Here is a 55,008-nt window from a genome sequence, read left to right on the forward strand (position 1 = left end):
AACCTTTGGCGCCGGAAGATAAAACATCCGCTTATTTCGAGCCGGGAGTCAGTTGCCCGCATTGTCACGACCAACATACGCCGGATCAAATTGCACGGTTCCGTGAGCGGCAAAAGCAAATTGAATTGGCGCGTAAACGTCGCGAACGCCATATTGGGGCGCCCATTGAGGAGCAAAAGGCGGCTAAACAGGCAATGAAAGAGAAGGCGCGACAAGCCGCGTTGGCCCGTCAGGCGCAGGTGGTGACTAAAAAACAGGCCTAATTGTTGTGACTGATTTCTTACCTATTTTGTATTCGTTCCGGCGTTGTCCGTATGCCATGCGGGCACGTTTGGCAGTGGCGGCCAGCGGGTTGTCGTGTCAATTACGCGAAGTGGTGTTACGCAACAAGCCGCAGCCGATGCTTGACGCTTCACCGAAAGGAACGGTACCGGTTCTTGTTTTGCCCGATAACGAAGTTGTTGACGAAAGCCTCGATATTATGTTGTGGGCGTTGCGTCAAAAAGATCCCGGCCAATGGCTTAGGCCTGAACGTGAAGATGTTGAAACAATGATGGCGTTAATTGCATCGTGTGATCAGGTATTCAAGTATCACCTTGATCGCTACAAATATCCTCAGCGTTATGAAGATACCGAGTCTGCGCCGCATGGTCAGGCGGGGGTGGCCTGGCTGGGGCAACTTGAAACCCGTTTGCAGTCGTCGCCTTACTTATTTGGTGAAAGGCCGTGTTTGGCCGATACGGCCATTATGCCGTTTGTGCGTCAGTTCGCGCGTACCGACATGGGCTGGTTCAACGCTCAACCTTTAACACGCGTCAACACCTGGTTGAACGCGTGGCTTGAGTCGCCGTTGTTCATGCAAATTATGCATAAGTACAAGCCGTGGGAGGAAGGGGACCCGCCGGTAGTGTTTCCAGCTCCATCCGAGCCCTCCTAAAGCGAGTTGCTGTTTACTCCATCCCAGGAATGACGGTTGAGAAACCGGCATCAACATGCGTGATTTCGCCGGTAACTCCGGCAGCCAGATCCGACAACAGAAAGGCAGCCACGTTACCGACGTCGTCAATGGTGACGTTGCGACGCAGTGGCGCATGCGCTTCTACAAATTTCAAAATTGAACCAAAGTCTTTAATGCCGCTGGCCGCCAGCGTTTTAATGGGTCCGGCTGAAATGCCGTTGGCGCGAATGCCGTGCGGCCCCAGAGAATTGGCCAGATAGCGCACGCTGGCTTCGAGCGAGGCTTTTGCCAGGCCCATGGTGTTGTAGTTCGGTACTACTTTTTCCGCGCCCAGGTACGTTAGTGTGAGTAAAGACGCGTTGCGGTCTTTCATCATGGGGAAGGCTGCCTTGGCCAGCGCCGGGAAGCTGTAGGCCGAGATGTCGTGGGCGATGCGAAAGCCTTCGCGTGACATGCCTTCGAGGAAGTCGCCGGCAATGGCCTCACGCGGGGCGAACCCAATGGCATGGACCAGGCCGTCAAGGCTGTCCCAGTGCTTTTGCAATTCCGTAATGGCGCCGTCGATTTGGGCGTCTTCGCCGACATCGCAGGGAATAATGATTTTGCTGCCGAAATCGTTGGCAAAGCCGGTGATTCGGTCTTTGAAGCGATCGCCAACATAGGTGAATGCCAGCTCGGCACCTTGTTCGTGGCACGCTTTGGCAATGCCGTAGGCAATTGACCGGTTAGAGAGAACACCGGTAATGAGGATGCGTTTGTTCTTCAAAAAACCCATTTTTTAACCTTGTTTGAGCAGTAAGTTTAGACATTAACCCTGAACATCGGTGCCGGGAACCCGCAGGCGTTGACCGAGCTTAAGGTGAGTGCTTTTTAAATTGTTCAGGCGTCGCAATTCTCCCACCGACGTACTATAGCGTCGGGCCAGATCGTATAGCGTATCGCCTTTTCGAACGACATGGGTGCGTAAATTAGGCCCCCGACGCACGATAATGTCGCGGGTTGTTGCGTTGGTGCGGGAGCGTAGTCGGGTTGGAGCAGCTGCTGTTGCGTTGGTGGAAGTGGTTGCACTGGTTGGGTCCAGCTCCATCGCCACCAGATGCAAACCGGGCTCCCCGCCCGATGCCGGCCTGTTTTGCCCTTTCAGATACGTCTCAAGATTGGCTTTGAAAATATCGACCCTGTTGGCGGGCAGCAGAATTGTGGGCACAATTTCCGGCGTCATGACAGGGTGATTAACCGCAGCATTAAGGGCTTTGAATTCTTCAATCGGTATTTCCGCCAGTTTTGCGGCAACCGCCACTTCCAGTGGGTGCGTTTTACGGATGGCAGTGAAATAAGGTGTATTGCTGACCGGAGGGAGCTTGACGCCATATCGTTTTGGGTCTGCAATAATATTTTTGATGGCCTGCAGTTTTGGCACGTAATTGCGGGTTTCGTCTGGTAGTTTCAACGATAGGTAGTCGGTAGGCATGCCGGCTTCTTCATTGCGTTCCATCGCGCGTTTTACCGATCCTTCTCCCCAGTTATACGAGGCCAAGGCAAGGTACCAATCTCCCTGAAAATCGTACAAATACGACAGGTACTCCACGGCAGCCCTCGTCGATGCAATGGGGTCGCGGCGCTGGTCAAGGGAGGCATCTTGTTTCAGGTTGAAATGGCGCCCGGTACTGGGAATAAACTGCCATAAACCCGAGGCACGCGAACGTGATAATGCTTGTGGGTCATAGGCACTTTCCACGAAGGGCAGCAATGCCAGCTCGGTGGGCAGCTGATTGCGCTCCAGCTCATCGAGCACGAAATAAAGGTATCGCTTGGCTCGCTCGCTCATGCGGTACATCGATTCAGGGTGTGATGCGTAGTATTGGGTCCATTCGTCAACCAAAGGGTCTTGCAGGTTGGGAATGGCGAACCCCCGACGGATGCGGTCCCAGATATCTTGAGCAGGATGAGTCAGGTCGATGGTACGCGACGTATCTACAGCCGCGTAAGGATTGCGACCTGCGTCCTTGTTGGCGTTTTGTGTGGCACATCCGGCAACCAGTGTAACCAGCACAAGCACAAAGAGGCGCAGAAAATTCATGAGTAAAAATTAAAAATTATTTTTCCATTCCCGCAGCGACGCGAAGACGTTAACCGCTGAGCTCAGAGGTTTACCGGCGTAGCGTTGCGCCGAGTCGATAACAGGCTGCTGCAAAGGCCGCAGAAAAGGATTGGTTTCCATTTCGATACCGATAGTGGAAGGCAAGGTTGGCTGGCCTTGTTCGCGTTGCTGCCGACAGGTTTCCCAACGCTTTTGCAGAACCGGATTTCCCGGCTCTACTTCCAGTGCCCATTTCAGGTTCGACAACGTATATTCATGCGCGCAGCAAACCAGCGTGTTCAGGGGGAGCGCCTGAAGTTTGGCTAAAGAATTAACCATTTCCGAGGGCGTGCCTTCGAACAGTCGTCCGCAACCGGCAGCAAAGAGTGTATCACCACAGAAAACCACCGGTTGGTCGTTGTCGAGATAGCCGAAATAAGCAATGTGGCCGGCGGTATGCCCGGGGATGTCAAGGACTGACAAAGTAAGGTTAAGCTTGTCTAACGGTGCTTCGTCGCCTTCTTTCAGGCGGATGTCGCACGCGGGTATTTTTTCACCCAATGGGCCGTAAACTATTGCACCGGTGGTGTCTTTTAGTGCTTGCACACCGCCAACGTGGTCGGGGTGATGATGCGTAACAAGAATGGCGTCGAGCGTGAGCTGGTGTTTGTTTAATTGTTCAAGAATCGGCTTGGCGTCGCCGGGGTCGACCACAACGGCATGGTTTCCTTTTCGCAATAACCAGATATAGTTGTCGGAAAAGGCTGGAACGGGAATGAGCCGCGTTGAACCGGAATCAGCGTGCGTAGTCATAACTTAAGCCACCCATTAAGGAGTTTATGTGCTTGGATCATCTGACCAACCTCTGATTTTCGAACTGGCCGATTGGCTGGAAACGCCGGTTGGCCAGTATGTGCGAAACTGGGAACAGCAAAAAATAAGTGCCATGGTCGCCAATGCGTTCGGCTATCATGCTGTTCAGCTTGGTTTGCCGCAATGGAACTTGCTTGAGGCGAACCGGATACCCCATAAAATTTTTACGCATCAAAGCCTTGACGGCGTATCTTTATCAGGTGGGACCCCTTCACTTTACGCCGAACCAGAATATTTACCGTTCGAAAGTCAGTCGGTTGATCTTTTGATATTACCGCATGTGCTGGAGTGTTCCAACAACCCGCATTTAGTCTTGCGCGAAGCAGAACGGGTGCTGGTTCCTGAAGGGCGGCTTGTGATTTCGGGCTTTAACCCTTGGAGTTTATGGGGTGCGCACGGCAGATTGCCGGCGTTGGATCCTGTAACGCCGGTTCCTGCCCCGTTACAAGTGTCTTTGCCGCGTTTGAAAGACTGGTTCAAGTTACTGGCGCTGGAAATTGATCGTGGCCATTTCGGTTGTTATGCGCCACCTTGTTTTTCTCAGCGCTGGCTCGATCGCTGGTCGTTTATGGAGTCTGCCGGCGATCGTTGGTGGCCGATTTGCGGCGCAGCTTATGTTGTTGCGGCCGTAAAGCGTGTGGCAGCCGTGCGTCTGGTGGGCCCGGCGTGGAAGGAAAAAGACAAAAAGCGGGTGCGGCGGGCGGCAGTGGCTGCAAGTCCGCGCCGATCATCACCTTGGTGAGTTTTGCTTGTGTGGTTTGCGTTGAATAATAATTGGATTTTGATTGAATGGGCCAAAGTGTGACAAAAACGGTGCATATCTGGACGGATGGTGCGTGCAAGGGTAATCCTGGTCGGGGTGGCTGGGGCGCTTTTCTGAAACAGGGCCGGCACGAGAAAAGCATGTGCGGCGGTGAACTTGAAACAACCAACAATCGTATGGAGCTGATGGCCGTTATACAGGCGTTGCAGGCGTTGAAACGCCCCTGCGATGTCGTTATTCACACAGACTCCCAATATGTACAAAAAGGGATGACGGAATGGATGCCGGGCTGGAAACAGCGCGGATGGAGAACGGCCGACCGAAAACCGGTGAAAAATGCCGATTTGTGGCAAACCCTGGATTCTTTAACGCAGGCGCACAATGTGAGTTGGCAATGGGTAAGGGGTCATTCCGGTGACCCGGGAAATGAGCGCGCCGACGCGCTTGCCAATCAGGGTGTGGAAACAGTGGCTTAATCCCCGTGTGGCGACACTTTAGGGTAAATTTGCGGCAATACATTAATAAGGCAACGACGGAAGAGTGATGAAGAATCGTGTGTTATGGCCGCTGGTCCTGATCGTCGGTGTGCTGCTGGGGGTTGTCGCATCGCGCTGGCTGCCTGGCCAGTGGTTTGGTGCGGGCTCTTCGGCACCGTCAGCCCGTGGGGGGGGCGCCTCTGTAACCCCGCCTGCCGTCACGCCTCAGGGGGTCGGCGTTGAGGTTGCCCCGGTGCAATTGGTTGCCATGCCCCGGGTGGTTTCGGCAGTTGGAACGCTGCGTTCCGAAAGTGCTGTGATGTTGCGGCCTGAAATTACCGGCCGTATTGCTGAGATTCGCTTCGAGGAAGGGGGGCGGGTTAAACAAGGCGAATTACTGGTCAGGCTCGACGATAGCGTCACACGTGCTCAATTGCAGCAGGCACAGGCAAATCTGGCGTTGGCGCAAAGCCAGTATCGTCGCTCTGAACAATTGACCAAAGAAGGGTTTATCAGTGGGCAGGCCCGCGACGAAGCGTTTAACCAGTTGAAAGTGCAACAGGCAGCGGTCGCGCTGGCACAGGCCCAATTGGAAAAAACGGCTATTTTGGCGCCTTTCGATGGTTTGATTGGTTTGCGGCAAGTGTCACTGGGCGACTACGTGAGCCCGGGGGCTGATTTGGTGCCGATTGAATCCATCGATCCCTTGCAAGTTGATTTCCGCGTGCCGGAGAGCTTTGTGGGGGCGTTGGAACCGGGCATGCCGATATCGGTGGAGTTTGATGCCATGCCGGGCCAGTCGCGTCAGGGTCAGGTTAAAGCGATTAGCCCTCAGGTTGACGTAGGAGGGCGGTCGGTTTTATTGCGTGCCGATATCCCGAATGCCGATTTGGCCTTGCGTCCCGGCATGTTTGCGCGTGTTCGCCTGCAACTGACGGACGCGCAGGCATTGGTGATACCGGAAACGGCTTTGCAGTCGGCGGGGGCCGAGCGGTATGTTTTTCGCCTTGAAAACGGTGTGGTGAGGCGGGTTGTCGTGGAAATCGGCCAACGTCGTTCCGGCACGGTTGAAGTGGTATCGGGTCTGGCGCAAGGTGATCAGGTGGTGATCGCCGGCTTGCAGAAAATTAGTGATGGTACGCCTGTTCGGGTGTTACCTGCCGCAGGTAATAGTGCTTCTTAACCCCGGGGCGGTGCCATGGTTCTTTCCGAAATCTGCATCAAGCGTCCTGTTTTCGCGACGGTGTTGTCTTTACTTGTAGTGTTGGTCGGCCTTATTTCGTACGACCGTTTAACGGTTCGCGAATATCCCGCTATCGACGAGCCTGTCGTCTCGGTCCTGACGGAATATAAGGGGGCGTCACCCGAGGTCGTTGAGTCACAGGTCACCAAACCTTTGGAAGATCAACTTTCCGGAATCGAGGGCGTCGATGTCATGACGTCGCGCAGCCGCTCGGAGCGCAGCTGGATCAGCATTAAATTCAATATGGATCGCGACCCGGACGCCGCTGCCGCCGAGGTGCGCGATAAGGTCTCGCGTGCGCGTCGTTTCATGCCGGATGAAATTGACGAACCTGTCGTCAGTAAAGTGGAAGCCGACGCAACCCCCATCATGTATATCGCTGTGCAGGCCGGCAGTTTGAACACCATGGAGGCCTCCGACTACATTAATCGCTACGTCAAAACACGTTTGTCGGTGTTGCCCGGGGCGGCCGAAATCCGTATTTTTGGCGAGCGCCAGCCGGCGATGCGGGTATATGTAGATCGCAACAAACTGGCGGCTTATCAGCTTACCGTTCAAGACGTTGAGAACGCATTGCGCCAGCAAAACGTACTGATTCCTGCCGGCCGCATTGAGTCGGCGATGCGCGAATTTTCAGTGGTATCCACAACCGACCTTCAATCGGTTGACCAGTTTCGCGACGTCATTGTGGCCAGCGTGAATGATTACTCGGTGCGTGTAAGTGACGTTGCCCGTGTGGAAGTCGGCCCGGCCAACGAAAGAATTTTGTCGCGCTATAACGGGCAGGACGGCCTGAATATCGGGGTAACCAAGCAGTCTACGGCGAATCCGTTGGATTTATCGAAGGCGGTGCGCGCAGAGGTGGAGCAGATCAACCAAAATCTGCCTGCCGGCATGCGCCTGACGGTTGCTTACGACAGTTCGGTTTTTATTCAAGAGTCGATTAATTCCGTTTACTACACCATTCTGGAAGCCTTGGTTCTGGTGGTGTTGGTGATTTTCTTTTTTCTGCGTAGTGTCAGAGCCAGTTTGATACCGATCGTCACCATCCCGGTTTCGCTCATCGGGGCGTTCGGCATTATGTTTTTGTTCGGTTTTTCCATTAACACTTTGACTTTGCTGGCCATGGTGTTGGCTATTGGCCTGGTGGTTGACGACGCAATCGTGGTGCTGGAAAACATTTACCGGCACATTGAAGAAGGGAAGTCGCGTCTTGAGGCATCGTTTATAGGCATTCGTGAAATCGCTTTTCCGGTTATCGCAATGACGCTTACCCTGGTGGCAGTCTATGCACCGTTGGCGTTTGCAACGGGTCGCACGGGCAGGTTGTTTATTGAGTTCGCACTCACGCTTGCCGGGGCGGTGCTGGTATCCGGTTTTGTGGCCCTAACGCTCACTCCCATGATGTGTTCAACTTTGTTGCGGCATCAGTCATCGCATGGTTGGTTGTATCGCCTTATTGAAAATTTTTTGGTCTGGCTTACCGGTGCCTATCGGCGCAGCCTGGCGATGGCTTTGCGTGCCCGATGGCTGGTGGTGTTGCTGGCTGTAGTGGTCGCCCTAGGCAGTGGCGCGTTGTTCAGCACGATTAAAAGCGAGCTCGCACCAATTGAGGATCGCGGTGTGGTGTTTGGTGTGGTTTCCGCCCCCGATGGGGCAACGCTTGACTACACCCTTGATAGCGTGAAAGAGATAGAAGCCATGTATGCCAATATCTCTGAGGCCAGTGGTAATCAATCGGTCGTCGGCTTTCCTACGGTAACCGATGCTTTTGCCATTTTGCGTTTGAAGCCGTGGGATGAGCGTGATCGGACTCAACAGAGCATTGCCGCGTCGTTGCAGTCTCAATTCCGGGCCTTACCGGGGGTGCGCGCGTTCCCAACGAATCCTCCGTCATTTGGTTTGCGCGCCACTTCTAAGCCGGTGGAGTTTGTCATTATGAGTCAGGCGCCTTATGAAGAGATCGGCAAATTGGTGGATACCTTTGTAGAGCGCTTGTCCGATTATCCCGGTTTGCAGAATATTGAAACGGACTTGCGCTTGAACACCCCCGAGTTAACAGTATCGGTGAACCGCGACAAATTGGCCGATGTCGGTGTGGATGTTGGTACTGTCGGGCGCACACTTGAGTCGATGCTGGGGGGGCGTCAGGTGACGCGATTCCGCGATAGCGGTGAGCAATACGATGTGATCGTACAGGTCGACAAACAAGATCGCGCCGAACCTGCCGACATTTCCAATATCTATATCAGAACGGATCAGGGCGGCATGGTGCAGTTAGCCAACTTCCTCGATGTAACCGAAAGCGTGGCGCCGCAATCATTGAACCATTTCAATCGTTTAAGGGCGGTTGAAGTTGAGGCGTCGGTGGCGCCTGGTTATGCATTGGGTGAGGTTCTTGAGCACATGAGCGCCGTTGCGCTTGAGGTCTTGCCGCCGACGGTGCAAACCGATCTGGACGGACAATCGCGCGAATTCCGTGAATCGTCCAGCAGTATTTATCTGGTTTTCGTGATGGCGCTGGTGTTTATTTATCTCGTCCTGGCGGCGCAGTTTGAAAGTTGGCGCAATCCCTTTGTAATTATGCTGTCGGTTCCGCTGGCTATTACCGGCGCGCTTTTGGCATTATGGTTAAGTGGAGGCACGCTTTCTATTTACAGTCAGATTGGCTTAATTACCTTGGTAGGGCTTATTACCAAGCACGGTATTCTGATTGTTGAGTTTGCCACGCAGCTTCGGCGTCAGGGGCTCAATGTGATGGAAGCCGTCATGGAAGCCAGTGTGTTGCGGTTACGCCCCATTTTAATGACGACGGGTGCCATGGTGCTGGGGGCCGTACCGCTGGCGCTGGCAACCGGTGCCGGGGCTGAGTCGCGTGAACAAATCGGTTGGGTGCTGGTTGGCGGATTAACGTTTGGTACATTACTCACTTTATATGTCGTACCGGTTGCGTATTCTTTAATTGCCAAGCGCGCAGTTGCGGGCAGTTCAGCCGAGCACAGGCAACCAACGCACGAACATGGATAAGCAATGCGTCAAATTATTTTAGATACGGAAACCACGGGCCTGGACCCGGCGCAAGGGCACCGGGTGGTTGAATTGGCCTGCGTCGAAATGGTGAATCGCAGCCTTACCGGACGCCATTTGCATTTATATTTGAATCCGGATCGCGACTCCGACCCTGAGGCGCTGGCAGTTCACGGGCTCACAACCGACTTTTTGTCTTCCCATCCGCGCTTTCATGAGGTGGCGGATCAACTGGTAGAGTACGTGCGCGGTGCCGAGGTCATTATTCACAATGCGGCATTCGATGTGAAGTTTCTGAATGCCGAACTTGAGCGGGCCGGGCTCCCTCGGTTCAATACGCTGTGCGAGAAGATTACCGATTCGTTGCTGTATGCCCGTGAACTGCACCCCGGTAAACGCAACTCGCTGGACGCTTTATGTGAGCGTTATGGCATATCCAACGCGCACCGTACGCTGCATGGGGCCTTGCTCGATTCCGAATTGTTAGCCGAAGTTTGGTTATCGATGACGCGTGGGCAAGACAGCTTGTTAATGGATATCGACGACAAATCGGTTTCGGCTCTCGGCATCGCCGGCGGGGTCTCATTCGACGCCTCTTCGCTGAAAGTATTGCGTGCCGCGCCGGAAGAAACTGAGCGACATCGTGAATATCTCGAGGCCCTTGATAAGACCTCAGGTGGATCTTGTGTCTGGCGTCAGTATGAAACGGCCGGCACATCCGGCAATGAATAGGGGTTCATGTTTTTGGGTGCATTTGCGGTGCACCCAAAATGCATCAATGTGAAGCAATGCGTGGCAGTTTTTTGAACAGGCGACGCAGTGTAAAACGCAAGCCCGATTCCGTTTGCGCCGGTAAATAACAATTCATAAGCGAGGGCAGCACGGGCGCGGCGCTGTGCTGCGTAGCGAACTGCGGCGCGACCTGGTGAGTGTTGATGCGACGATAAGAATAATAAGCGCTTTTCATGACCTTGCTTCCTTTTAGAAAAGAAAATGCATTCGGGCTTCATGCCTTCTCTTCATATGAAGCAAACTTCATGCCAGTTTTGATATCGGGTTTACCCCTATCGATAGCAGGGCTGTGCCAACGTATTTCCCCAGCTTGAGTCACAATGCGGTTTTGCACTTGTTCGTATTGGAAGACACGATGACGCGTATTGTTTTGTTCGAGAATATTCATCCCAGTGCCCTGGAAGTATTCGAGGCTGCAGGTTTAACTGACGTGACAACTTATGCATCGGCGTTGCCCCCCAATCAGTTGCGTGAGGCGCTTGAAGGGGTGGAGTTGCTGGGCATTCGGTCTCGTACGCACCTTGACGAAACGGTGCTTTCCGGTGCGTCGTCTTTGCGTGCGGTAGGGTGTTTTTGTATCGGCACCAATCAGGTCGACCTGGAAACCGCCATGCTCAGGGGCATTCCGGTATTCAATGCCCCGTTTTCCAACACGCGTTCGGTGGCAGAGCTGGTGCTGGGTGAAACCATATTATTGTTGCGTCGCATTCCCGAGAAGAATGATCGCGTGCATCATGGCCACTGGGATAAAACAGCCGAAGGGGCTTATGAGGCGCGTGGCAAAACGCTCGGTATCGTGGGGTATGGCAATATTGGTTCACAAGTGGGAATTTTGGCGGAGGCCGCCGGGATGCGGGTGGTTTTTCACGATCTTGAAGCCAAATTACCCTTGGGTAACGCGCGCCCCTGCACCTCGTTAAAGCAATTGCTCGAGCAATCCGATGTGGTCACACTACATGTGCCGGGTGGCCGTGCCACTGAAAACATCATCAACGCCAAGACACTTTCCTACATGAAAAAAGGGGCGATACTTATTAATGCCTCGCGCGGCACAGTGGTGGATATCGATGCCTTGCACGATGCCCTGCAGATGTCGCATTTGTCGGGTGCCGCGATCGACGTATTCCCAAGCGAGCCTAAAGGTCGGGATGAGCCCTTGCAGAGTCCTTTGATAGGAATGCGAAACGTCATTCTTACGCCGCATATCGGTGGCAGTACCCAAGAATCGCAAGAGAATATTGGGCGTGAAGTCGCCGAGAAACTGGTGCGTTTTGCTTTAAGCGGTACAACCAAAGGCGCGGTGAATTTCCCCGAAGTACCGTATCAAGACGCTGCCGGCGCAACACGTATTTTGCACGTTCATCGCAACGAGCCTGGGGCAATGGGCGCGTTAAGCAGCTTGATGGCGCGACATGGTTTGAATATTGTGCGACAACAATTGCAAACAAAAGGGCCGGTAGGCTACGTTATTTCCGATGTTGAGGGTGAAGTGAACGAGGCGGTAATGCAGGCTTTGCGGCAAGACCCGATTACGATTCGATGCGATCAGATTGCATCAACATGATGACTTTTTCACTGGCCGGCAGAATGTCGGCCAGTGTGTACTGATCGAGGTGCTGAAGAAACTGCTGCAGCGCCCCCTCCATGATTCCTGTCAGGGCGCAATAGCCCCCCAGAGTGCAGGCGCTTTCCGTGCCCAGGCATTCAACCACGTGGAAATCGTTTTCCGTATCGCGCACCACTGCGCCAAGGTTGATTTCAGACGGCGCTTTGGAGAGTTTCATGCCGCCGTTTTTCCCCCGCACCGTAGTGAGCCAACCTTTTACGCTGAGTCGGTGCGTGACCTTCATCAGGTGTGGTTCGGAAATGTTGTAGGCTGACGCGATCTCGGCGATTGTGCAAAGGCGATCGGGGTTCTGGCCTACATACATAAGCAGGCGCATGGCGTAATCGGTTAGGGTGGTTAAGCGCATGACGCAAATAATAACGGTAAAAGGATAAACACGGTTTTACCCTAAAAATTAAGGTATGGCATTAGGGCGGGGGCGAATCAACATGGGAACAAAGCGCCACAAATAGAGCGCAAGGCTCAATACCCAGCAAGCGGCCGCTGCATGCACAAGAAACAGAGCAAGCGGGCTGGGCCATAACGCAGTCATTCGCAAAACAACGGCAAATACCATAAGCCAGTAGCTTGCGATCATGCTGTGATCAAGTTTAAGCGGCCGCCCCAAATGCCCGAGTGCTGTGCGGGTAACCATGCCAATAATCAAGAGGGCAAACCCACCCATGCCGATCACGTGCGCAGGCAACGCGGTGCGCGATAAGACATTGGGTGTCCAGCCGGCCAGCCACAGGCCGGCAACAACCAAACCCAAACCCAGAAATGCATAGCCCAAATAGAGAATCCAAAGGATGGGTTTGCTTAATATTGCACCAGGCTTCCAGCGTATAACCTGATACAGGCTAATGAGCCCTGCGGACGCTAGCAGAAGGGCTGTCAGGCGAGGCAGATTCACCAGCCCCGTGGCAATGGCGAGCAAACCCAGGCCCAATTGAGCTTGCCCCCAGCCGGTTAGCATGGGTAGCGACAAACCCGGTAGGGCGCGCATGGCAAAAAAGGGTATCACCCGGCGTGCAACCAGGAGGGCGATAATGGCCATGCCAATGAGTCCGATAGTGAAATAATGCATTAAGGCGGCGTAGTCGTGGTGCCAGGCTGCGTAAAGATACAACACGTTGGCCATACCCAAGCCCAGGGCCAGCCAGGGTAGCCCATAGTTGCGCCGATTCCGCGTACGGTTAATAACGCGCCAAAGAGCGATAAATGTCGATAAAAAAAACAGGGTTTCAACGGCGCCCGCCAATATGAATAGTATTGGTTCGCTAAAAAGGTAAAGCAATCGGGCCATTGCCCACAGCAGCGCGAGTACTGCCAGTGGGGTGCCCTTCATAGGGTTAAGCCCGGTCCAGGTGGCGCTGGCGGTGAGCAGAAAGCCAACGGCAATGGTGGCAATAAACCCCCAAAGCATTTCATGGGCATGCCAGGCCAATGCACCCATGTGCATATTGAGCCATTGTGGAGCGAAAACCCAGAGCGCTACAGAAATAAGCGCCCAGGCGCATCCTGCGATGTATAAGGGGCGAAAACCCAGCTCCAGAAAAGCGTGCATGCTGGGTTTGGCGGGTTTTTGCTTTTCCGGCTCCTGAATGAACATGACGTTAGCCATGGACAACCTCGGTAAGGGGTTTGTCGGGGTTGTGATGCAATTGATAGCCATACCACAGGCTGCGGGCGATACGCTGAGCAAACATGTCTGCCCGTTGTGCCAATGCCTGGTTTTCCAATGTGCTCATTGTTTCGTTGAAAAGCTTAAGCCAACGCCCGAACAGCTCCCCGCTTAAATTGGGTAAGGCAACGTGTTTGGGCATAGGCGTGCCGTTGTAGGTGCCGGTACCCAGTAGCATCGACGACCAAAATTGCACCATTTTTTCCAAGTGGGTGTCCCAATGTTGGATATGGCCATTGAAAATGGGCCCCAGTTGTTCGTCGTCACGCACGCGATCGTAGAAACGATAAACAAAGTCGCGTATTTCGTCGACGGTTCCCAGGTTTTCTCGTTCCGTCATGACACACCCCTTAAAGATATATATTATTAATATCTTATTAATTGTTCTATAACGTTGTCAATCGGTTTTTAAGTATTCCGATAGCAGGTACACTCCGAACAATTTCCTGCCAATTTTTTGGAGACAAGCGCAGCGTCGGGGTAATTCGGCGCGGTAATGTGTCATGTCATTGCAAATGAAGTCTCGTTTACAGTCAATAAGCTGCGTGGTGCCGTGCCTGAATGAAGAGGCGAATCTGGGGGTGTTGCTGCCAGGTTTGCTGGCTGTGCTCAGGAAACTGGCACCCGCGTGCGAAATCATCGTGGTCGATGATGGTAGTACTGATGGCACTGCCGGCCTGCTGTCGGGTTGGGCAAACGATCACCCTGAAATTGTTTATTTGCAACTATCGCGTAATTTCGGCAAGGAAGCGGCCTTAAGTGCGGGCTTGGCTGCAGCCAAAGGTCAGGTGGTGGTGAGTATGGATGCCGACCTCCAGCACCCCCCCGCCCTAATATCTGAAATGTTGTCGCGTTGGGAGGAAGGGGCCGACATGGTTTATGCCGTCCGGGCCAGTCGCAACGACGAATCCGTTTTCAAGCGATTCGGCAGCAAGCTTTTTTATCAGCTTATGCGCACGTCGGGTGGGGTGCGCGTACCGGAGAACGCGGGCGATTTTCGTTTAATGGATCGTGCGGTGGTCGACGCCCTGATGATGCTTCCTGAGCGAAATCGCTTTATGAAAGGTTTGTTTGCCTGGGTAGGGTTTAAGTCGGAGCCTTTGTATTACAACCCACCCGAACGTTTGCACGGAAGGACTAGCTTCCATCCTTTTAAACTATTTGGTTTTGCCATTGATGGGTTAACTGCCTTTACAACTTGGCCGCTGCGCTTGTTAAGTGTGGTGGGCATTATTATTTCGTTGCTTTCCTTTGCGTATGGCCTTTTCACCGTTATTAAGCATTTGCTGTACGGTGATCCGGTGCAGGGTTTTACCACGCTGGCCACGGTTATTTTGTTTTTTGCCGGGGTGAATTTGATTTCGGTTGGTGTGCTGGGTGAGTACATTGGCCGTATTTTTGGTGAAGTAAAAGGGCGGCCGGTATACATTGTGCGAAAACAAGCGGGCCGTGGGCTTGAGCCCATGGCAGAGTCAAATAAACCTACCCCCGCTGAGTCGACCCGCGAAATGCCCAGAAGCGGCCAAGAATAAATGTCATTGCCGCAATCGCAATTAAGATCGAACCCAATAAAATATCGTAGCGAATTGAAGTGGTTGCCAAAAGCAAGGCATAACTTGCTTCGTTAAGGGCAAAACCCAGGGCCGATACCAGGAAAAACCGTCGTGCCGCCTGCCACATGGGGGCGTGCTGATGGCGAAAAGTGAGTTGAAAGTGGCCTGTAAATGAAACGACGAATGCAACGAGCCAACCTAGGACATTGGCAAACAGTGGGGCGATGTGCAAAGTGGAAACAAGCGCAACGACAACCAGCCAATGCGTGGCGGCGGCACCGCAGCCCACTCCAATAAAACAGGCTAGTTGCTTTAAGGTATTTTTCATCATGCTTCACAATGCGGGTTCAATGGAAAAAAACAAAACCTTGATTCTGTGCGCCGACGACTTTGGTGCAAATCCGGCGGCAAATGCGGCTATTCTAGCGCTCGCGCAATGCGGGCGTCTAAGTGCTGCCAGTTGCCTGGTTGACGGCCCGACCTTTGGCCGCGATGCTTCTTTATTGCACGCAACGCAACTGCAAACAGGCCTGCACCTTAATTTCACCGATGATTTTGGCCAACCCGATTCAGTCATGCCTATTAACCAACTCGTTTTAGCGGCTTATTTACGTCGGCTGAAAGTGTCGGTTGTTCAAACTGCCGTGGCGCGTCAGCTGGACCGTTTTGAAAGCCTGATGGGGCGTGCGCCTGACTACATTGACGGGCACTTGCACGTTCATCAGCTACCCATTATTCGTGATGCTCTGCTGGCAGAGATGACCAAGCGGTATGGGCATATGCCGACACAGCCTTGGCTGCGCAATACCCGGTTCCGGAAGGCGCCGGGGCTTCCCACTGCGTTAGCTTTAAAAGCCAGGACGATTCAAGTGCTGGGTTCGGCAAAGCTGGTTCGTCTTGCTGCCGCAAAGCGCTTTACGACCAATACCGGATTTTTAGGGGTGTATGGGTTTACGGGTGGCGAGTCGGCTTATTCGAAGTATATGCAAGCCTGGTTGGGTGCTGTGCAGGACGGCGATGTGTTGATGTGCCACCCCGAGTGCGGAGATGAGGCCAGGGATGCCCAGCGCTGTGCCGAGTACCATGTGTTAAGTAGCTACAATTTTACGGCGTGGCTAGAGGCAAATTCAATTCACCTCAGGTAGTACAGTAGTACACTGTGGAGATCAAATTAATATGTTGGGCAGCGCCCGGCGCCTTATTGCGGAGACTCAAATGGCGGTTCCTGTTAATCCTTTAACCGACTCTTTTTCTGTTGCCCCTCAGTTGTCTGCCGGTGATATGTCGGCAGTGGCTCAGGCAGGGTATAAAAGCGTGATTATTAACCGGCCCGATTTCGAAGGCGGCCCCGATCAGCCCGCTTCGAGCGACGTGATAACGGCGGCGAAGGCGGTCGGTTTGGAAGTGGTTTATCAGCCTGTTGTTAGCGGTGCCATTACCGCTCAAGACGTCACTCAGTTCGCCGAGTTACTTAAAACTATGCCAAAACCCATTTTGGCTTATTGCCGCAGCGGCGCGCGGTGTACGCAATTATTTCAGGCGGCGAGCATTTCTTGATGTAACGCAAACAAGCGCTGCAAACAGGCTTTATTTTTTTACACGGTATGCGTAGCATTACGTTAACAATAAACCAGAGGCTTAAAAATCATGTTCAAAAAAGTTCTTATTCCTACCGATGGTTCCGTACTGTCCACTCAGTCTGCAAACAAAGGTATTTGTTTTGCCAAAAAGGTCGGTGCTGAAGTGGTGGCCTTGCATGTTACGCAACCCTTTGCAGCAACAGTCGGCTTCGACGGCATGGCTGCGGCTTATGCCATCACCGATGAAGACTACGATAAGACGGCCGCTGAACAAGCCCACAAATATTTAAAATCGGTTACCGATCGCGCTGAAACCGCCGGTGTAAAGGCACAAGCCGTTTCAGCAACCAATTTCAATGTGGCGGATGGCGTTGTCCAGGCTGCCGAAGAGCATGGCTGCGATTTGATTTTTATCGGTAGTCATGGTCGCAGTGGCCTGTCACGGTTGCTGCTGGGTAGTGTCACGGCTAAAGTATTAAGCCTGGCGAAAACGGCGGTATTGGTGTACCGCGTAAAGGAAGAAAAAGACGCTTAAGTTTTGGGCATTAAGCGATCCCGATGTTGATTCAGGGCCTCCAGCGTAATCGGGCTAAGTTCCGATTCGGCCGTACGGCCTTCGGGGTTGCTTACCAGAAACTCAAGTATTTGACGCCGCATACGGGGCTCCCAGAATTTCTCGATATGGTTGGCGACACCTTCAACACCTTCAGCCCGGTCGGGCATGGCGTCGAAAAAGTCTCCGATGCGGTTGGCCAAATGAATGAGTTGATCGATATTCACGACGATATTTCCTTGCTGAGATATTCGGGATGGGCGTAAACGGTGAAAGACTCACCTCGCATGAAGCCCGCTAAAAAAAGATTTAAATTCTGTGCCATACGTGCCGCGTAGGCCGTAGGGGCCGACACGGCGATCAGGGCGTTAATACCGGCTGCCGCCGATTTTTGCACCATTTCAAAACTGGCGCGGCTTGAAATAACGGCAAATCCACATTGCGGATCGAAAGGTTTGCGAATCAGGCTGCCGATGAGTTTGTCCAACGCGTTGTGTCGACCAACGTCTTCTCGTACCGCTTTCAGGGTTCCATCGGCGTCAGCCCAAGCCGCCGCATGAGATGCACCGGTTGTACTGTGCACAGGCTGCGCGTTGCGCAACTGTTGCGCGGCCCGAATAATTGCAAACGTTGCAAGGCGCTCGTGTCGCGCGGCAACGGGTTGAAGCGGGCGAACCACTTCTTCCAGGTTTTCAATGCCGCACAAACCACAACCGGTGCGTCCTGCCATGGCGCGCCGTCTGCGTTTCAGGCTGTCTAAACACGCACTGGCAATGGTCACCGCCACAATAATCCCGTTTTCGGTTTCTTCCAGCTCAATATCATAAACATCGGACGCCGAGCGAATCAGGCCTTCGGTATACGAAAAGCCATAAGCGAAGTCTTCCAGGTCGTTGGGGGTCGCTAGTAATGTGGCATGTGCGATGCCGTTATATTCCAGGGCAATCGGCACTTCGTTGACCAGTTCGTCGGGTTCCGCCAATAGAACATGACTGTCGGGGTGCCGGCGCCAGACAGTCGCGCGAAGGTGTCCGGCTGATAGTTCGGCCGGACACCAGGAAGGGGCAGGTTTCAACGACGCCATAAAGGGCTGATCAGTTTTCTGTTGCGGTGTCCTGAATCCGTTCGTCGAGCAACTTGTGCTGCATGTCGGAAAACGCCGCCCAGTTGGCTTGCCATTCAGAAGGCTGCGTAACGCGTTTCACCTGAACTGCCGTGACCTTGTATTCAGGGCAGTTTGTAGCCCAGTCGGAAGAGTCGGTTGTAACGACGTTTGCACCCGATTCCGGGAAGTGGAACGTGGTGTAGATGACGCCAGGCTGAACACGGTCTGTTACGTCGGCACGTAATACAGTTTCCCCTGCACGGCTTTGAATAGCCACCCAATCGCCCGTATTGACGCCGCGGTCTTCGGCATCCTGCGGGTGAATTTCCAGCACGTCTTCATTGTGCCAAACCACATTCTCGGTGCGACGTGTTTGCGCCCCCACGTTGTACTGCGACAGGATACGACCTGTGGTGAGCAACAGCGGGAACTTGCGCGTGCTGCGCTCGTCGCTGGGAACGTATTTGGTAATCACGAATTTACCCTTACCGCGCACAAATTCATTCACGTGCATGGTTGGGGTGCCCTCGGGGGCTTCATCGTTGCAAGGCCATTGAATACTGCCCAACTCGTCGATTTTCTTGAATGATACGCCTTTGAAGGTGGGTGTCAGGCGGGCGATTTCGTCCATGATCTCGCTGGGGTGTTTGTAGTTCATGGGGTAGCCCAGTGCGTTGGACAACGCGCAAGTGGCTTCCCAGTCGCCCATACCGGCTTTGGGTTCCATGACTTTACGAACACGGGAGATACGACGCTCGGCATTTGTGAACGTACCGTCTTTTTCCAGGAATGAAGAGCCGGGCAGGAACACATGGGCGTACTTGGCGGTTTCGTTCAGGAAGATGTCTTGCACAATGACGCACTCCATGGCGCTCATGGCGGCAATAACATGTTGTGTGTTGGGGTCAGATTGAACAATGTCTTCACCTTGGCAGTACAAGGCTTTGAACGAGCCGTCGAGCGCGGCATCGAACATGTTGGGAATACGCAGACCCGGTTCAGGTTGTAGCGTAACGCCCCAAGCCTGTTCGAACTCATTACGCGTCGTGGTATCGGAAATATGACGATAGCCGGGCAGCTCGTGCGGGAAGGAGCCCATATCGCAGGATCCTTGCACGTTGTTCTGACCCCGTAACGGGTTTACACCGACACCCTCGCGGCCTACGTTGCCTGTGGCCATGGCCAGGTTGGCAATCGCCATGACGGTGGTGGAGCCCTGGCTGTGTTCTGTGACACCTAAACCGTAGTAAATGGCACCATTGCCTTGCGTGGCATACAGGCGTGCGGCGCCGCGCAAGTCGGCAGCGGGTACACCGGTGACTGATTCCATGGCTTCGGGTGAGTTTTCCGGCAAAGAAACAAATTCGCGCCATTCGCGGAATGCTTTTTCTTCGCAGCGCTCGGCAACGAACTGTTCGTCGATCAGGTTCTCTGTGGCAATGACGTGCGCCATCGAGGTCAGTAGGGCGGTGTTGGTTCCGGGGCGCACAGGCAGGTGGTAATCGGCCTTGATATGCGCCGAGCTCACCAGTTCGATTTGGCGCGGGTCAATTACGATAAGCTTGGCACCTTCGCGCAAGCGCTGCTTCATACGTGAGGCAAAAACCGGGTGCGCGGCGCTGGGGTTGGCCCCCATCACGATAATGACGTCGCTGTGCATGACCGAATCGAAGGTTTGTGTCCCGGCCGACTCACCCAGCGTGGTTTTCAGGCCATAGCCGGTGGGAGAGTGGCAAACCCGTGCGCAGGTATCGACATTGTTCGTCCCGAATGCGGCGCGCACCAGCTTTTGAACCAGGTAGGTTTCTTCGTTCGTGCAGCGCGAAGAGGTGATGCCGCCAACCGCATCACGACCGTATTGCCCCTGAATGCGTTTGATTTCACCCGCGGCGTAGTTAATGGCTTCGTCCCAGCTGACTTCTTGCCATGGGTCGGTAATTTTCTTGCGAATCATGGGCTTGAGCACGCGATCTTTGTGCGTGGCGTAACCCCAGGCAAAACGGCCTTTCACGCAAGAATGGCCGCGATTGGCTTTGCCGTCTTTCCAGGGCACCATACGCACGACTTCTTCGCCTTTCATGTCGGCTTTAAAGCCGCAACCCACACCGCAGTAGGCGCAAGTGGTAACAACCGAGTGTTCAGGCTGGCCCATCATGATGACGGTTTTCTCGGTTAGCGTGCTGGTGGGGCAGGCTTGAACACAAGCCCCGCATGAAACGCATTCGCTGCCCAGGAAGTCTTCGTTTTGCCCGGCGGCAATACGCGACTCAAAGCCTTTGCCGTCGATGGTCAGGGCAAACGTACCCTGAATGTCTTCGCATGCGCGCACACAGCGGCTGCATACAATGCATTTCGAGGGATCGTAAGAGAAATAGGGGTTTGACTCGTCGGTGGCATCATTCAGGTGGTTCTGGCCTTCGTAGCCATAGCGTACGTTGCGCAAACCCACCACGCCGGCCATATCCTGCAACTCGCAGTCGCCGTTGGCGGGGCAGGTCAGGCAGTCGAGTGGATGGTCGGAAATGTACAGTTCCATGACATTGCGACGCAGGTCGTGCAACTTCGGGGTTTCGGTACGGATAACCATCCCTTCTTCCACCGGCGTGGTACACGAAGCCGGATAGCCACGGCGGCCTTCAATTTCCACCAGGCACAGGCGACAGGAGCCAAAGGCTTCCAGACTGTCGGTGGCGCATAGCTTGGGAATGTTAATGCCCATTTCGGCGGCTGCCCGCATAACGGAAGTACCGACAGGGACTTGATAGTCATTGCCGTCGATAGTGACATTAACCATTTCGGTGTTGACCCGGGCGGGGGTGCCGAAATCACGTTCTCGTTTGGCGATAGTTTCTAGCATAATGGGCTCCGGAATCAGGCTTGGCTGGCGGCAGGGGCGGCTTCAAGGCCGAAGTCCTGCGGGAAGTGTTCAAGTGCCGACAGCACAGGGTAAGGGGTCATGCCGCCCAGGGCACATAACGACCCGCTTAACATAGTGTCGCATAGGTCGCGCAACAGGTGAACCTGTTGTTCGCGTTGGTGATCCTGACGGATTTTCTGAATGACTTCGGTGCCGCGAACGGCGCCGATACGACAGGGCGTACATTTGCCACAGGATTCGACCGCACAGAACTCCATGGCATACTCGGCCATGTGTGCCATATCGACGGTGTCGTCGAAGGCTACGATGCCGCCGTGGCCCACCATGGCATTCACCTTCATGTACGACTCGTAATCCAGCGGGATGTCCCATTGGGATTCCGGCAGATAGGCACCCAGCGGCCCGCCAACCTGCACGGCACGCAAGGGGCGTCCCGAGGCACTGCCGCCGCCAAAGTCGTACAACAATTCGCGCAAGGTGATGCCGAAGGCCAGCTCGACCAGGCCGCCTTGTTTCAGGTTGCCCGCCAGTTGGAACGGTAGCGTGCCTTTGGAGCGGCCCATGCCGAAATCACGGTAATAGGCGCCGCCTTTGGCCAGAATAATGGGCACTGAAGCCAGTGAAATGACGTTGTTGATGACGGTGGGCTTGCCGAACAAGCCTTTCAGAGCAGGCAGGGGAGGCTTGTAGCGCACCTGGCCCCGCTTGCCTTCCAGGCTGTCAAGCATGGAGGTTTCTTCACCGCAAATATACGCACCGGCGCCAATACGCACTTCCAGGTCGAATGCGTGGCCGCTGCCTTGAATATCGTTGCCCAGCCAACCTGTTTCGCGTGCGATGGCAATGGCCTTGTTCAGGACGTCGGCTGCCTGGGGATACTCCGACCGCAAGTAGATGTAGCCATAGGTTGCGCCTACCGCAACACCGGCGATGGTCATCCCTTCGATTAACGTAAAAGGGTCGCCTTCCATGACCATGCGATCGGAAAACGTGCCGGAATCGCCTTCGTCGGCGTTACAGGCAATGTATTTTTGGTCGGCCTGGGCTTTCAGGACGGTATTCCATTTGATGCCGGTAGGGAAAGCTGCACCGCCCCGGCCACGCAAACCGGATTCGGTGACTTCTTCAACAATTTTTTCCGGTGCCATCGATAGCGCTTTTTTCAGCCCTTCATAGCCTCCGTGCGCCTGGTAGTCTTCCAGGCTTAGCGGGTTAATGATGCCAACGCGCGCGAAGGTTAGGCGCTGCTGCTTTTTCAGGTAAGGAATGTCTTCAGTAAGACCATGATAAAGCGAGTGTTCGGGCTTGCCTTCGTGCCAGCCCGCATCGAACAGACCCGGAACGTCGTCAGCCTCGACCGGACCGTAAGCAACCCGCCCTTCAGGGGTGACAACTTCTACCAGGGTTTCCAGCCACAGCATGCCACGTGAGCCGTTGCGAATAATGTTAACCATTAACTGACGCTTCTTGGCTTCGGCCTGAATGGCGGTCACGACGTCGTTTGCGCCTACAGCCAGGGCGGCTGCATCTTGGGGAACGTAAAAAGTAATGTTGGTCATGATCAGGCCCCCTCACCAAGCAGTTTGTCGAGTTTGGCAGGAGTCACGCGTGCGTGCGGTTGCCCGTTCACCATCACGGCGGGCGATTGCGCACACAGGCCCAGACAGTAAACAGGCTCAAGGGAAACCTGCCCATTTTGGCTGGTTTCGTGAAAATCGCACCCCAGTTTCTGGCGGGCGTGATCAATAAGATTGTTCGCGCCCATGGCCTGACAGGACTCCGCACGGCACATTTCCAGCACGGTAGGTGCCATGGGTTTGGAATGGAAATGCGGGTAAAACGTGATCACCCCGTGAATTTCCGCGCGTGATAGCTGCAGGGCTTCCGACAGCACGGGAACGGCATCGTCGGGGATATAACCCAGCGCGTGCTGGATGTCGTGCAATACGGGAAGCAGGTTGCCTTTTTGGCCGGCGTAGCGGTTGACCGCATTAAGGGCGGCCTGTTTCACAGCGTCTGAAGCGGGTTGTGCCGCAGCAGGGGAAGCTGGGGTGGTCATGGGAAATCCTTGTTAAGCCAGATTCGTGGAGTCTGAAGTACGTCTGAATTGATGACTTATTATGTGTATACGTGCATAATAAAGTCTTGAATAACCATAATCTACTGCGGAAACCACTTGGTTTCAATATGAACTAAATGACATATAAGTTCCAGGCGCGACTACGTTCTGAATGGGTACTGGAAAAGCCGGGCGGCGAGGTGTTCGCGCTGGGCGATATTTTGCGCCTGTTGTCGGCCATTGATACCTTGGGCCACATTGCCGGTGCGTGCCGTGAAAGCGGTTTGTCGTATCGGCATGGATGGGGCTTGTTGCGCCGGGCCGAGAAAGAGTTCGACACCAGTTTACTGGAAACCAGTCGCCGTCAGGGTACCCGTTTAACACCGTTTGCCCAGCATTTGTTATGGGCCAACCGCCGCGTTGATGCGCGTTTGGCGCCTACTTTACAAAGTATGTCGTCGGAATTGCAGGAAGAGCTCGACAGTCTGTATCCGGAAAGCCGGCCTCGCTTGCGTTTGCACGCCAGCCATGGTTTTGCCGTAGAAGGGCTCATTCAGCAGGCGGGGCAGCACGACACGCTGTCTATCGAGTTGCGTTACCGCACGGCTATCGAGGCATTGGCGTCGTTGAATCGTGGTGAATGCGATTTAGCAGGTTTTCAGGTTCCAACAGGTGAGTTTGAACAGCCTATTCTGGAGCACTATAGTCCATGGCTTGATACGGATCGTCATTGTCTGGTGTATCTGGCGCAGCGCGATACCGGTATGTTTGTTCACCCCGATAACCCCAAGGGCATTCATACCATTGCCGATCTGGTTAAGCCCGATGTGCGTTTCGTGAACCGGCAAACCGGATCCAGTACGCGGTTGTTGGTGGGTTTGATGCTGTCCCGGTTAGGTATCGATACGGCGCAAGTGGTGGGTTACGACAGTAGCGAATTCACCCATATGGCGATTGCGGCCCATGTCGCCAGCGGTATGGCCGATGTTGGTATTGGTGTGGAAACGGCGGCCTGGCGTTGTGGGTTGGCGTTTATACCCCTGGCTAAAGAGCGTTATTTCTTCGCAGTGAATCGCGACAGCCTGGAAACACCGCAAATGCAGCAGTTACTGGCCTTGCTGAAGGGCGAGGCATATCGCGATTACGTCGCAGGGCTGGCGGGCTATGAATCGCGTAATATGGGGCAAGTATTGGCACTCGAGGAAGCCTTTCCTTTGGGTGCAACGAAAATGAAGGTGGCGTAGATGCCGCGCAAGTTTGGCAAAAAGCAATGAGCAAAGTTTTTTACATGGCGCCGGAAGGGCGCGCAAGCGATGTGGAGCTGCAAACCGGGCAATGGCAAAAAGGTCAGCCGTTGCAGGATACGCGCAAGCGTCCGCTACGCGATTTACGCATTTCGGTTACCGACCGCTGCAATTTTCGCTGCACGTATTGCATGCCGCGTGAAGTATTCGACGCGAATTATCCGTTCATGCCGCATGCGTCGCTGTTGTCGTTTGAGGAAATTACGCGGCTTGCTTCGGTGGCGGTGAGCCAGGGCGTGCAAAAAATTCGCTTAACCGGCGGCGAACCCCTGTTGCGTAAAGATATTGAAAAACTGGTAGCCATGCTGGCGCAGCTGCGCACGCCGCAGGGTGACCCGGTCGAGCTCACATTAACCACCAATGCCACCTTATTGCGTAAAAAAGCGGCCGCCTTAAAAGAGGCGGGTTTGAATCGGGTGACGGTTAGCCTCGATGCGCTCGATCCGGCATTATTCGAGCAAATGAGCGATAGCCAAGTGGCCGTTGAGACAGTGCTTGACGGCATACAGGCCGCTGCTGAAGTGGGGCTGGCACCGGTTAAGGTCAATATGGTGGTTCGCAAGGGTTTGAACGACAGCCAGATCTTGCCTATGGCGGAATACTTTCGGAATTCCGGCCACGTGCTGCGCTTCATCGAGTATATGGACGTGGGATCCACAAATGGCTGGAACCTGGACGAAGTAGTGACCGGCAAAGAAATTTTGGCCCTTATTGGCGCGCAGTATCCACTTGAGCCGGTAAAGGCGGATTACGTGGGGGAAGTGGCTGAGCGTTGGCGCTATCAAGACGGCAGTGGCGAAATTGGCGTGATCACCAGCGTGTCGCATCCGTTCTGCGGCGATTGCTCGCGCGCTCGCATGTCACCAGAGGGGCGCCTGTATTTATGTTTGTTTGCCGACCAGGGCTACGACTTGCGCGCCGTTTTGCGCGGTGGGGCCTCCAACGAAGAGCTGGCCGCGCACTTGGCCGGAATCTGGCAAGGCCGAACCGACCGCTATTCCGAGCAGCGCGGTAAGGAAACGGTTTCGCGTCGCAAGATTGAAATGAGTTATATCGGCGGATGATTACACGAATAATAAATGATCACGCGGATAATGCATGACTACGCAGCCCATTTCAGCTGATCACGTTACCGGTCTGGTTTTAGCCGGTGGGCAGGGCAGCCGTATGGGGGCGGATAAGGCTGTGTTGGAACTGAGTGGAGAAACACTGGCTGCCCGTGCGCAGCGTTATCTTGCAACGCGTACAGGCCAGGTTTGGTTGAGTGCCAACCAAACACAGCAAGGGCATTTGTTTGCACACGTCTTGGCTGACGACCCGGTATACGGTGGTCATGCTGGGCCTTTGGCAGGTGTGGCCACGGCGCTGGCGGTACTGACAACACCGTGGCTTTTAACATTGCCGGTCGATATTCCCTGGTTGCCAAACGATTTGCACGTTCGCCTTGCCGAGGCAGTGTGGTCAACACCGGCAAAAGTGGCATATGCGCGCACGAAAGATCGAGACCACCCCTTATGCATGTTGGTGCATCAAAGCCTGGCGGCTTCCTTACACCACTATTTGTTGGGTGGCGATCGCAAAGTACTGCTGTGGCTTCATGCGCAACAGGCCGTGCCGGTAACGTTCACCGACGACGAAGCGCTGTTTGCCAATTTGAATACGCCAGAAGATTTGGCCTGGGCGCGATGCCGTCTGGGAGAGTAACTAGAGTAATTACACCAGCCAATCGGTGAATGCGTAGTACCGAACGATATCCTCGTCTTTCACGACGGTATTGGCCGGGATGCGAGCCAGCCCCGAAGCCCATGGCAGCGAGCTGATAATGGCCGAGCCTTGCAACTCGTAGGGAACCAGCGACAACTCTCCGTTGTTATTCGATTTGGTTTGCACACGCAAAAACTCTTCGCGCGTTTCATTGAACTGGCGGTTCGAACGCAAACGACCATACATGATACGCGGACGGGTTTCGGTGCGACCTTGCATGGCGCGGATGAGTGGCGAGACCAGCAAGGCGCAAACCACAAATGCCGATACGGGGTTGCCGGGCAGGCACACAATAGGGGTGCCCTGTGCCTGGGCCAGTGCCACCGGCTTACCGGGTTTCATGGCGACTTTCCACAAATCCAGCTTGCCGCCCAATAATTCAATAGTGGGCTTCACCAAGTCTTTCTCGCCAACCGAAACACCGCCTACGGTCAGGACCAGGTCGCAGTCTTGCAACAGTGTTTTGAATGCCGACTCAATTGATTCATGCGTGTCAGTAGCATGTAACTGGTGTACCACGGCGGCACCCAGCTGTGAAACCAGGGCGGCCAGCATGGCGCCGTTGGAGTTGTAAAGCTGTGCCGGACCAAGTGCTTGACCAGGGCTAACCAGTTCGTCGCCGGTGGTAAGAATGCCCACTTTCAGTCGCGCCCATACTTCAACCTGATTAATGCCCTGGGAGGCCAGTAAACCGATTTGGGCCGGCCCAAGCACTGTGCCGGGTTGCAGTAATTCCTGATCTTTTTCAACATCTTCGCCTTTTTTGCGCACGTGCGCACCGGCAACCGGCGGCGTGTTGATGACGATGGCGTTGTCGGTTTCCGTGGTGTCTTCCTGCATGACAACAGTGTCAGCGCCTTCAGGCATCAAGCTGCCGGTGAACAGACGAATGGTGTGGCCCGGCTTCAATGGTTCGGGCGTTTCACCCGCAAAGCACCGTTGTTGAATGGGCAAGGCGGCGCCCGCTTTATAGTCGACCAGTCGAATGGCGTAACCATCCATGGCACTGTTGTCGGCCGGGGGCAGGTCAACCTGGGCGCTTAAAGCCGTTGCCAGCACGCGACCCTGGGCCTCTTCCAGTGAGCAGGTTTCCTTGCGCGTAGGGGCAGTGGCCGCCTGGGCCAGGTGTTCCTGAGCGGTATCGAAATCAAGCATGGTTAGTCCGTTTTCAGTGTTTTTAAATAATGCGTGGCGAAATTGCACGGGCGATGCGTGCTGTCGAGCTGTTCTTTAATAATGCGCTCCCATGCCGTGCGGCATGCGTTGGTGGAGCCGGGCATGCAGAAAACCAGTGTATTGTTGGCGGCGCCTGCGAAGGCATCCGATTGCAATGTTGAACTACCGATTTCAATAAATGAAAGATGGCGGAATAATTCGCCAAAACCGGCAATGGTCATGTCGAGTAACGGCGTAATGGCAGCGCCGGTGGATTTCTGATGCGAGAAACCTGTGCCGCCGTTGGTCAGGATAATATGGACATCGGGGTCGGCAACCCAGTCGCTGATGACTTTGCGAATGTGATAAACATTGCCGCTGCTGATATCGCGACGCACGCAATGATGGCCCGCTTCGGCAACCGCCTGGGCTAGGTAGTCGCCCGATGTGTCGTTGGCCGCAGTTCGGGTGTCGGAAATAGTGAGTACCGCGCAATTAAGCGCAACCTTTGGCGTGTTGGAAGTGGCTTTCGTCACGTTCTGGGGTCCTTCTTTTTTACGATGCTTGCTTGGTTTCCCATTCCTGGGTTTTCCGGGCGTCAGACTCGCGTTGCTGCACCCAGAATTGCTCGCCGTTTGCCAGTGTTTCACGTTTCCAGAATGGCGCGCGTGTTTTCAGTGCGTCGATAATGAATTCACAGGCGCGAAATGCATCGCCCCGGTGCGCACTGGCCACACCGACAAAAACAATTTGCTCACCGTTATGCATTTCGCCCACGCGATGCACAACAACGGGCTCAGCAGTGTTCCAGCGTGATTGCGCTTGTTGACAAATATCACCGATTTCACGTTCACACATGCCTGGATAATGCTCAAGAAACAGCGTATGTGTTTCTTTTTCGCTGGCGTAGTCACGCACATAACCTGTGAAGGTAACAAGTGCGCCGGCATGTTTGGCTGTGCGCTCGCGCAAACCGGCGGTGAGCTCGGCGCTGTTGAAGTCTTCCGTTTGTACAACAACCATGTCAGCCTCCGGTAACGGGTTCAAATACTGCCACTTCATCACCCGGATTAATAACGGCGCTTGGCTTGACATGAAACTGGTTCACCGCCAGTTTCAGACGGCGCGTGGGCGCCAGTTGCGGGTATTTCTGTTCCAGCGCATTGAGCCACTGTTCGCCGGTAATGGGTTCATTCAGCGGCCAGTTTTCCAGCCGGGTGCCGGTAAGCTCGGCAACCTGGGCGAAGTACAGAACATTAATCACTGTGCCATTCTCCACTTTTACCTCCCGACTTATGTTTCAGCTTGATCTGTTCAATGATAATGCCTTTATCGGCCGCTTTGCACATATCGTAGATGGTGAGTGCGGCGACACTGCAGGCAGTCATGGCTTCCATTTCCACGCCGGTTTTGGCATCGGTGCGACAGGTTGAACGAACAGTAATGCTGTGTTTCTCTTCGTTCAGCTCAAAATCGATCCCGGCAAAGCTCAGCGGCAGGCTATGGCACAGCGGAATTAATTCGGCACATCGTTTGGCGGCCAGAATACCGGCCACGCGCGCGGTGTTCAATACGTCGCCTTTGGCGTTTTCTTTCGCGGTGAGCAAAGCAAAAGCCTGGCTGCTCATGCGCACGATGCCTTGCGCGGTTGCGCTACGCTGGGTGGCTTGTTTGCCGCCGACATCCACCATGCGGATTTGGCCGCTTTCATCCAGGTGGCTTAAGGTAAGACCGGGGTCGTTAGGGGAACTCATAGTCGGAAATATCAACTTAAAAGAACAATGATATACGTAATAAGGCCTTCATTGGGGTTATCCCCAGGGTATAAAATGCGGGTTCATATTTAAACCAGGTGGAGAAACGAAATGGCAATTCAGAAAGGTGATCAGATTCCAGACGGAACGTTAACGGAGTTTGTGGAAGTTGAAACAGAAGGGTGCTCGCTCGGACCTAACGCGTTCAAAGTGGCCGATTTGGCGAAAGGCAAGAAAATAGCGGTGTTTGCGGTGCCGGGCGCCTTTACGCCTACTTGCTCGGCCAAGCACGTCCCCAGCTATCTTGAGCACTACGATGCCTTGAAGGCAGCGGGCATCGACGAAATCTGGTGTGTGGCAGTGAATGATGCATTCGTCATGGGCGCTTGGGGGCGTGACCAGAAAGTGAATGGGCGCATTCGCATGATGGCCGACGGCAGCGGTTTGTGGACCAAGCAATTGGGCTTGGAGCTTGATCTAACCGAGCGCGGCCTGGGTGTGCGTTCGCAGCGTTATTCCATGGTGATTGATAACGGCGTCGTGACGCAGCTGAATCTTGAGCAAGGTGGCGGTTATGAAGTCAGTGATGCCGAAACAATGTTGAAGCAACTCTAACCCGTTAAATTTAAGCGAGATTGAATGCTTAGCGCAGTCGCGTCCTTTTCTTCGTTGTACTTTGCCACGTTGTTGTTGCTCCTGGGAACAGGGCTCATCAATACGTACTTGGGTATTAGTTTAGCGGAGGCTCAGGTTTCGGAAATCTGGGTGGGGACGCTGATTGCGGTGTACTACCTTGGGTTGGTGCTGGGCGCGCGAACAGGCCACCGTTTGATTGCCAGTGTCGGGCATATTCGCGCTTACACGGCCACTGCCGCGGTCGTTACTGTGGCGGTCCTGGTTCAGGCGTTAGTGGATAATTTGTGGGTCTGGACATTTCTGCGTTTTATGGCCGGCCTGGCAATGGTGACGCAGTTCATTTCCATTGAAAGCTGGCTGAACGAACAAACTGACAACACCTCACGTGGGCGTGTTTTGGCCTTCTACATGGTGTTTTCGGGGTTGGGTACGGTTCTGGGGCAGTTGTCTCTAACCCTTTTCCCCGAGCTCGATTTCCGGCCCCTGGTGTTTTCCGGTATTTGCTCTATTTTGTGTTTGATTCCGGTGGCGCTAACGCGCAGGCTGCACCCCACTGTGCCGCAACCCGCGCCCATCATGTTGTTTTACTACTTGAAGCGCGTACCCATGTCGCTCGCTGTTGTGCTGGTTGGGGGCGTGTTAACGGGCTCTTTCTATGGGCTGGGTCCGGTTTTTGCCTACAAACAAAACTTAAGCAGTGATCAGGTCGCTATTTTCGTGGCGGCAGCAGTGGCGGCGGGGTTGGTATCGCAGTGGCCGCTGGGCTGGTTGGCCGACCGTGTCGATCGGGCCGGTCTCATTCGCATCAATGCTTTATTGTTGTTCATTATCACCGTGCCGCTTTGGGGCTGGCTGGATTTGCCTTATTGGGCGTTGTTGGTGCTGTCGTGCGGGCTGGGGGTGTTGCAGTTTACGCTGTATCCCATTGGGGCCGCCTTTGCTAACGATAACGTCGACCCGGAGCGACGAGTTGGCTTAAGTGCAGTGTTGCTTATGGTGTATGGTTTTGGCGCTTGCTTAGGGCCGTTGCTTGTGGGCGTGATTATGCGCGAATTGCAGCCCGGTACGCTGTTTATCTTCGCGGCGGTTTGTGCTGCATTATTGGTGGCTTATGTTCGGCCCGAACGCGTTACCGGCGAAAATCTGAGTCAGGATGCGCCTACCCACTTTGTGCCCATGACCGAAATTCAAACGACCCCAGTGGTGGCGGAAATGGATCCTCGTGTGGATCCGGAAACGGACATATCGTACAACGTTGACCCCATGGAAGAAGAGCAAGACGCGATGGAAGACTCCGACGAAAGTCAGATGTCATCAAGCTTGGGTCAGGAAACAGTGCCAGAGCATGGCTCTGGAACAAAAGTTTAAGCTGGGTTTGAAAAAGCGAGTTTCGTTCAGGTTAATGATCGCGCAGAACGCTTTATATGGCGTTGAACAATAGCAGCATTGCGGCAATGGCCAAAGCGATGCCAATGACGTTCACCTTTCCTAAACGCTCACGGAAAATAACGGCGCCAATAAGCGTGCCGGCGCAAATAACGCCTATATTCATTGAGGCAAACACCAAACTGGGATTTTCCGGAAACAGTTGGTGGGCGCGGATATAAAAATAAATATTGCCGAAGTTAAGCACACCCAACAGCGAACCTGCTATCACATTTTTTGCAGTCCACAGCGTCTTCTTGAACAGTAAGACCACTAGCATGAAGCTGCCGGCCAGAACAAAGGCCCCCAGCAGGCTGGTGGAAAATTGATTGCCGGTGCGCGCAAGTTGCTTAAAAAGAATGTCGATAATGCCATAGCCCAGCCATACACCGACAAGTGCTAGCGGGATCAGAATGGCGCGCGGTTGATTTGGGTTAAGGCTTTTTTTCTTTATCAACAAACAGACCAGGGCAACAAACGCCAGTACCATCCCCAGTAACTTTTGAGTTGTTAAAACTTCCTTGAAAATCAGGAATGCTGCAAGTAGCGGTACCAGCAGGGAAAGGCGTTGAGCGGCATCGCTTAAGACAATCCCCGCATGGCGCACGGCCATCGCCATAACAAGAAAGACAGTTGGTAAAAGCAAACCGAGTGCGCCCAGCAGCCCCCAGGCGTCGGGGTTATTAAGCAAATTCTGCGGCTGCGGTTGCAACAAGCCCAGCGTCAGCATGGTAGCGGCGACATAGTTCACGGCGATAGCTTGACCCAGATCGAATCGCCTGGACCGTGCCAGTTTAAGCAGCACCGAAACGGCTACGCTGCAGCCTATGCTTAGCAAAAGAACGTACATGTGAGGAAAGAGGGCCGCCTGAAAGATCGAGGCGGCCCTTGCTGGTGTTCCTATGGAAGTTCGTTAGTGGCTGCTGTTATGCGCTTGCAGGCCCAGGCGTTCGAACAGTTTTTGGTCTTCAACAAACTGCGGATTGCCGGTAGTCAGCAATTTTTCACCGTAAAAAATGGAGTTGGCGCCCGCCAGGAAACACAGTGTTTGCATGGTGTCGCTCATTTCCTCGCGCCCGGCCGACAAGCGCACGAAAGTACGTGGCATGGTAATGCGGGCAACGGCTATGGTACGAACAAACTCCAACGGGTCAATGTCGTCGGTACCAAATAATGGGGTGCCTTCCACTTTCACCAGGTTATTAATGGGTACTGAGTCGGGATAGGGCGACATATTTGCCAGTTGGGCAATGAGCCCGGCCCGTTCGCGGCGTGATTCGCCCAGGCCGACAATGCCGCCGCAGCATACATTCACACCGGCATTACGAACCCGTTCAAGCGTCTCAAGGCGATCTTGGTAAGTACGTGTGGAAATGATTTCGCCATAGAACTCGGGTGACGTGTCCAGGTTGTGGTTGTAGTAATCGAGACCAGCCTCTTTTAATTGCTCTGCCTGGCCGTCTTTCAGCATGCCCAGTGTGACACAGGTTTCAAGGCCCAGCGCTTTTACTTCGCGAATCATTTGCGCCACGGCTTCAATTTGGTGTGGTTTGGGTGAGCGCCAGGCAGCCCCCATGCAAAAGCGCTGCGCACCGCCTGCTTTCGCCTGTTTCGCCGCCTCGAGCACTTCCTCTATAGGGAGGAGCGCTTCTTTTTCAACACCCGTATCGTAGCGTGCTGACTGTGGACAGTAGGAGCAATCCTCCGGGCAGCCGCCGGTTTTAATTGAGAGCAAACTGGACAGTTGAACGCTGTTGGGGTTGTGGTGTTCCCTGTGCGCTGTTTGTGCCTGAAACATCAGTTCCGGGAATGGAAGTTCATAGAGCGCCAGAATGCGCTTGATAGTCCATTTTTCGGTGTCGTGTTCTGCGTTGTTCTCGACGAGCGTTTCAACAAGGGCGTGCATGGTTGTTCGATACTCTGAAGTGAATAGTAGAAGGCGCCGTGGGCGGCCAGGAAACAAAAGTGTATTTAGAGCGCTATGTTAAGGAGGTGAGGCATTGGCGGCAAGTTAAAAATAGGGTTTCATTGCACTGAAAAGTTTCTATTTAAGCTCAAGTTTGATTATGTGTCGTTTAACTTCGGCTAACGTTCTGAATGAAAGAAGGTTTCTGTGCGCGCCGTCTATTTGTATCAAAAAGTAATTTTAATGGGAAGGTGCAATTGTCGGGAAACCGGTATGATCATACTTTTTACCGATTGGAGCCAATAATAATGACGACGTTTAAACGCGACTTCACAGTTGAGTGGGGCGACTGCGACGATGCCGGCATCGTTTTCTATCCCAACTTTTTCTACTGGTTCGACAGCACTTTTCAAGCAATGGTGCGCAGTGTGGGCCTGAATCAACGTGAAGTGCGGTCGCGCTTTGGTGCTGTCACACCGTTGGTGGATGTCGGTGCGACGTTTAAGTCTCCCGTCACATATGATGATGTCATTACGGTTTATGCGGAAGTGGAAGAGTGGGCGGAACGCCGGTTTCGTATTGCCTATACAGTGAAGTGTGGTGAGCGTCTGGTGGCAACCGGCTTTGAAAAGCGCGCGTGGGCAGTTTACACACCCGAAGGTGGTATTAAGGGCGCTTCCGTGGCCCCTGAATTCAAGGCTTATTTTCAAAAATAAATGCGTTGGCGGCGAAGCGGGGATTTTCCGCCCCGTTTTCACTGTCTTAGCGTGGGGCCAGACGCGTTGCGCCATCCAGACGGATAACCTCACCATTCAGGTATCGGTTGCCAATAATATGCTGAACCAGGTCGGCGAATTCGTCGGGTTGGCCCAGGCGAGGCGGGAACGGAATGGATTTTGCCAATGATTCCTGCACTTCCGGGCTGGCGGTATAGAGCAACGGCGTTAAGAAAATGCCGGGTGCCACAGACATCACCCGCACGCCAAACTGGGCGAACTCTCGTGCCAGTTGAATCGTAAGCGACACCAGGCCGCCTTTTGATGCGGCGTATGCTGCCTGGCCAATTTGCCCTTCATAGGCCGCCACTGAACTGGTAAATAAAATAACACCACGTTCTTCGCCTACGGGGTCAGCTGCGATCATGTCGGCGGCGGCCAGGCGCGTCATGTTGAAGGCACCGAACAGATTCAAATTCACCACTTTGGTGAATTCTTCCAAAGGCATGGGGCCGTTTTTACCGACAACCCGTTTACCTACCCCGCCGCCCGCACAGTTCACCAATACGCGCGCAACACCGTGTGCTTCTTTGGCTTGGGCAATGGCTTGAGCAGCACTTTCTTCCGAGGTGACGTCGCAATGAACGGCGAGACCGTTGATACGTTCGGCAATGGCCTGTGCTTTTTCATCTTGCACGTCTAGAATGGCTACGCGCGCACCCTGGGAGGCGAGCTTGAGCGCGGTCGCTTCCCCCAGGCCGGAGGCGCCGCCGGTAACAAGTACGGGAGTGTCTTGCAGGTTCATAAGGGATGTTCCTTTAGCAACAGCCGTCGAGTGTGGGCGGTTTTAAACGTGCATAACGACCATAAACAGGGTCATCGTTCAGTCGCAGTACACGAACCGCGTTGTCTCGCAAAATAAGGGGCTTGACCTCGTCGCGAATGCCGATTTTTTCGAAATCGGCCAGCCAGCGGTCGGGTGTGAGCACGGGGAAGTCGGAACCAAACAGCATTTTGTCTTTCAGAATGGTGTTGGCGTATTGAATCAGAATGGGTGGAAAGTATTTCGGTGACCACCCCGATAAGTCGATATACACCTGGGGTTTGTGGGTGGCCACTGCCAAAGCGTTTTCCTGCCAGGGGAATGAGGGGTGGGCAATAATAATCGGCATGTCCGGGAAGTCGACTGCAACGTCGTCCAGGAACATGGGGTCGGAATATTTCAGGCGTACACCGCCACCACCACGCATACGTGCGCCCACGCCGGTTTGGCCGCTGTGGAAAATGGCAGGCAAGGCGTGTTCGGCAATCACTTCATACAGGTCGTAAGCTGCGCGGTCGTTGGGATAAAACTCTTGTGACGAGGGGTGGAATTTGAAACCGCGAATACCGTAGTCTTCAATAAGGCGTCGTGCCTCGCGCACGCCCATTTTCCCGCGTAAAGGGTCGATGCTTGCAAATGGAATCAGAACATCACGGTGCTTGGCAACTTCTTCGGCAACCTCTTCGTTGCTGATACGAACCTGACCATTGGCACGTTCGGTATCAACAGTGAAAATGACCGCCATCATGTTGCGTTCGCGGTAATACTGGGCCGTTTCTTCGATGGTGGGCCGTGGCATTTTTTCTTTGAAGTATTCCGCCATGGCCTTGTCGAACGCAATCGCTACTTCATCGGGTGGATTCCGTGTTGAGACGGTGGCGTGTGTGTGGATATCAATGGCAACAAGGGAGTCCTGCTTTTGTTCAGTCATCTAAATCAGTCCTTCGCGTTCAAAAGTAGATAGAGCGTCTCTGTTTAAGATGTTGCCATTCTATCTTGCAAACGCAGTACGGTTGAGCCGGGGTTGTCGGCGTAAAGTTGCTCGACCAGCTCGGCACGGGTACGCAATACTGTGCGTTGATTGATAGAGCCTTTGTCGGTCATCTCGCCCAGCTCCATTACAGGAGGGTCACGCAAAATAATGGCTCGAGTAATACGATTGGAGCTGCCTGTCGCTTTCGCGCCCAACGCATTCAGAAGGTTTTGAGCCCAGCGTTGAACGTCGGGGTTATCGGCAATGTCCTGGGTGCCGGCGTTGTCGTTCAACGCAGGCGAAAGGGCGGTTGCGGCGGGCAGCAGGAACAGCATCATGCCCAGTTCGTCGCGATCGTGGCCTGTAATCACAGCGTCGTGAATGTAGGGGGCGCCGGCCGCAATAATGCTGGAACGCAAAGCGCCCACGTTGACCCATGTGCCGCTTATTAATTTGAAATCTTCGGCGATGCGCCCGTCGAATCGCAAGCCTTCTTCCGGATGCTGGGGGTTAATGAAGGTGGCGGCATCGCCGCTGCAGAAATAGCCTTCTTCATCGAATGCTTCCGCAGTCAGTTCGGGTTGGCGCCAATAACCCGGCGTGATATTCGGGCCTTTATAGCGCACTTCCAGCTTGTCGGCCACGGGCGCGAGTTTAACTTCGCAACCAGGGGCGGGGTTCCCGATCACGCCGGCCTGCCAGTCGGGCAGGTGCGCCGTAATGGCAAAGGGGGCGGTTTCTGTTTGCCCTAGTGCGGTTGTCATGGGAATACGCATGCCTACGGTTTGAATAGCCAATTCATCGATGGTTTGTTTAAGTGGCCCCGGCAACGCGGCACCACAAGGGAAGATAAGCTTCAGGTTCTTGAAGAATTGTTCGCGCAGAGCAGTGTCACGCTTCATGGCGTGTGCCAGCATTTCCAGGCCTTTTGGAACAGTGTAGTGAATGGTGGAAGGGATTTCGCGCAGATTGCGAATGGTTTCCGCCATGCCGTCGGGAGTGGGTTTGCCATCGTCTATATACATGGTGCCGCCGTTGTACAGCACGATGCCAAAGTTATTGTTTCCGGCCGCTGTGTGGTGCCAGGGCAGCCAGTCGACCAACACCGGTGGGTCATCTTTGGCAAACAAATAGCATTGGATGAACATTTGCTGATTGCTGGTAAGCATGCCATGTGTATTCACAACGGCTTTGGGCAGTTTTGTAGAGCCCGATGTAAACAGGAACTTGGCAATTGTTTCGTGGTCGACGGCTTGATGGGCGCTTTCAACCTGTTCGGTCACGGGCGTTTGCTCCAGGGTATTGAAAGCAGTGCAGTGGCGACCTTCGAGGTGGCCCTCAACAAAAATGAGTTCCAGATCTTTCGGTACCGCCATTTCTATTGCATGCGCATAGCGGTCGGCGTGCTGCGCAAACACCACGCCGGGTGTAAGAAGTTTTACGGCATGCTGAACGCGATCGGCGCTGCGCGACAGTAGCGAATAGGCTGGTGAAATGGGCGCGAACGGAATGCCTACATGTTGTGCTGCCAACATCATCAGTGCGCTTTCAATGCTGTTTTCCGACAAAATCATTAAAGGTCGGTCGGAACTCAGCTTACGGTCGAGCAGGGCTTGTGCGATATGCAGAACGCGCTCCAAAGCACTTGCATAGCTTAGATGCACCCATTCACCCTGTGCGTTACGGCGAGCAAGAAACGTGCGATTGGGCGCCGCGTTTGCCCAGTAAACCAGTGCTTCCGTATAGCAGCGCAGATAAGGCAGCAGCGGCTCGGGGGAGCGCAGCACATAACCGCCGTCGGCGCGTTTTTCAACATGGCTGGTATAGGGGCCAAACGCCACGGGGCGAAATTTCGCATTGGCAAGACTATTCATTCGTGTCTCCGGTGTTGCTATTTCGGGGCTATTATTAAGGGTAGTTTCTTATTGTTCCCGAAAAATAGATTCTGTACATTGTTAATCAGGTTAACAATATGCGAAATGTTATATTTTTGAAAATCCATATTCTATAAGTGCAAACCCTTGGTTAATTCATTTTCCCCCTCTACCGACGCCCTTGAAATGGCCGATACGCCATTGACCTATATTGATTTGCAATGCGATTCGTTAGGTTATGCAATTAAGCGCGCGCAGGTGCGCTCTTACGACGTGTTGTTTTCTGTGATGGGGCCCGAAAGCCTTACCCCGGGTCGAATGACCGCTTTAAGTATCGTCGCAACCCAGCCGGGAATCAACCAAACCGTATTAGCCGATATGCTCGGTATTACGCGGGCCGGGGCAGTGAAGGTGATTGATTCGCTCGAGGCATTGGGCTATGTGGAACGCAACACCATGCCGGATGACCGCCGCAGTTATGCGTTGGGTGTTACGCAAAAAGGGCTCGATGAATTGAAGCGTTTGAATGTATTGAACCGGGAATTTGAGAAGCGCATCGCGCAACGTTTAAGCTCGGAGGAGCGACGTTTGTTAATGGATTTGTTAGAGCGTGTGGCGGTTGATTGAAGTAAAAATCTCACCCAGCCGGATCATGACTTAATCCGGCTGGATGTATCGGCAAGGGGTGTAAGGCTTAGAAAACCCTGTTAAGAGACAAGCTGGCCGACTGCACTGTCGCCGTCCCGGTGCTGCTGCCGATTAAAGAGCCGCTGTACGTATTGGGTGAGCCGGGGTTGTTATAGGTGGAGTAATAGTTCGCTGTTTTGTCTTGCGTCACACTGTACGTATAGCTGAAGTCCAGGAACCACGACTTATCAAGGTAATACGTGCCACCCAAGTAGTTGTATGAAAACTTGAGGCCCCACAGGTAATTGGTGCCTTGCAGTTTCTCAAAGTAGCCGGCTTGCAAGGCGGGTGAAATGGAATTTACCGTGTCCATGCCGATACCCACGGGCGGGCCTCCCGCGGTGCCTTTGGAAACGAGCGCACCCGTTGCCGTGTTGGTGACTGTTGAAGTCCCTGTGGCTTCCAGTTTCTGGTTTTTAAATTGAGTTGAGTTGGCGCCGAATCCTAAGCCGAAATAAATGCCGGAGTCTGGCACCAATGATGTCGAGTTGGTTTGTGCAGTTGCCAGTGCTGAATAGCCGGAAAAAAAGGGATTATTACCCCCAAAAGAACTGCTTTTTTCATTATCAGAAGCCTATAAAGGTACTGTGATTAACTCGTTAGAGGGGTGGTGAGTGTAATGTGGAGTACCCTGAGGGGCAAGATAAGGACGAAAAAAAAGCACTTACATGGTGTAAGTGCCTTTTTACTGAATTCTTTGGCGGAGCGGACGGGACTCGAACCCGCGACCCCCGGCGTGACAGGCCGGTATTCTAACCAACTGAACTACCGCTCCGCAGCGGTAACGGTGCCTAACCAATGCCAAAATTTTTGGCGTCCCCTAGGGGATTCGAACCCCTGTACCCACCGTGAAAGGGTGGTGTCCTAGGCCTCTAGACGAAGGGGACAGGACAAATTGAGTTGCGCAGTATAACACGTTTTTACTGCACTTTTCCTTGCTAGCAGTTTTTGGTGGAGGTAAGCGGGATCGAACCGCTGACCTCTTGCATGCCATGCAAGCGCTCTCCCAGCTGAGCTATACCCCCGTGGCAAATACTGCTGTATCGCAAAGAAGCGAAATTATGCACTATTTTTTTTGTCTGTGCAAGTTGGTGCCATTTCATGTTGGGGGAACTTTTTCGTATCGGTTTTGATTTGGCGCAACATATGGCGAGCTGATCCGGAATGAGGCGAACCGCTTTGGGGAATAATGATCGGTTAAATTTCATATAGCCTCAGCCAATTGCAGACGGCCCGTTTTCACTTTCATCTTTTTTGATTATGCCCACTTTGCTGGAAACCGCCATTGCCTTACAAGGCACGGAAACACTCGATGGCACGGAAGCCTTGTTCCGAGGCCTGGCTGAAAACGCGGTTATTGGTGTTTACATTGTGCGAGAAGGACGCTTTGTTTATGTGAACTCAAAACTGCTGGAAATGCTGGGTTATGAGCGCAACGAGATGCTGCATGACATGACCATTTTGGATATTGTTGCGCACGATGAGCGGCATCTGGTTGAGTCGAATATAAAACGGGCGTTAACCGGCGACGTGCGGGAAATTCATTACGAACGTAAAGCCCGTTGCAAAGATGGCAACTACATTGACGTCGAAGTATTCGGGTCGCGCATGATGATGGCGGGCGAGGCGGTCATGGTGGGCCTGATGCTTGATATCACGCAACGTAAAGCCGATGCGGAGTCGGCTTATTTGGCGTCGCTGGTGTACCAGCATAGCAGTGAAGCCATGGTCATTACCGATGCAAATGGCGTGATTATTACGGTTAACCCGGCATTTACCGACATTACCGGTTATGCGCTGGACGAAGTGATTGGTCATCGGCTGAGTATTCTCAGTTCTGGGCGCCACGATGAAAATTTCTACAAGGCGATGTGGGGAGCCCTGCTTAAAACCGGCCATTGGCGCGGCGAAATCTGGAATCGACGCAAGAGCGGTGATGAGTATGTTGAAAGCTTAAGTATCAACACCTCGTATAACGAGGATGGGTCGGTACGCTGCAGAATTGGTGTCTTTTCCGATATTACCCAAAAGAAGCGAACTGAAGAGGTTGTATGGCGTCAGGCGAATTACGACCATTTAACCGGTTTGCCGAATCGCAAGCTGTTGGAAGACCGCTTAACGATTGAGAAGTCACGCGCTGTGCGCACCGGCGCCCGGTTGGCTTTGATATTTCTTGACCTTGATTTGTTCAAAGAGGTAAATGACAGTTTGGGTCACGACTTGGGCGACGAGGTATTGCGCCAGGTCGCACATCGTCTGGTGCGCTCGGTACGTGAGTCCGATACCGTGGCGCGCCTGGGCGGTGACGAGTTCGTTATTGTGGTGGGCGGTGTTGTCGGTGACGAGGTGGTTGAGCGTATTTGTGAAGAGGTTTTGCATAATCTAGCCAAACCTTATCGGCTTAAGGACACCGTTGCCTACCTTTCAGCCAGTGTGGGTGTGGCGGTTTATCCAGATCACGCCAGTGAAACTCACGCACTGATGCGCTATGCCGATCTGGCCATGTATGCGGCGAAAGAAGCGGGCCGCAGTCAGTTTCGTTTTTATGACCCTAACATGCAATATGCAGCACGAGAGCGTCGCCGCTTGTCGAAAGATTTGTTGGGCGCATTGGATAACAATGAGCTTTTGCTGCATTACCAGCCTGTTGTGGATTTGGACTCTCACCAAGTGGTGAAGGCAGAGGCCCTTATCCGTTGGAAGCATCCAGAGAAGGGGTTTGTCAGCCCCGCCTACTTTATTCCGTTCGCCGAAGACAGCGGCATGATTATTTCGATTGGAGAGTGGGTGTTTCGTACTGCTGCCGATCAATTGGCCAAGTGGTATCGAAGCGGGTTCACGCAGTTCCAGGTCGGCTTGAATGTTTCGCCGGTTCAGTTCCGTGGCGAAGGGTTGAATGAAACGGAATGGATCGCCTATTTGGCGCAACTGGGTTTGCCGGGCAGCGCTATTGTAGTGGAGCTGACCGAACGCATGCTGATTGATGCATCCAATGTCACCAGCGATAAACTGTTGGCGTTTCGAGATGCCGGAATTCAGGTGGCGTTGGACGATTTTGGAACGGGTTATTCTTCACTCGCGTACTTGCGCAAAATGGATATCGATTTTTTGAAAATCGATCAATCTTTTGTGCGGAATTTGTCGACCCATTCGGAAGACCTTGTGTTATGCGAAGCCATCGTGGTCATGGCGCACAAGCTGGGCTTGAAAGTGATTGCCGAAGGCGTCGAAACGGTTGAGCAACGCGATTTACTTGCCGGTATCGGTTGCGATTACGGTCAGGGCTATTTGTTTTCCAGGCCTATTTCCGCCGACGACTTTACGACCTTACTTCGTTCCGGTCTGTCGGCCTGCGAACACACCAACGGCAAATAACAACAAGCTCAGGACCAGTACAGGGATATTACCCCACCGTGCATAGGGTGTTAAACCTTGCATCCCTTGTACTTCAACGTCGAGGACGCCGGGTTGCTCAGGTAATAAAGCTGCGCGCACCGCGCCGTTGGGGTCAATGGCGGCGGTCATGCCGGTGTTGGTTGCCCGTAACATCGGGCGGCCCGTTTCCAGTGCCCGCATTCGGGCTATTTCAAGATGTTGCCGCAAAGCCCATGTATTGCCGAACCACGCCAGGTTGCTAACGTTTACCAATAGTGTCGCGCCCGGGCCGTATTGTTCGCTGTCGTGAAGCGCGGGAATAATTTCTTCACCGAAGACGTCTTCATAGCAAATATTGGGCGCGATGATTTGGCCCTTCAATGCAAACAGGCTCTGGCGCGTACTGCCGCGATTAAAGTCGCCCAGGGGAATATTGAGGGCATCTACAAACCATCTAAAGCCTGGAGGAATGAACTCGCCGAAGGGAACCAAGTGGTGCTTGTCGTAACGATGCGGGGTTGTGCCGGTAATAAGGTCTTGCACAGGCGTTTCAGCGGTGAGGGCGATCACGCTATTGGTATAGCGTGTACCATTTTCAGTGTCACTCATGATCGGAATGCCCATGACTAAGGTCGCATTGCGTTCATGGGCGATGTTCTTCCATTTTTGCCAAACTTGCGGTGGGTAACGGTGTTGAAATTGCGGCATCACCGTTTCGGGCAGAATAATGATGTCCGGGTCCGCGCCGGCCTGTTTCGGCGGCAGGGCGGCGAGCTTCATATAGGTTTCGATGCCTTGCTGCATGCGTTGGGGATCAAACTTCATCGATTGCGGGACTCCGCCTTGAACAAGGCGAACCAAAATTGGGTTGCCGGTTGGTGCAGACCAATTAAGTTGCGACAAGCCAAAACCCGCCAGGCTAAGTACGATGGCCAGCGCCACAGCGGCGGCGGCTCGGCTGTCCTCCGTTGTTTTATGTGCTTGAATCAGTAAAGCGATGGCGGCGGCACAAAATGCGGCCAGCCAGGCGACACCGTAAACACCCAAAATGGGTGCCCAGCCTGCCAGGAAGCCACTGGCATGGGCATAACCAATATTCAGCCACGGGAAGCCTGTGAACAGGGTGCCTCGCAGCCATTCCGTTAAAGCCCAGCACGATGCCCAAATCGCGGCGCTTAAGGCCAGCCCGAAAAAGTGGCCGTCCGGCTGCCTCAGCCCGCGAGTAAGAAAATAGGCCAGGCCGGTAGCTAAAGCTGGGTATAACGCCATCGCGCCGGCCAATACCAATACGGCGGCAACCGAAAGGGCAGGTGCAAGCCCGCCGAAATGATGCAGGCTGATATAAAGCCAATAGAACCCGAGTGCGAAATGGCCGAATCCAAATAGAAAACCGGCCTGGGCGGCCCGGGCTGTATGCCGGCATTGCCATATATGGCGCGCCAGGAACACCAGTATCAGAATTTGTGCATACGGTAACAGCCACCCCGGTAGTGGGCCGTTAGAGAACGTGAACGCATGAGCGGCGCCCAGCAACAAAGGCTGAACCGCTTCGCGAATGCGATGAAGCCGGCTCTCAGTTGTCGTCATTGGGGCCGGCAAGTGTTGAGTGCTCGTCGTGTTGAATATTCAGCCACAAAACGCGTTTGGCGTCGGCGCCCACGACCGTGATGATAAGCCCCTCGCGGTGTACGGTGTCGCCACGCCGGGGGATACGCCCGAGTTCGGCGGTTACCCAGCCCCCAAGCGTGTCGTATTCATCGGTTGGCATAGTCGTGTTGAATGAGCGATTGAAAACGTTGATTTCCGTCATGCCCATGGCCCGCCAGTTGTTGCTACCGGTTTGGAAAATGGTTTTTTCCGCGTCTTCATCGAACTCATCTTCGATATCGCCGACAATTTGCTCGAGTACGTCTTCCATGGTGACCAGGCCGGCCGTGCCGCCGTGTTCGTTAATGACGATGGCCAGATGGTTGCGGTTGTTGCGAAACTCATGCAGCAATATGTTCAGCCGTTTCGATTCTGGAATAAATACCGCCGGACGGATAAGTGGGCGCAGATCGATGGCGGGGTTTGTGATGGTTAACAACAAATCTTTGGCCAGCAAAATGCCCACAATGTTGTCGCGATCGTCTTCGAAAATAGGAAAACGTGAGTGACCGGTTTCAATAATTTCAGGTAGCAGTTCAGGCAAGGGCTTGCCGATATCGAGCATGTCGATTTTGGAGCGCGGCACCATGATGTCGCCTGCTGTGAGATTAACGACCTCAAGAGCGCCTGAAATCATGGCGTAAGAGTCTTCGTCGATGATGCGGCGCTCGTGGGCCGCTTCGAGCAACGCCTTGATGTCTTCGCGGTCTTCTGGTTCAGGGCGAATGCGAGACAGGATTCGCGCCAGGAATGATTTGGTGGCCGGCTTGGCCGAATGAGGTTCCGGGTCGGGGGGTGTGGATTCTGACATTGTCCGCAGGACGAGTTACTGGAGTATCTAGCATAACCGAAAAAACGGGTTGGTTTCAGCGGGACTCGGGCAAAACCTGATAGGGATCGGTGAAGCCGAGTTGGGCCAGAATCAGGGCTTCGACGGTTTCCATTTCGTGCGCTTCCCGTTCGTCTTGATGGTCGTAACCCAAGGCGTGAAGAACACCATGGATGGTTAAATGAGCGGCATGGGCATGAATGGTTTTGTGCTGTGCCTGAGCTTCCTGGTAAAGGACGGGGAGGCACAACACAATATCAGCCATTAAACCGGCGTTGGGTTGAATGCCGTATTCAAATGTTAAGACGTTTGTGGCGTAATTGCGGTCACGAAATTGTTGATTAAGTGCACGTCCCTCATCGGCGTCAACCAGTCGCAGGGTCAGGCTAACCTGCTCAATTTCTGTGTTCCCAGCCGCGGCAGCGAGGGCGGCTTGCGCCCAGCGCCGCAAACGCCAACGCGGTAATGCGTCGTCCGCGATGGCATATTGAACTGACAAACTGAGTTTAGGGCCGGGTTTCGAGGCTGGCTTTTTCATAAGCGTCGACAATACGTGCAACCAGCGGGTGGCGGACGACGTCACCACTGGTGAAACGGGTGCTGGCAATTCCTTGAACGGTTTCCAGAACATCAAGTGCATGCGTTAAACCGCTGGGTTGGCCTTTGGGCAAGTCGATTTGTGAGGGGTCACCGTTAATAACGGCTTTGCTGCCGAAGCCGATTCGGGTGAGGAACATTTTCATTTGTTCCGGCGTGGTGTTTTGTGCTTCGTCGAGGATGACGAAAGAGTGATTCAACGTACGACCGCGCATGTAGGCCAGCGGCGCAATTTCGATGGTTTGTTTTTCGAACAGGCGTTGAACTTTCTCGAAACCCATTAGGTCGTAAAGGGCATCATAAAGCGGGCGCAAATAAGGGTCGACTTTTTGGGCCAAATCGCCTGGCAGAAAACCCAGACGCTCGCCGGCCTCAACGGCAGGGCGGGTAAGAATGAGCCGCTGCACCGATTCGCGTTCCAACGCATCGATTGCACATGCCACAGCCAGCCAGGTTTTTCCGGTGCCTGCCGGACCGACACCAAACGTAATGTCGTGCTTCAGAATATTGTTCAGGTAATCCCTTTGCCGTGGCGTGCGTGGTCGCAAATCAGTGCGGCGCGTGCGCAGCACCAGCTCCATGCTTTGATCGTCCACCGGAGGCAACTCGGGAAGTGGTTCGATTTTGCGGGGATCGTCTGCTTCGCTGCGACCGGCGCCCAACTCCACCAGGCCAAGTTGGATATCATCGATGGTTAGCGCCTTGTGAACCGCGCGTTCATGGAACCATTCGACCGCTTGTGCAGCGGCTTTTGCCTGCTCCCCATCGATGGTTACCTGGCTGCCGCGGCGATTCAGTCGGACGTTCCAGCCGTCGGCGATCTGGCGCAGGTTTTCGTCGAGCGGCCCACACAAATTGGCCAAATGCATGTTGTCGCCATCAAGCCGAACGGTAACCGGTTTATTCCGGCGTACGTTTCTGGTCATGGGTGTAGTTCACCGCGCAGCGTATTGGCGCTGGTTTGCGTGATACGCACATTCTGCATTTGGCCGATGAGTTCAGCCGGGGCCGGGAAATTCACGATACGGTTGTTTTCCGTGCGACCCATGAGTTCGTTGGGATCGCGTTTGGACGGGCCTTCGACCAATACCCGCTGCGTCGTATTCAGCATGCCCTGGGCAATAGCGGCCGCCTGTTCGTTTACAAGCGCTTGCAAACGATAAAGGCGCTCCAGTTTCTGTTCTTTTGTGGTGTTGTCTTCAAGGTCGGCCGCCGGCGTGCCGGGGCGTCGCGAATAAACAAAAGAAAACGATTGGTCGAAACCGACATCACGAATCAGTTTCATGGTTTGCTCAAAGTCGGCTTCGGTTTCTCCCGGGAAGCCAACGATAAAGTCGGATGAAAGCGTGATACCGGGCCGCGCGGCCTTCAGGCGGCGCACGATCGATTTGAATTCCAACGCAGTGTAGCCGCGCTTCATCGCCGCCAGAATACGGTCGCTGCCTGCTTGTACCGGCAAATGCAGGAACGGCACCAGGTTGGGTAATTTGCCGTGAGCCTCGATAAGGCGGCCGGTCATTTCCTTCGGATGTGAAGTGGTATAGCGAATTCGTTCAATACCCGGGATGTCGTGGATGTATTCCAGTAACATGGCGAAATCGGCAATTTCGCTGGTGTCGCCCATGGGACCCCGGTAAGCATTCACGTTTTGGCCCAGCAGTGTCACCTCTTTGACGCCTTGGTCGGCCAAGTCGGCCACTTCAACCAGTACGTCGTCGAACGGGCGGGAAATTTCTTCACCACGGGTATAGGGCACCACGCAGAAAGTGCAATATTTGCTGCACCCTTCCATGATGGACACAAAAGCAGTGGGGCCGTCGATTCGAGCCGGGGGTAATGCGTCGAACTTTTCGATTTCCGGAAAGCTGATGTCGACTTGAGAGCGGCCCGACTCGCGCCGCTGATTAATAAGCTGCGGCAACCGGTGCAGGGTCTGAGGACCGAATACAACATCGACGAAAGGCGCGCGCTGTACGATGGCCTGGCCTTCCTGACTTGCCACACAACCACCCACACCAATCACCAGATTAGGGTTGGCCTGTTTTAAATGCCGTACACGGCCCAGGTCGGAAAACACCTTTTCTTGCGCTTTTTCGCGCACCGAGCATGTGTTGAACAAAATGACATCGGCTTCGTCGGGGTTTTGGGTTACTTCAACACCTTGTTCGCCACCGAGAACGTCGAGCATTTTGTCGGAGTCGTACTCATTCATTTGGCAGCCGAAAGTTTTGATGAAAACTTTGCGCGGTCCGCCCGGTGGTGCTTTATTGACGACTTGTGCGCCGACGGCACTTGAGGATGGAGTTTGAGGCGCTGGTGAGCGGGTGGCGAAACGTTTAAGTGGAATTTCTTGCATGATAGTGGCCGAAACGGGTGTTGATCCCGGGGGCAAGGTTGAAACAGCAAACATTGTAACGCTTGTAGATGGTTTGTTCGTTTTCTTGGTCGTATAATTCTTTCAGCGCTCAAGAAATAAGCTCATAATCAAAAATAATAAAAAAATAGATATTTGGTTTCTTCGTCTTGCTCAACAGGAGGTTGCCATGCAAGAAAAAATCAACACCCCTCGTCGCCGGGTATTGGCCGCAGCCGGCGCTGCCGCCGCGTGGGCTGGAATGAGCACTGTGGCACGAGCCGATTCCACCGAGCCCGCTGCTCAATCCAATCCACAGCCGGTTTCCGACGCCAAGCCGTTGCCCGATTACGCGAAATGGAAAGACGCGAACAGCCTGATTGTGCATAGTGCGAACACCATTGAAACCCAGCGCGGTGCGGTGGGCAGCAGTGTGATTACACCGTTGAACCGGTTATTTATTCGCAATAATGTTTCCCCGCCTCCAGCCAGCATTACCGATAATCCCGATGCCTGGCAGATTAATATTGAAGGGGTCCGGAAACCCCATACGTTTACCTTGGCACAGCTCAAAGATATGGGTTTGCAGGCGTTGCCTATGGTCTTGCAGTGTTCCGGCAACGGACGTGCGTATTTCCCACATAAACCAGGTGGTACGCAATGGACCGTGGGCGCCGCAGGTTGCGTCATTTTCACTGGTGTTCCCATTGCTACGTTGGTTGAGGCATTAGGTGGTGTACAAGACGGCATGGTGTACATGACGGGCACAGGCGGTGAGGAAATCCCTGCGGGGCTCGATCCCAACTCAGTCAGGGTGGAACGGTCAGTGCCGTTGGAGGCCATGAAAGATGCAATATTGGCCTGGGAAGTAAATGGCGAGCCTTTGCCGTTGGCACATGGTGGCCCGCTACGGTTAATCGTGCCGGGTTACACCGGTGTCAATAATGTGAAATATGTCAAGCAGTTGGCGTTTACCAAAGCGCAGTCGCCGGCCAGTATCCAGCAGAATAGCTACCGGTTCTCCGCGGTAGGGGAAAAGGGCGGGCCACAGCATGAGTCTATATGGGAAATGCCGCCCAAGTCGTGGATTACGTCACCTTCCTTGCCTGATACTTCGTTAAAGGCCGGCCCTGTTGTCATCGGCGGGGTTGCAATGGGCGGAATGGATAGTCCGAGCAAGATCGAGGTGTCGATCGACGGTGGAAAGTCGTGGCAGGAGGCACGGTTTGTCGGCCCCGACTTGGGCAAATATGCCTGGCGTCAGTTTGCTTTTACGGCCGACTTGAAGCCGGGTCGTTATAATTTGGCCAGTCGCACCACCAATGCGGCGGGTCAAACCCAGCCTGCGGAACGCGCTGAAAACAATCGCGGGTACAACAACAATAGCTGGCAAGACCACATGGTCGAAATCACCGTAACTTCATAAAGGTTTGTTCATGAAATTTGCTTTTGCTTTTGCAGGTTTGTCGTTATTGGTTTCCTCGGCGGCCTGGGCCAACGATGCTCAGTTGCAGCGCGGAAAAGAGTTGTTCGTTAGTAAGGCAGTACCCGCCTGTGCCGTCTGTCATACGCTGAAAGATGCAGGCTCGCAAGGTGCGATTGGGCCAAACCTAGATGAGTTGAAACCCAGTGCCGATCGCATTATGAAAGTGCTGAAAGACGGAATGGGCGCCATGCCTTCTTTTGCTAACTCCTTAAGCCAGGAAGACATGGAAGCAGTGACTGCCTACGTGGTTAAATCCACAGGGCAGTAAAATTTTGTTGAATAAACATTAAGGTTTAAGTAGTTAAAAGCCCCCGATAACAGCGCTGTTATCGGGGGCTTGTTGTTTAACGACCGGTTTCGCGGGTTTAGCCTTCTTCAACCTCTGCTTCTGCGTCGTCCTTCTTAACAGGCTTCACCAAATCTTCGCGTTTAATGCCCAGCCACATGGCGATAGCCGCGGCAACGAAAACGGAAGAATAGATACCAAACCAAATGCCGATGGTAAGAGCGAGCGCAAAATAGTGTAGCGTCGGCCCACCAAATACCAGCATTGATATCACCATAATTTGCGTTGAGGTGTGAGTGATGATGGTGCGGGAAATGGTTTGGGTAATGGCGCCGTTGATCACTTCCGTGGTTGATGCCCGCCGTTGCTTGCGGAAATTTTCACGGATACGGTCCATGATGACCACCGACTCGTTCACCGAGTAGCCCAGTACTGCGAGCACACCCGCCAGTACGGCTAACGAAAACTCCCATTGGAAAAAGGCGAAAAAGCCCAGAATGATAATGACGTCGTGGAAGTTGGCTACGACCCCTGCGATAGCGAACTTCCATTCGAAACGCAGCGCCAGGTAAACCATAATGCCAATAACAACACACAATAAGGCCAGCAGGCCGTTTGTGACCAGCTCTTCACCTACTTGCGGACCAACAAATTCCACCCTGCGCAATTCGACGTTCGGCGTGTCAGCTTGCAGTGCGGCCATGACTTTTTCGCTTTGAACCGTGGCGTCTTCCCCCTCTGCTACCGGAAGGCGAATCATGACATCACGTGAGGTGCCGAAATTCTGTACCTGGAAGTCGGAATAGCCGATTTCGCTCAGTGTGTCTCGAACCTGCCCGAGGTCGGCTGATTGCTGATAGTGGGTTTCCATGACGGTGCCACCGGTAAATTCGATGGATAAATGGAATCCGCGTGTGGCAATAAAAAATACAGCTAAAGCAAAGGTGATCAGACTGATCAGGTTCAGCACTACCGCATGGCGCATGAACGGAATAGTGCGTTTGATTCTAAAGAGTTCCATTATTTCGTTGCCTAAATGATTGGGGCGAATAATTGCATGTTGGATCGGGCTTTAATCTTTCGGCTTCCAGATTTGCCCGATTGAAATGCTTTGCAGCTTACGACGACGCCCGTACCAAAGGTTGGTGATGGCGCGTACACCCACAACAGAAGAGAACATGGAGGTGAGGATACCGATGCAATGTACGACGGCAAAACCGCGAACCGGCCCGGAACCAAATGCCAGCAACGCCAGCCCCACAATAAGCGTCGTCAGGTTGGAGTCGAGAATGGTGCCCCAGGCTCTTTCAAAACCTTGATGAATCGCCTGCTGCGGCGCCATTCCGCCGCGCAGCTCTTCTCTGATCCGTTCGTTGATCAGCACGTTTGCATCAATGGCCATACCCAGGGTTAGGGCCAAGGCCGCAATACCCGGTAATGTAAGTGTGGCCTGCAACATTGACAGGACACCCAGCAACAACAAAATATTGAAGCTCAGGCCAAGGGTGGAAAAGATGCCAAACAGGTGGTAGTAAACAATAATGAACAGGGCGAGCGCTACAAAGCCCCACAACACTGATTTAAAGCCCATTTCAATATTTTCCGCCCCCAGGCTGGGGCCGATGGTACGCTCTTCAATAATTTCCATGGGTGCGGCCAAGGCACCGGCACGCAGGAGCAATGCAATATCCGAGGCTTCTTGTGCCGTCATGCTGCCCGAAATTTGAACCTGACCTCCCGGGATTTCACTGCGGATAACGGGCGCGGTTACTACCTGGCCTTTGCCCTTTTCGAACAGCAGAATAGCCATGCGTTTGCCCACGTTGTCGCGGGTGACGTCGCGGAAAATACGGGCGCCTTTCTGATCGAGCGTGAGGTTGACCGACGGTTGCTGGGTTTGCTGGTCGCGCCCGGGCTGGGCATCTTGCAGGTTTTCACCGGTCAGGACAACCTGGCGACGCAACAGGAGCGGGCGCCCATCGGTGTCTTCATATCGTTCTAGACCAAAGGGTACGCGGCCGGCGGCCAGTGCGTTCTGGGCCGATTGCGACTCATCGACCATGCGAATTTCAAGGGTTGCCGTGCGCCCTAGAATTTCCTTGGCTTTGGCAACGTCTTGCACCCCCGGCAACTGCACGACAATGCGGTCGGCACCTTGGCGCTGGATAATAGGTTCAGCGACGCCCAGTTCGTTAATCCGGTTATGCAGGGTCGTGATGTTCTGTTGTAGCGCATTGTTCTGGACCTCCATAACCGCGCTTTCGGTCAGGCGGGAGGTGAGAACGAACCGGTCTCCATTTTCAGAGACCGAGTAAATCATTTCGGGTAAGCGGTTGCGCAACACAGAGGCGGCGTTGTTAGCGGCGTCTTCGTTGTCGAATTGGGCGACGATCGACATGCCGTCGCGCTCGACGCCGCCGGTACGAACACCTTCTTCACGCAGAAGAACGCGGACGTCGTTGGCCAGCGTGTCATAGCGGCCGGTCAGAGCCCCCTGCATGTCAACCTGCAGCAGGAAATGAACGCCACCGCGCAAATCGAGCCCCAGATACATGGGGTTGGCACCCAATGCAGTAAGCCAGTTGGGTGAGGACGGCAGCAAGTTCAACGCAACGGTGTAATCGGGGTCGGCCGGGTCGGGGTTCAGCGCATTCTCGATGACATCTTTGGCTTGCAACTGTGTGTCGGTGGAGTCGAAACGAAAACGAACCGTGCCGACCGGCCCGTTCTGCTCAAAGAATGCGCCTGTTGTTGGGATATTTTTTTCATCCAACAGTTGTTGAATTCGGCCCAACATGCTTGCTTCAACCTTGACCGCTGTTTTGGCAGGTGCAATCTGGACGGCGGGTGATTCGCCGAAGAAATTGGGCAGGGTATAAAGAAGCCCAATAATGACAGCTGCCAGAACGATGAGATATTTCCAGAGGGGATAACGGTTCATTGCGGATCAACGGTTGAAATGTAAACAAGCCCCGTTTCGGTGGATACGGGGCTGAAAAGGAGCAGGTTGCTGCTTATAGTGCTTTGATGGTGCCTTTGGGCAACACCGAGGCAACGGCGGTACGCTGCAAAACCACTTCAACAGGCTTGTCGGCCAGCGAGGTTACTTCGACGGTGATGTAGCTGTCGCTTACTTTGGTGACTTTGCCCAATATCCCGCCCGTGGTAATGATTTCGTCGCCTTTGGCCAACGCGGCCACCATATTGCGATGTTCCTTTTGCCGCTTCATTTGGGGGCGGATCATAAGGAAATACAGAATGACGAACATTAAAATGATGGGTAGCATACCCATCAGTGCATTACCTTCGCCGGCTGCCTGTGCGACGATTTGTGAAAGGGTGTCAACGAGGGACATTCATTACTCCTGATTTTAGGTTTAGCGTTCTATTGTAGCGATATCTGGCTATTGGATGCCGCGCGACCGATTTTCTGTAAATTCAGCTTTCCATTGCTGGAATGATCCGTTCTCGATGGCTTCGCGCATCTCGGCCATTATCTTTAGGTAAAAGTAAAGATTATGCAAGGTGTTTAGCCTCGATCCCGTTATTTCGTTGGCCCGTTGCAGGTGATGCAGATAAGCGCGCGAGAAATGTTGGCAAGTGTGGCAATGGCAATCGGGATCAAGCGGCTGGGTGTCATCTTTATAACGGGCATTGCGAATTTTGATATCGCCGTAACGGGTAAACAGCCAGCCATTGCGGGCGTTTCGGGTTGGCATGACGCAATCAAACATGTCTACGCCGTGGCTGACTCCCTCAACCAGGTCTTCAGGTGTGCCTACGCCCATTAAATAGCGAGGTGCGTTGTCGGGCAATTTGGGGGCCACATGACGCAGGACGCGCATCATTTCCTCTTTGGGTTCCCCGACCGATAATCCCCCAATCGCGTAGCCGTGAAAGCCGATTTGCGTCAGGCCTGCAAGTGATTCGTCGCGCAGATCTTCGTACATGCCCCCTTGTACGATACCGAATAAGGCGTTGGGGTTTTCCAGTTCGTTGAAGGCATTCTTTGAGCGTTGCGCCCAGCGCAGGGACATGCGCATTGACTGAGCGGCTTCTTCGTGCGTGGCTGGACGTCCGTCTATTTTGTAAGGGGTGCATTCATCGAACACCATGACAATATCTGAGTTCAAGGCGCGCTGAATACGCATGGACTCTTCCGGTGTCAGAAACAGGCGCGAGCCATCGATGGGCGAGGCAAATTTCACGCCTTCTTCAGTAATTTTGCGCAGGCCGTCGAGACTGAATACCTGGAAGCCGCCGGAGTCGGTAAGAATGGGACGAGACCATTGCATGAAACCATGCAAACCTTGATGTTTTTCAATGACTTCCGTGCCGGGGCGCAGCCATAGGTGAAATGTATTTCCCAAAATGATTTGTGCGCCAATGTCGTCCAGTTCGTGAGGTAACATGGCTTTCACGCTGCCATACGTACCGACCGGCATGAAAATGGGCGTTTCCACCACGCCGTGGTTCAACGTCACCTGGCCTCTGCGGGCCGGCCCATCGGTTTTGAGAAGTTTGAAATTCAATCCGGTCATTTGGAAGGGGTCTCGATAAACATGGCGTCGCCATAACTGAAAAAGCGGTAACGCTGCGCAACCGCGTGTTCATAAGCCTGCTTGATCGGCGTCATGCCTGCCAGGGCGGAAACCAGCATCAGCAGGGTTGAGCGCGGTAAGTGAAAGTTGGTGATGAGGGCGTTGACCAGATCAAACTGGTAACCCGGTGTAATGAATAAGTTTGTATCGCCCGAAATGTCGACCCCAGCCTGGCCCGCCTCTCTTTGCTTTGCCGCCGATTCCAGCGCTCGCACGCTGGTGGTGCCAACGGCAATAATTCGCCTGCCTTGCTGTCGCGTTTCATCAACAAGCTTTAACGTTTCAGCGGGTACGGTATAGCGCTCGAAATGCATTTTGTGTTCGGTCAGTTTCTCCACCCGAACCGGTTGGAACGTGCCGGCGCCCACATGCAAGGTCACAAAAGCAAGCCGAATTCCCTTTTTTTTCAATTGTTCAAGCACAACATCATCAAAGTGCAATCCTGCCGTAGGTGCCGCCACGGCGCCGGGCTCTTGTGCATAAACGGTTTGATATCGCGCTTCGTCTTGGGCGTCTGCCGCATGTTCAATGTACGGTGGCAGCGGTGTCATACCATGCTCGTCCAGCGCGTCCAGCACGTTAACCGGAAACTGAACGGAAAAAAGTTCGCCTTCCCGACCGGTTACCGTCAGGCTTAAATTCGGGGCAATATGCAACACCGTGCCGGGCTTGGGCGATTTGCTGGACTTAATATGCGACAGCGCCTGTTTATCTTCGGTGATTCTTTCAATGAGCAACTCCACCTTGCCACCGGTGTCTTTCTGCCCCAAAAGCCGCGCCTTGATCACTTTTGTGTTGTTGAATACCAATAAGTCTCCCGCTTTTAATAAGTCGGGTAAATCACGAAATTGGCGGTCGTGAATCTGCGATAGGGTGTCCAGGTGCAATAAGCGGCTGGCGCTGCGTTGATCGGCTGGGGTTTGGGCAATCAGCGCTTCAGGTAAATCGTAATCGAATTGTGAGAGGCGCAATTCGTTAGTGTCGGGATAGGGTTTTTCGGTCATGAAACAGAACGTGCTTTTCGGTATGCTTTGTGTTTGGGTTGACTCAACAGGATGACATTGATGCTTGCGCATTTTACTCGGCACCGGAAGGCGGCGGTTTCAAAGCTCGGTTTGATACTCGGTTGTGCGTGTGTGTTGGGCCTGAGTCTACCGGTTCCGGGCAGTAGTCAGACGTTGCCGGAACCTTTGCAACAGGCCTGGCGACAAACCGGCTTAACGACCGATGACGTTTCCGTCGTCGTGAAAGAATTGAACGGCCCAGTGTTGTTTTCCATTAATCCCGAGGTGCCGCGTAATCCTGCATCAGTCATGAAAATGGTCACAACCTGGGCGGCTTTGTCTGAACTGGGGCCCGATTATCAGTGGCGTACGGCGTTTTTTTACGATGGTGTGCCGGTTCCCGACGCTCAGGGGTCACTGCCCAAGCCGATTTACCTCAAGGCGTCGGGCGATCCTTTTATGCAGGTCGAGGAACTCTGGGCTTTATTACGTGAATTGCGCTTGCGCGGGGTGAAGAATTTAACGGAAGTGGTGGTTGATCGATCCATTTTCGGGCCGGTGGCGATTGATCCCGGTGCATTCG

57 protein-coding genes and 3 tRNA genes (2 of these 60 only partly in view) are annotated in these 55,008 nt (G+C 53.8%); 23 read left to right on the forward strand and 37 right to left on the reverse strand.

Going from position 1 to position 55,008, the window contains the following annotated elements:
• Together trhO and G9Q38_RS06325 are read left to right on the forward strand one after the other, a co-directional pair.
• Window positions 1-263, forward strand: the 3' end of a protein-coding gene (gene trhO / locus G9Q38_RS06320) for an oxygen-dependent tRNA uridine(34) hydroxylase TrhO (RefSeq protein ID WP_166129000.1). Its footprint begins 757 nt before the window's first position; only the last 263 of its 1,020 coding nucleotides appear in the window; the start codon falls outside the window, past its left edge; it ends in the stop codon at window positions 261-263.
• A gap of 56 nt (window positions 264-319) precedes the next feature.
• Window positions 320-937 (forward strand): glutathione S-transferase, encoded by a 618-nt coding sequence (locus G9Q38_RS06325; protein ID WP_370523887.1) that lies wholly within the window; start codon window positions 320-322, stop codon window positions 935-937.
• A 13-nt stretch (window positions 938-950) separates the two neighbouring features.
• Here G9Q38_RS06325 and fabI read toward each other — a convergent pair whose 3' ends face one another.
• From fabI to gloB, 3 genes are read right to left on the reverse strand one after another with little or no spacing between them, the layout of a single operon-like run.
• A complete protein-coding gene (gene fabI, locus G9Q38_RS06330; protein WP_166129006.1) occupies window positions 951-1,733 on the reverse strand; it encodes an enoyl-ACP reductase FabI in 783 nt (260 codons plus the stop codon).
• A 33-nt stretch (window positions 1,734-1,766) separates the two neighbouring features.
• On the reverse strand, window positions 1,767-3,038 hold the full coding sequence (locus G9Q38_RS06335) for a transglycosylase SLT domain-containing protein (protein WP_166129009.1): 1,272 nt from the start codon (window positions 3,036-3,038) through the stop codon (window positions 1,767-1,769).
• A 9-nt stretch (window positions 3,039-3,047) separates the two neighbouring features.
• Entirely contained in the window at window positions 3,048-3,851 is an 804-nt protein-coding gene (gloB, locus tag G9Q38_RS06340; protein WP_166129012.1) for a hydroxyacylglutathione hydrolase, read from the reverse strand.
• Between the two features lie 28 nt (window positions 3,852-3,879).
• Between gloB and G9Q38_RS06345 the strand changes: the two genes are divergently transcribed.
• The 5 genes from G9Q38_RS06345 (at window position 3,880) to dnaQ (ending at window position 10,152) form a co-directional block, all read left to right on the forward strand.
• Window positions 3,880-4,653 (forward strand): class I SAM-dependent methyltransferase, encoded by a 774-nt coding sequence (locus G9Q38_RS06345; RefSeq protein ID WP_166129015.1) that lies wholly within the window; start codon window positions 3,880-3,882, stop codon window positions 4,651-4,653.
• Window positions 4,654-4,700: 47 nt separating this feature from the next.
• Window positions 4,701-5,150, forward strand: coding sequence for a ribonuclease HI (gene rnhA / locus G9Q38_RS06350; protein ID WP_166129018.1), 450 nt, complete (start codon window positions 4,701-4,703; stop codon window positions 5,148-5,150).
• A 67-nt stretch (window positions 5,151-5,217) separates the two neighbouring features.
• Window positions 5,218-6,333, forward strand: a complete 1,116-nt coding sequence (locus G9Q38_RS06355) for an efflux RND transporter periplasmic adaptor subunit (protein WP_166129020.1) — start codon at window positions 5,218-5,220, stop codon at window positions 6,331-6,333.
• Between the two features lie 15 nt (window positions 6,334-6,348).
• On the forward strand, window positions 6,349-9,420 hold the full coding sequence (locus G9Q38_RS06360) for an efflux RND transporter permease subunit (protein ID WP_166129023.1): 3,072 nt from the start codon (window positions 6,349-6,351) through the stop codon (window positions 9,418-9,420).
• Between the two features lie 3 nt (window positions 9,421-9,423).
• Window positions 9,424-10,152, forward strand: a complete 729-nt coding sequence (gene dnaQ, locus G9Q38_RS06365) for a DNA polymerase III subunit epsilon (protein ID WP_166129026.1) — start codon at window positions 9,424-9,426, stop codon at window positions 10,150-10,152.
• 43 nt (window positions 10,153-10,195) lie between these two features.
• On the opposite strand, the gene G9Q38_RS06370 is transcribed toward dnaQ, so the two are convergent.
• Entirely contained in the window at window positions 10,196-10,387 is a 192-nt protein-coding gene (locus G9Q38_RS06370) for a hypothetical protein (RefSeq protein ID WP_166129029.1), read from the reverse strand.
• A gap of 180 nt (window positions 10,388-10,567) precedes the next feature.
• Between G9Q38_RS06370 and serA the strand changes: the two genes are divergently transcribed.
• Window positions 10,568-11,776, forward strand: a complete 1,209-nt coding sequence (gene serA, locus G9Q38_RS06375) for a phosphoglycerate dehydrogenase (RefSeq protein ID WP_166129031.1) — start codon at window positions 10,568-10,570, stop codon at window positions 11,774-11,776.
• Here the strand turns inward: serA and G9Q38_RS06380 are convergent.
• The 3 genes from G9Q38_RS06380 to G9Q38_RS06390 are packed head-to-tail and all read right to left on the reverse strand — an operon-like array spanning window position 11,742 to window position 13,842.
• Entirely contained in the window at window positions 11,742-12,185 is a 444-nt protein-coding gene (locus G9Q38_RS06380; protein ID WP_114421202.1) for an RrF2 family transcriptional regulator, read from the reverse strand. The genes serA and G9Q38_RS06380 overlap by 35 nt on opposite strands.
• Before the next feature lie 48 nt (window positions 12,186-12,233).
• Complete coding sequence (locus G9Q38_RS06385; RefSeq protein ID WP_166129034.1) at window positions 12,234-13,442, reverse strand: NnrS family protein; 1,209 nt, start codon at window positions 13,440-13,442, stop codon at window positions 12,234-12,236.
• Complete coding sequence (locus tag G9Q38_RS06390) at window positions 13,435-13,842, reverse strand: group III truncated hemoglobin (protein WP_166129037.1); 408 nt, start codon at window positions 13,840-13,842, stop codon at window positions 13,435-13,437. Before G9Q38_RS06390 ends, G9Q38_RS06385 begins: the two co-directional genes overlap by 8 nt.
• Window positions 13,843-14,017: 175 nt before the next feature.
• Between G9Q38_RS06390 and G9Q38_RS06395 the strand changes: the two genes are divergently transcribed.
• Window positions 14,018-15,034 (forward strand): glycosyltransferase family 2 protein, encoded by a 1,017-nt coding sequence (locus G9Q38_RS06395; protein WP_228276209.1) that lies wholly within the window; start codon window positions 14,018-14,020, stop codon window positions 15,032-15,034.
• Here the strand turns inward: G9Q38_RS06395 and G9Q38_RS06400 are convergent.
• Window positions 14,985-15,383, reverse strand: a complete 399-nt coding sequence (locus G9Q38_RS06400; protein WP_166132334.1) for a GtrA family protein — start codon at window positions 15,381-15,383, stop codon at window positions 14,985-14,987. The two genes, G9Q38_RS06395 and G9Q38_RS06400, sit on opposite strands and share 50 nt — an antisense overlap.
• Before the next feature lie 22 nt (window positions 15,384-15,405).
• On the opposite strand from G9Q38_RS06400, the gene G9Q38_RS06405 reads away from it, so the two are divergent.
• The 3 genes from G9Q38_RS06405 to G9Q38_RS06415 all read left to right on the forward strand — a co-directional run bounded on the left by G9Q38_RS06405 (window position 15,406) and on the right by G9Q38_RS06415 (window position 17,170).
• Complete coding sequence (locus tag G9Q38_RS06405; RefSeq protein WP_166129042.1) at window positions 15,406-16,200, forward strand: ChbG/HpnK family deacetylase; 795 nt, start codon at window positions 15,406-15,408, stop codon at window positions 16,198-16,200.
• 70 nt (window positions 16,201-16,270) lie between these two features.
• The gene (locus G9Q38_RS06410; protein ID WP_166129045.1) at window positions 16,271-16,612 is read left to right on the forward strand and encodes a protein tyrosine phosphatase family protein; all 342 of its coding nucleotides are present in this window, start codon (window positions 16,271-16,273) and stop codon (window positions 16,610-16,612) included.
• 90 nt (window positions 16,613-16,702) lie between these two features.
• Complete coding sequence (locus tag G9Q38_RS06415) at window positions 16,703-17,170, forward strand: universal stress protein (protein ID WP_166129048.1); 468 nt, start codon at window positions 16,703-16,705, stop codon at window positions 17,168-17,170.
• Here G9Q38_RS06415 and G9Q38_RS06420 read toward each other — a convergent pair.
• Genes G9Q38_RS06420 through G9Q38_RS06440 form a run of 5 tightly spaced genes read right to left on the reverse strand, consistent with a single transcriptional unit; the run spans window position 17,167 to window position 23,230 of the window.
• Entirely contained in the window at window positions 17,167-17,415 is a 249-nt protein-coding gene (locus G9Q38_RS06420) for a formate dehydrogenase subunit delta (RefSeq protein ID WP_166129051.1), read from the reverse strand. The two genes, G9Q38_RS06415 and G9Q38_RS06420, sit on opposite strands and share 4 nt — an antisense overlap.
• A complete protein-coding gene (fdhD, locus tag G9Q38_RS06425; RefSeq protein ID WP_166129054.1) occupies window positions 17,412-18,272 on the reverse strand; it encodes a formate dehydrogenase accessory sulfurtransferase FdhD in 861 nt (286 codons plus the stop codon). Before fdhD ends, G9Q38_RS06420 begins: the two co-directional genes overlap by 4 nt.
• A gap of 10 nt (window positions 18,273-18,282) precedes the next feature.
• On the reverse strand, window positions 18,283-21,150 hold the full coding sequence (fdhF, locus tag G9Q38_RS06430) for a formate dehydrogenase subunit alpha (RefSeq protein WP_166129056.1): 2,868 nt from the start codon (window positions 21,148-21,150) through the stop codon (window positions 18,283-18,285).
• A gap of 14 nt (window positions 21,151-21,164) precedes the next feature.
• Window positions 21,165-22,730, reverse strand: coding sequence for a formate dehydrogenase beta subunit (locus G9Q38_RS06435; protein WP_166129059.1), 1,566 nt, complete (start codon window positions 22,728-22,730; stop codon window positions 21,165-21,167).
• 2 nt (window positions 22,731-22,732) lie between these two features.
• On the reverse strand, window positions 22,733-23,230 hold the full coding sequence (locus G9Q38_RS06440) for a formate dehydrogenase subunit gamma (RefSeq protein WP_166129061.1): 498 nt from the start codon (window positions 23,228-23,230) through the stop codon (window positions 22,733-22,735).
• Window positions 23,231-23,367: 137 nt separating this feature from the next.
• Here G9Q38_RS06440 and G9Q38_RS06445 point away from each other — a divergent pair, with 137 nt between their 5' ends.
• The 3 genes from G9Q38_RS06445 to mobA are packed head-to-tail and all read left to right on the forward strand — an operon-like array spanning window position 23,368 to window position 26,238.
• On the forward strand, window positions 23,368-24,474 hold the full coding sequence (locus tag G9Q38_RS06445; protein WP_166129064.1) for a substrate-binding domain-containing protein: 1,107 nt from the start codon (window positions 23,368-23,370) through the stop codon (window positions 24,472-24,474).
• Between the two features lie 26 nt (window positions 24,475-24,500).
• Complete coding sequence (moaA, locus tag G9Q38_RS06450; protein WP_166129067.1) at window positions 24,501-25,598, forward strand: GTP 3',8-cyclase MoaA; 1,098 nt, start codon at window positions 24,501-24,503, stop codon at window positions 25,596-25,598.
• Window positions 25,599-25,632: 34 nt separating this feature from the next.
• Window positions 25,633-26,238: a molybdenum cofactor guanylyltransferase MobA gene (gene mobA, locus G9Q38_RS06455; RefSeq protein WP_166129070.1), complete on the forward strand. Its 606-nt coding sequence runs from the start codon at window positions 25,633-25,635 to the stop codon at window positions 26,236-26,238.
• 9 nt (window positions 26,239-26,247) lie between these two features.
• On the opposite strand, the gene G9Q38_RS06460 is transcribed toward mobA, so the two are convergent.
• The 5 genes from G9Q38_RS06460 to moaC are packed head-to-tail and all read right to left on the reverse strand — an operon-like array spanning window position 26,248 to window position 29,207.
• Entirely contained in the window at window positions 26,248-27,453 is a 1,206-nt protein-coding gene (locus tag G9Q38_RS06460; protein ID WP_166129073.1) for a molybdopterin molybdotransferase MoeA, read from the reverse strand.
• Window positions 27,454-27,455: 2 nt separating this feature from the next.
• Window positions 27,456-27,989 carry a molybdenum cofactor biosynthesis protein B gene (gene moaB / locus G9Q38_RS06465; protein WP_166129075.1) on the reverse strand — a complete coding sequence of 178 codons (534 nt, stop codon included), beginning with the start codon at window positions 27,987-27,989 and terminating at the stop codon, window positions 27,456-27,458.
• Between the two features lie 19 nt (window positions 27,990-28,008).
• On the reverse strand, window positions 28,009-28,476 hold the full coding sequence (locus G9Q38_RS06470; RefSeq protein WP_166129078.1) for a molybdenum cofactor biosynthesis protein MoaE: 468 nt from the start codon (window positions 28,474-28,476) through the stop codon (window positions 28,009-28,011).
• A 1-nt stretch (window position 28,477) separates the two neighbouring features.
• Window positions 28,478-28,717 (reverse strand): MoaD/ThiS family protein, encoded by a 240-nt coding sequence (locus tag G9Q38_RS06475; protein ID WP_166129081.1) that lies wholly within the window; start codon window positions 28,715-28,717, stop codon window positions 28,478-28,480.
• Window positions 28,710-29,207 (reverse strand): cyclic pyranopterin monophosphate synthase MoaC, encoded by a 498-nt coding sequence (gene moaC, locus G9Q38_RS06480; protein WP_166129085.1) that lies wholly within the window; start codon window positions 29,205-29,207, stop codon window positions 28,710-28,712. Before moaC ends, G9Q38_RS06475 begins: the two co-directional genes overlap by 8 nt.
• A 111-nt stretch (window positions 29,208-29,318) precedes the next feature.
• On the opposite strand from moaC, the gene G9Q38_RS06485 reads away from it, so the two are divergent.
• Both G9Q38_RS06485 and G9Q38_RS06490 read left to right on the forward strand, forming a co-directional pair.
• Entirely contained in the window at window positions 29,319-29,822 is a 504-nt protein-coding gene (locus tag G9Q38_RS06485; protein ID WP_114421182.1) for a peroxiredoxin, read from the forward strand.
• 24 nt (window positions 29,823-29,846) lie between these two features.
• The gene (locus tag G9Q38_RS06490; protein ID WP_166129087.1) at window positions 29,847-31,211 is read left to right on the forward strand and encodes an MFS transporter; all 1,365 of its coding nucleotides are present in this window, start codon (window positions 29,847-29,849) and stop codon (window positions 31,209-31,211) included.
• A gap of 52 nt (window positions 31,212-31,263) precedes the next feature.
• On the opposite strand, the gene G9Q38_RS06495 is transcribed toward G9Q38_RS06490, so the two are convergent.
• Window positions 31,264-32,118, reverse strand: coding sequence for an EamA family transporter (locus G9Q38_RS06495; RefSeq protein WP_166129090.1), 855 nt, complete (start codon window positions 32,116-32,118; stop codon window positions 31,264-31,266).
• A 63-nt stretch (window positions 32,119-32,181) separates the two neighbouring features.
• Complete coding sequence (gene bioB, locus G9Q38_RS06500) at window positions 32,182-33,174, reverse strand: biotin synthase BioB (RefSeq protein WP_166129093.1); 993 nt, start codon at window positions 33,172-33,174, stop codon at window positions 32,182-32,184.
• Between the two features lie 308 nt (window positions 33,175-33,482).
• On the opposite strand from bioB, the gene G9Q38_RS06505 reads away from it, so the two are divergent.
• On the forward strand, window positions 33,483-33,890 hold the full coding sequence (locus G9Q38_RS06505) for an acyl-CoA thioesterase (RefSeq protein ID WP_114421178.1): 408 nt from the start codon (window positions 33,483-33,485) through the stop codon (window positions 33,888-33,890).
• Window positions 33,891-33,936: 46 nt separating this feature from the next.
• Here the strand turns inward: G9Q38_RS06505 and G9Q38_RS06510 are convergent, their stop codons facing one another.
• The 3 genes from G9Q38_RS06510 to G9Q38_RS06520 are packed head-to-tail and all read right to left on the reverse strand — an operon-like array spanning window position 33,937 to window position 37,560.
• Window positions 33,937-34,695 carry an SDR family NAD(P)-dependent oxidoreductase gene (locus tag G9Q38_RS06510; RefSeq protein ID WP_166129096.1) on the reverse strand — a complete coding sequence of 253 codons (759 nt, stop codon included), beginning with the start codon at window positions 34,693-34,695 and terminating at the stop codon, window positions 33,937-33,939.
• A 13-nt stretch (window positions 34,696-34,708) separates the two neighbouring features.
• Window positions 34,709-35,644, reverse strand: coding sequence for an amidohydrolase family protein (locus G9Q38_RS06515; RefSeq protein WP_119441147.1), 936 nt, complete (start codon window positions 35,642-35,644; stop codon window positions 34,709-34,711).
• A 44-nt stretch (window positions 35,645-35,688) separates the two neighbouring features.
• A complete protein-coding gene (locus G9Q38_RS06520) occupies window positions 35,689-37,560 on the reverse strand; it encodes a feruloyl-CoA synthase (RefSeq protein WP_166129098.1) in 1,872 nt (623 codons plus the stop codon).
• Window positions 37,561-37,707: 147 nt separating this feature from the next.
• Between G9Q38_RS06520 and G9Q38_RS06525 the strand changes: the two genes are divergently transcribed.
• Window positions 37,708-38,187 carry a MarR family winged helix-turn-helix transcriptional regulator gene (locus G9Q38_RS06525; protein WP_166129101.1) on the forward strand — a complete coding sequence of 160 codons (480 nt, stop codon included), beginning with the start codon at window positions 37,708-37,710 and terminating at the stop codon, window positions 38,185-38,187.
• 67 nt (window positions 38,188-38,254) lie between these two features.
• On the opposite strand, the gene G9Q38_RS06530 is transcribed toward G9Q38_RS06525, so the two are convergent.
• The 4 genes from G9Q38_RS06530 to G9Q38_RS06545 form a co-directional block, all read right to left on the reverse strand.
• Complete coding sequence (locus G9Q38_RS06530) at window positions 38,255-38,560, reverse strand: hypothetical protein (RefSeq protein WP_166129104.1); 306 nt, start codon at window positions 38,558-38,560, stop codon at window positions 38,255-38,257.
• A 385-nt stretch (window positions 38,561-38,945) separates the two neighbouring features.
• Window positions 38,946-39,022: transfer RNA gene (locus G9Q38_RS06535), tRNA-Asp, on the reverse strand.
• Window positions 39,023-39,058: 36 nt separating this feature from the next.
• Window positions 39,059-39,134, reverse strand: a tRNA-Glu gene (locus tag G9Q38_RS06540).
• Between the two features lie 62 nt (window positions 39,135-39,196).
• Window positions 39,197-39,272 (reverse strand) — tRNA-Ala (locus G9Q38_RS06545).
• 235 nt (window positions 39,273-39,507) lie between these two features.
• Between G9Q38_RS06545 and G9Q38_RS06550 the strand changes: the two genes are divergently transcribed.
• Window positions 39,508-41,622 carry a putative bifunctional diguanylate cyclase/phosphodiesterase gene (locus G9Q38_RS06550; RefSeq protein WP_166129107.1) on the forward strand — a complete coding sequence of 705 codons (2,115 nt, stop codon included), beginning with the start codon at window positions 39,508-39,510 and terminating at the stop codon, window positions 41,620-41,622.
• Here G9Q38_RS06550 and lnt read toward each other — a convergent pair.
• From lnt to miaB, 5 genes are read right to left on the reverse strand one after another with little or no spacing between them, the layout of a single operon-like run.
• Window positions 41,575-43,209: an apolipoprotein N-acyltransferase gene (gene lnt, locus G9Q38_RS06555; RefSeq protein WP_166129109.1), complete on the reverse strand. Its 1,635-nt coding sequence runs from the start codon at window positions 43,207-43,209 to the stop codon at window positions 41,575-41,577. The two genes, G9Q38_RS06550 and lnt, sit on opposite strands and share 48 nt — an antisense overlap.
• On the reverse strand, window positions 43,196-44,080 hold the full coding sequence (locus G9Q38_RS06560) for a CorC family transporter (protein ID WP_166129112.1): 885 nt from the start codon (window positions 44,078-44,080) through the stop codon (window positions 43,196-43,198). The genes lnt and G9Q38_RS06560 overlap by 14 nt, the downstream gene beginning before the upstream one ends.
• A 55-nt stretch (window positions 44,081-44,135) precedes the next feature.
• On the reverse strand, window positions 44,136-44,636 hold the full coding sequence (gene ybeY, locus G9Q38_RS06565; protein WP_166129115.1) for an rRNA maturation RNase YbeY: 501 nt from the start codon (window positions 44,634-44,636) through the stop codon (window positions 44,136-44,138).
• Window positions 44,605-45,621, reverse strand: coding sequence for a PhoH family protein (locus G9Q38_RS06570; RefSeq protein ID WP_166129117.1), 1,017 nt, complete (start codon window positions 45,619-45,621; stop codon window positions 44,605-44,607). The genes ybeY and G9Q38_RS06570 overlap by 32 nt, the downstream gene beginning before the upstream one ends.
• Window positions 45,618-47,051, reverse strand: coding sequence for a tRNA (N6-isopentenyl adenosine(37)-C2)-methylthiotransferase MiaB (miaB, locus tag G9Q38_RS06575; protein WP_166129120.1), 1,434 nt, complete (start codon window positions 47,049-47,051; stop codon window positions 45,618-45,620). The genes G9Q38_RS06570 and miaB overlap by 4 nt, the downstream gene beginning before the upstream one ends.
• Before the next feature lie 187 nt (window positions 47,052-47,238).
• On the opposite strand from miaB, the gene sorT reads away from it, so the two are divergent.
• Together sorT and sorU are read left to right on the forward strand one after the other, a co-directional pair.
• Window positions 47,239-48,474, forward strand: a complete 1,236-nt coding sequence (gene sorT, locus G9Q38_RS06580; RefSeq protein ID WP_166129123.1) for a SorT family sulfite dehydrogenase catalytic subunit — start codon at window positions 47,239-47,241, stop codon at window positions 48,472-48,474.
• A gap of 10 nt (window positions 48,475-48,484) precedes the next feature.
• Entirely contained in the window at window positions 48,485-48,802 is a 318-nt protein-coding gene (sorU, locus tag G9Q38_RS06585; protein WP_119441118.1) for a SorU family sulfite dehydrogenase c-type cytochrome subunit, read from the forward strand.
• A gap of 97 nt (window positions 48,803-48,899) precedes the next feature.
• On the opposite strand, the gene secF is transcribed toward sorU, so the two are convergent.
• The 5 genes from secF to queA form a co-directional block, all read right to left on the reverse strand.
• On the reverse strand, window positions 48,900-49,841 hold the full coding sequence (gene secF, locus G9Q38_RS06590; RefSeq protein WP_166129125.1) for a protein translocase subunit SecF: 942 nt from the start codon (window positions 49,839-49,841) through the stop codon (window positions 48,900-48,902).
• A gap of 51 nt (window positions 49,842-49,892) precedes the next feature.
• Window positions 49,893-51,761, reverse strand: coding sequence for a protein translocase subunit SecD (secD, locus tag G9Q38_RS06595; RefSeq protein ID WP_166129128.1), 1,869 nt, complete (start codon window positions 51,759-51,761; stop codon window positions 49,893-49,895).
• 73 nt (window positions 51,762-51,834) lie between these two features.
• Complete coding sequence (gene yajC, locus G9Q38_RS06600) at window positions 51,835-52,176, reverse strand: preprotein translocase subunit YajC (protein ID WP_166129131.1); 342 nt, start codon at window positions 52,174-52,176, stop codon at window positions 51,835-51,837.
• A 48-nt stretch (window positions 52,177-52,224) separates the two neighbouring features.
• Window positions 52,225-53,361, reverse strand: a complete 1,137-nt coding sequence (gene tgt / locus G9Q38_RS06605) for a tRNA guanosine(34) transglycosylase Tgt (protein ID WP_119441115.1) — start codon at window positions 53,359-53,361, stop codon at window positions 52,225-52,227.
• Window positions 53,358-54,425 carry a tRNA preQ1(34) S-adenosylmethionine ribosyltransferase-isomerase QueA gene (gene queA, locus G9Q38_RS06610; RefSeq protein WP_166129134.1) on the reverse strand — a complete coding sequence of 356 codons (1,068 nt, stop codon included), beginning with the start codon at window positions 54,423-54,425 and terminating at the stop codon, window positions 53,358-53,360. The genes tgt and queA overlap by 4 nt, the downstream gene beginning before the upstream one ends.
• A gap of 60 nt (window positions 54,426-54,485) precedes the next feature.
• On the opposite strand from queA, the gene dacB reads away from it, so the two are divergent.
• Window positions 54,486-55,008: the beginning of a D-alanyl-D-alanine carboxypeptidase/D-alanyl-D-alanine endopeptidase gene (dacB, locus tag G9Q38_RS06615; protein WP_166129136.1), read on the forward strand. The gene runs 941 nt beyond the window's last position; only the first 523 of its 1,464 coding nucleotides appear in the window; it begins with the start codon at window positions 54,486-54,488; its stop codon lies off the right edge, out of view.

It is taken from the genome of Pusillimonas sp. DMV24BSW_D, assembly GCF_011388195.1.
In the GTDB taxonomy this organism is placed as follows: Bacteria; Pseudomonadota; Gammaproteobacteria; order Burkholderiales; family Burkholderiaceae_B; genus Neopusillimonas; species Neopusillimonas aestuarii.

Coding starts and splice junctions, on each gene's coding strand:
- G9Q38_RS06325 (WP_370523887.1), top strand. CDS start 320: ATGCGGGCACGTTTGGCAGTGGCGGCCAGCGGGTTGTCGTGTCAATTA.
- fabI (WP_166129006.1), bottom strand. CDS start 1,733: ATGGGTTTTTTGAAGAACAAACGCATCCTCATTACCGGTGTTCTCTCT.
- G9Q38_RS06335 (WP_166129009.1), bottom strand. CDS start 3,038: ATGAATTTTCTGCGCCTCTTTGTGCTTGTGCTGGTTACACTGGTTGCC.
- gloB (WP_166129012.1), bottom strand. CDS start 3,851: ATGACTACGCACGCTGATTCCGGTTCAACGCGGCTCATTCCCGTTCCA.
- rnhA (WP_166129018.1), top strand. CDS start 4,701: ATGGGCCAAAGTGTGACAAAAACGGTGCATATCTGGACGGATGGTGCG.
- G9Q38_RS06355 (WP_166129020.1), top strand. CDS start 5,218: ATGAAGAATCGTGTGTTATGGCCGCTGGTCCTGATCGTCGGTGTGCTG.
- G9Q38_RS06360 (WP_166129023.1), top strand. CDS start 6,349: ATGGTTCTTTCCGAAATCTGCATCAAGCGTCCTGTTTTCGCGACGGTG.
- dnaQ (WP_166129026.1), top strand. CDS start 9,424: ATGCGTCAAATTATTTTAGATACGGAAACCACGGGCCTGGACCCGGCG.
- G9Q38_RS06370 (WP_166129029.1), bottom strand. CDS start 10,387: ATGAAAAGCGCTTATTATTCTTATCGTCGCATCAACACTCACCAGGTC.
- serA (WP_166129031.1), top strand. CDS start 10,568: ATGACGCGTATTGTTTTGTTCGAGAATATTCATCCCAGTGCCCTGGAA.
- G9Q38_RS06380 (WP_114421202.1), bottom strand. CDS start 12,185: ATGCGCTTAACCACCCTAACCGATTACGCCATGCGCCTGCTTATGTAT.
- G9Q38_RS06385 (WP_166129034.1), bottom strand. CDS start 13,442: ATGGCTAACGTCATGTTCATTCAGGAGCCGGAAAAGCAAAAACCCGCC.
- G9Q38_RS06390 (WP_166129037.1), bottom strand. CDS start 13,842: ATGACGGAACGAGAAAACCTGGGAACCGTCGACGAAATACGCGACTTT.
- G9Q38_RS06395 (WP_228276209.1), top strand. CDS start 14,018: ATGAAGTCTCGTTTACAGTCAATAAGCTGCGTGGTGCCGTGCCTGAAT.
- G9Q38_RS06400 (WP_166132334.1), bottom strand. CDS start 15,383: ATGAAAAATACCTTAAAGCAACTAGCCTGTTTTATTGGAGTGGGCTGC.
- G9Q38_RS06405 (WP_166129042.1), top strand. CDS start 15,406: ATGGAAAAAAACAAAACCTTGATTCTGTGCGCCGACGACTTTGGTGCA.
- G9Q38_RS06410 (WP_166129045.1), top strand. CDS start 16,271: ATGGCGGTTCCTGTTAATCCTTTAACCGACTCTTTTTCTGTTGCCCCT.
- G9Q38_RS06415 (WP_166129048.1), top strand. CDS start 16,703: ATGTTCAAAAAAGTTCTTATTCCTACCGATGGTTCCGTACTGTCCACT.
- fdhD (WP_166129054.1), bottom strand. CDS start 18,272: ATGGCGTCGTTGAAACCTGCCCCTTCCTGGTGTCCGGCCGAACTATCA.
- fdhF (WP_166129056.1), bottom strand. CDS start 21,150: ATGCTAGAAACTATCGCCAAACGAGAACGTGATTTCGGCACCCCCGCC.
- G9Q38_RS06435 (WP_166129059.1), bottom strand. CDS start 22,730: ATGACCAACATTACTTTTTACGTTCCCCAAGATGCAGCCGCCCTGGCT.
- G9Q38_RS06440 (WP_166129061.1), bottom strand. CDS start 23,230: ATGACCACCCCAGCTTCCCCTGCTGCGGCACAACCCGCTTCAGACGCT.
- G9Q38_RS06445 (WP_166129064.1), top strand. CDS start 23,368: ATGACATATAAGTTCCAGGCGCGACTACGTTCTGAATGGGTACTGGAA.
- moaA (WP_166129067.1), top strand. CDS start 24,501: ATGAGCAAAGTTTTTTACATGGCGCCGGAAGGGCGCGCAAGCGATGTG.
- mobA (WP_166129070.1), top strand. CDS start 25,633: ATGACTACGCAGCCCATTTCAGCTGATCACGTTACCGGTCTGGTTTTA.
- G9Q38_RS06460 (WP_166129073.1), bottom strand. CDS start 27,453: ATGCTTGATTTCGATACCGCTCAGGAACACCTGGCCCAGGCGGCCACT.
- G9Q38_RS06470 (WP_166129078.1), bottom strand. CDS start 28,476: ATGGTTGTTGTACAAACGGAAGACTTCAACAGCGCCGAGCTCACCGCC.
- moaC (WP_166129085.1), bottom strand. CDS start 29,207: ATGAGTTCCCCTAACGACCCCGGTCTTACCTTAAGCCACCTGGATGAA.
- G9Q38_RS06485 (WP_114421182.1), top strand. CDS start 29,319: ATGGCAATTCAGAAAGGTGATCAGATTCCAGACGGAACGTTAACGGAG.
- G9Q38_RS06490 (WP_166129087.1), top strand. CDS start 29,847: ATGCTTAGCGCAGTCGCGTCCTTTTCTTCGTTGTACTTTGCCACGTTG.
- G9Q38_RS06495 (WP_166129090.1), bottom strand. CDS start 32,118: ATGTACGTTCTTTTGCTAAGCATAGGCTGCAGCGTAGCCGTTTCGGTG.
- bioB (WP_166129093.1), bottom strand. CDS start 33,174: ATGCACGCCCTTGTTGAAACGCTCGTCGAGAACAACGCAGAACACGAC.
- G9Q38_RS06505 (WP_114421178.1), top strand. CDS start 33,483: ATGACGACGTTTAAACGCGACTTCACAGTTGAGTGGGGCGACTGCGAC.
- G9Q38_RS06510 (WP_166129096.1), bottom strand. CDS start 34,695: ATGAACCTGCAAGACACTCCCGTACTTGTTACCGGCGGCGCCTCCGGC.
- G9Q38_RS06515 (WP_119441147.1), bottom strand. CDS start 35,644: ATGACTGAACAAAAGCAGGACTCCCTTGTTGCCATTGATATCCACACA.
- G9Q38_RS06520 (WP_166129098.1), bottom strand. CDS start 37,560: ATGAATAGTCTTGCCAATGCGAAATTTCGCCCCGTGGCGTTTGGCCCC.
- G9Q38_RS06530 (WP_166129104.1), bottom strand. CDS start 38,560: ATGGACACGGTAAATTCCATTTCACCCGCCTTGCAAGCCGGCTACTTT.
- G9Q38_RS06550 (WP_166129107.1), top strand. CDS start 39,508: ATGCCCACTTTGCTGGAAACCGCCATTGCCTTACAAGGCACGGAAACA.
- lnt (WP_166129109.1), bottom strand. CDS start 43,209: ATGACGACAACTGAGAGCCGGCTTCATCGCATTCGCGAAGCGGTTCAG.
- G9Q38_RS06560 (WP_166129112.1), bottom strand. CDS start 44,080: ATGTCAGAATCCACACCCCCCGACCCGGAACCTCATTCGGCCAAGCCG.
- ybeY (WP_166129115.1), bottom strand. CDS start 44,636: ATGAAAAAGCCAGCCTCGAAACCCGGCCCTAAACTCAGTTTGTCAGTT.
- G9Q38_RS06570 (WP_166129117.1), bottom strand. CDS start 45,621: ATGACCAGAAACGTACGCCGGAATAAACCGGTTACCGTTCGGCTTGAT.
- miaB (WP_166129120.1), bottom strand. CDS start 47,051: ATGCAAGAAATTCCACTTAAACGTTTCGCCACCCGCTCACCAGCGCCT.
- sorT (WP_166129123.1), top strand. CDS start 47,239: ATGCAAGAAAAAATCAACACCCCTCGTCGCCGGGTATTGGCCGCAGCC.
- sorU (WP_119441118.1), top strand. CDS start 48,485: ATGAAATTTGCTTTTGCTTTTGCAGGTTTGTCGTTATTGGTTTCCTCG.
- secF (WP_166129125.1), bottom strand. CDS start 49,841: ATGGAACTCTTTAGAATCAAACGCACTATTCCGTTCATGCGCCATGCG.
- secD (WP_166129128.1), bottom strand. CDS start 51,761: ATGAACCGTTATCCCCTCTGGAAATATCTCATCGTTCTGGCAGCTGTC.
- yajC (WP_166129131.1), bottom strand. CDS start 52,176: ATGTCCCTCGTTGACACCCTTTCACAAATCGTCGCACAGGCAGCCGGC.
- tgt (WP_119441115.1), bottom strand. CDS start 53,361: ATGACCGGATTGAATTTCAAACTTCTCAAAACCGATGGGCCGGCCCGC.
- queA (WP_166129134.1), bottom strand. CDS start 54,425: ATGACCGAAAAACCCTATCCCGACACTAACGAATTGCGCCTCTCACAA.